The 57671-nt window shown below is 74.2% G+C and carries 51 protein-coding genes (1 of these 51 only partly in view); 21 read left to right on the forward strand and 30 right to left on the reverse strand.

Annotated features, from left to right (window positions below):
* Together IEY96_RS04425 and IEY96_RS04430 are read left to right on the forward strand one after the other, a co-directional pair.
* Positions 1–1380, forward strand: partial view of an AMP-binding protein gene (locus IEY96_RS04425; RefSeq protein WP_189193468.1) — the 3' portion only. 186 nt of this gene lie to the left of the window's left edge; 1380 of the gene's 1566 nt are visible here — the last part of the coding sequence; its start codon lies beyond the left edge, outside the window; it ends in the stop codon at positions 1378–1380.
* 95 nt (positions 1381–1475) lie between these two features.
* A complete protein-coding gene (locus tag IEY96_RS04430; protein WP_229791372.1) occupies positions 1476–3044 on the forward strand; it encodes a N,N-dimethylformamidase beta subunit family domain-containing protein in 1569 nt (522 codons plus the stop codon).
* Positions 3045–3126: 82 nt separating this feature from the next.
* Here the strand turns inward: IEY96_RS04430 and purD are convergent, their stop codons facing one another.
* From purD to IEY96_RS04445, 3 genes are all read right to left on the reverse strand, one after another.
* On the reverse strand, positions 3127–4374 hold the full coding sequence (gene purD / locus IEY96_RS04435; protein WP_189193469.1) for a phosphoribosylamine--glycine ligase: 1248 nt from the start codon (positions 4372–4374) through the stop codon (positions 3127–3129).
* A gap of 89 nt (positions 4375–4463) precedes the next feature.
* Positions 4464–5387: a type IV toxin-antitoxin system AbiEi family antitoxin domain-containing protein gene (locus IEY96_RS04440; protein WP_189193470.1), complete on the reverse strand. Its 924-nt coding sequence runs from the start codon at positions 5385–5387 to the stop codon at positions 4464–4466.
* Positions 5388–5542: 155 nt separating this feature from the next.
* Positions 5543–6832 carry an adenylosuccinate synthase gene (locus tag IEY96_RS04445; protein WP_189193471.1) on the reverse strand — a complete coding sequence of 430 codons (1290 nt, stop codon included), beginning with the start codon at positions 6830–6832 and terminating at the stop codon, positions 5543–5545.
* 122 nt (positions 6833–6954) lie between these two features.
* On the opposite strand from IEY96_RS04445, the gene IEY96_RS04450 reads away from it, so the two are divergent.
* Together IEY96_RS04450 and IEY96_RS04455 are read left to right on the forward strand one after the other, a co-directional pair.
* Positions 6955–7953 (forward strand): diacylglycerol kinase family protein, encoded by a 999-nt coding sequence (locus IEY96_RS04450; RefSeq protein WP_189193472.1) that lies wholly within the window; start codon positions 6955–6957, stop codon positions 7951–7953.
* Between the two features lie 467 nt (positions 7954–8420).
* The gene (locus IEY96_RS04455) at positions 8421–10283 is read left to right on the forward strand and encodes a MinD/ParA family ATP-binding protein (RefSeq protein ID WP_444543424.1); all 1863 of its coding nucleotides are present in this window, start codon (positions 8421–8423) and stop codon (positions 10281–10283) included.
* 47 nt (positions 10284–10330) lie between these two features.
* Here IEY96_RS04455 and IEY96_RS04460 read toward each other — a convergent pair whose 3' ends face one another.
* Complete coding sequence (locus IEY96_RS04460; protein ID WP_189193474.1) at positions 10331–10759, reverse strand: DUF3151 domain-containing protein; 429 nt, start codon at positions 10757–10759, stop codon at positions 10331–10333.
* 262 nt (positions 10760–11021) lie between these two features.
* On the opposite strand from IEY96_RS04460, the gene IEY96_RS04465 reads away from it, so the two are divergent.
* Positions 11022–12233 (forward strand): LOG family protein, encoded by a 1212-nt coding sequence (locus IEY96_RS04465; RefSeq protein WP_189193475.1) that lies wholly within the window; start codon positions 11022–11024, stop codon positions 12231–12233.
* Positions 12234–12286: 53 nt separating this feature from the next.
* Here the strand turns inward: IEY96_RS04465 and fbaA are convergent, their stop codons facing one another.
* Positions 12287–13309 carry a class II fructose-bisphosphate aldolase gene (gene fbaA / locus IEY96_RS04470; protein ID WP_189193476.1) on the reverse strand — a complete coding sequence of 341 codons (1023 nt, stop codon included), beginning with the start codon at positions 13307–13309 and terminating at the stop codon, positions 12287–12289.
* A gap of 131 nt (positions 13310–13440) precedes the next feature.
* Positions 13441–13824 (reverse strand): phage holin family protein, encoded by a 384-nt coding sequence (locus IEY96_RS04475; protein ID WP_189193477.1) that lies wholly within the window; start codon positions 13822–13824, stop codon positions 13441–13443.
* A gap of 138 nt (positions 13825–13962) precedes the next feature.
* Between IEY96_RS04475 and IEY96_RS04480 the strand changes: the two genes are divergently transcribed.
* Positions 13963–14175 carry a hypothetical protein gene (locus IEY96_RS04480; RefSeq protein ID WP_189193622.1) on the forward strand — a complete coding sequence of 71 codons (213 nt, stop codon included), beginning with the start codon at positions 13963–13965 and terminating at the stop codon, positions 14173–14175.
* A gap of 32 nt (positions 14176–14207) precedes the next feature.
* Here the strand turns inward: IEY96_RS04480 and IEY96_RS04485 are convergent, their stop codons facing one another.
* Together IEY96_RS04485 and IEY96_RS04490 are read right to left on the reverse strand one after the other, a co-directional pair.
* Complete coding sequence (locus IEY96_RS04485; RefSeq protein ID WP_189193478.1) at positions 14208–15257, reverse strand: LCP family protein; 1050 nt, start codon at positions 15255–15257, stop codon at positions 14208–14210.
* Positions 15257–15739 carry a SigE family RNA polymerase sigma factor gene (locus tag IEY96_RS04490; protein ID WP_189193479.1) on the reverse strand — a complete coding sequence of 161 codons (483 nt, stop codon included), beginning with the start codon at positions 15737–15739 and terminating at the stop codon, positions 15257–15259. The genes IEY96_RS04485 and IEY96_RS04490 overlap by 1 nt, the downstream gene beginning before the upstream one ends.
* Before the next feature lie 177 nt (positions 15740–15916).
* On the opposite strand from IEY96_RS04490, the gene IEY96_RS04495 reads away from it, so the two are divergent.
* The 4 genes from IEY96_RS04495 (at position 15917) to IEY96_RS04510 (ending at position 22428) form a co-directional block, all read left to right on the forward strand.
* A complete protein-coding gene (locus IEY96_RS04495; RefSeq protein WP_189193480.1) occupies positions 15917–17488 on the forward strand; it encodes an LPXTG cell wall anchor domain-containing protein in 1572 nt (523 codons plus the stop codon).
* 116 nt (positions 17489–17604) lie between these two features.
* Positions 17605–19050 (forward strand): 3' terminal RNA ribose 2'-O-methyltransferase Hen1, encoded by a 1446-nt coding sequence (locus tag IEY96_RS04500; protein WP_189193481.1) that lies wholly within the window; start codon positions 17605–17607, stop codon positions 19048–19050.
* Positions 19047–21563 carry a polynucleotide kinase-phosphatase gene (locus IEY96_RS04505; protein ID WP_189193482.1) on the forward strand — a complete coding sequence of 839 codons (2517 nt, stop codon included), beginning with the start codon at positions 19047–19049 and terminating at the stop codon, positions 21561–21563. Before IEY96_RS04500 ends, IEY96_RS04505 begins: the two co-directional genes overlap by 4 nt.
* Positions 21564–21585: 22 nt before the next feature.
* Positions 21586–22428, forward strand: a complete 843-nt coding sequence (locus tag IEY96_RS04510; protein WP_189193483.1) for a DedA family protein — start codon at positions 21586–21588, stop codon at positions 22426–22428.
* 183 nt (positions 22429–22611) lie between these two features.
* On the opposite strand, the gene IEY96_RS04515 is transcribed toward IEY96_RS04510, so the two are convergent.
* From IEY96_RS04515 to IEY96_RS04585, 15 genes are all read right to left on the reverse strand, one after another.
* On the reverse strand, positions 22612–22989 hold the full coding sequence (locus IEY96_RS04515; protein ID WP_007073957.1) for an ArsR/SmtB family transcription factor: 378 nt from the start codon (positions 22987–22989) through the stop codon (positions 22612–22614).
* A 57-nt stretch (positions 22990–23046) separates the two neighbouring features.
* Positions 23047–23586, reverse strand: coding sequence for an orotate phosphoribosyltransferase (gene pyrE, locus IEY96_RS04520; protein WP_189193484.1), 540 nt, complete (start codon positions 23584–23586; stop codon positions 23047–23049).
* A gap of 166 nt (positions 23587–23752) precedes the next feature.
* On the reverse strand, positions 23753–24559 hold the full coding sequence (locus IEY96_RS04525; protein ID WP_189193485.1) for an SDR family NAD(P)-dependent oxidoreductase: 807 nt from the start codon (positions 24557–24559) through the stop codon (positions 23753–23755).
* Positions 24556–25389, reverse strand: coding sequence for a hypothetical protein (locus tag IEY96_RS04530; protein WP_189193486.1), 834 nt, complete (start codon positions 25387–25389; stop codon positions 24556–24558). The genes IEY96_RS04525 and IEY96_RS04530 overlap by 4 nt, the downstream gene beginning before the upstream one ends.
* A 72-nt stretch (positions 25390–25461) precedes the next feature.
* Positions 25462–26250, reverse strand: coding sequence for a hypothetical protein (locus tag IEY96_RS04535; protein ID WP_189193487.1), 789 nt, complete (start codon positions 26248–26250; stop codon positions 25462–25464).
* Positions 26251–26334: 84 nt separating this feature from the next.
* Positions 26335–27357, reverse strand: coding sequence for a hypothetical protein (locus IEY96_RS04540; protein ID WP_189193488.1), 1023 nt, complete (start codon positions 27355–27357; stop codon positions 26335–26337).
* A 10-nt stretch (positions 27358–27367) separates the two neighbouring features.
* Positions 27368–28936, reverse strand: a complete 1569-nt coding sequence (locus tag IEY96_RS04545) for a polyamine aminopropyltransferase (protein WP_189193489.1) — start codon at positions 28934–28936, stop codon at positions 27368–27370.
* Positions 28933–29751 carry a hypothetical protein gene (locus IEY96_RS04550; protein ID WP_189193490.1) on the reverse strand — a complete coding sequence of 273 codons (819 nt, stop codon included), beginning with the start codon at positions 29749–29751 and terminating at the stop codon, positions 28933–28935. Before IEY96_RS04550 ends, IEY96_RS04545 begins: the two co-directional genes overlap by 4 nt.
* Positions 29751–30173 carry a DUF350 domain-containing protein gene (locus tag IEY96_RS04555; RefSeq protein WP_189193491.1) on the reverse strand — a complete coding sequence of 141 codons (423 nt, stop codon included), beginning with the start codon at positions 30171–30173 and terminating at the stop codon, positions 29751–29753. The genes IEY96_RS04550 and IEY96_RS04555 overlap by 1 nt, the downstream gene beginning before the upstream one ends.
* A 39-nt stretch (positions 30174–30212) precedes the next feature.
* Complete coding sequence (locus IEY96_RS04560) at positions 30213–30638, reverse strand: DUF4247 domain-containing protein (RefSeq protein ID WP_107077381.1); 426 nt, start codon at positions 30636–30638, stop codon at positions 30213–30215.
* Positions 30635–31126 (reverse strand): DUF2617 family protein, encoded by a 492-nt coding sequence (locus tag IEY96_RS04565; protein WP_189193492.1) that lies wholly within the window; start codon positions 31124–31126, stop codon positions 30635–30637. The genes IEY96_RS04560 and IEY96_RS04565 overlap by 4 nt, the downstream gene beginning before the upstream one ends.
* A 2-nt stretch (positions 31127–31128) precedes the next feature.
* Positions 31129–31761, reverse strand: coding sequence for a DUF4178 domain-containing protein (locus IEY96_RS04570; RefSeq protein WP_189193493.1), 633 nt, complete (start codon positions 31759–31761; stop codon positions 31129–31131).
* Between the two features lie 93 nt (positions 31762–31854).
* Entirely contained in the window at positions 31855–32232 is a 378-nt protein-coding gene (locus IEY96_RS04575) for a hypothetical protein (RefSeq protein WP_189193494.1), read from the reverse strand.
* 100 nt (positions 32233–32332) lie between these two features.
* On the reverse strand, positions 32333–34924 hold the full coding sequence (gene clpB / locus IEY96_RS04580) for an ATP-dependent chaperone ClpB (RefSeq protein ID WP_189193495.1): 2592 nt from the start codon (positions 34922–34924) through the stop codon (positions 32333–32335).
* Between the two features lie 108 nt (positions 34925–35032).
* Entirely contained in the window at positions 35033–36136 is a 1104-nt protein-coding gene (locus tag IEY96_RS04585) for a beta propeller repeat protein (RefSeq protein WP_189193496.1), read from the reverse strand.
* Between the two features lie 32 nt (positions 36137–36168).
* On the opposite strand from IEY96_RS04585, the gene IEY96_RS04590 reads away from it, so the two are divergent.
* The 3 genes from IEY96_RS04590 to IEY96_RS04600 all read left to right on the forward strand — a co-directional run bounded on the left by IEY96_RS04590 (position 36169) and on the right by IEY96_RS04600 (position 38484).
* Positions 36169–36669, forward strand: coding sequence for a cation:proton antiporter regulatory subunit (locus IEY96_RS04590; RefSeq protein WP_189193497.1), 501 nt, complete (start codon positions 36169–36171; stop codon positions 36667–36669).
* Positions 36670–36676: 7 nt separating this feature from the next.
* Positions 36677–37885 (forward strand): cation:proton antiporter, encoded by a 1209-nt coding sequence (locus IEY96_RS04595; RefSeq protein ID WP_189193498.1) that lies wholly within the window; start codon positions 36677–36679, stop codon positions 37883–37885.
* Between the two features lie 170 nt (positions 37886–38055).
* Positions 38056–38484, forward strand: a complete 429-nt coding sequence (locus IEY96_RS04600) for a hypothetical protein (RefSeq protein WP_189193499.1) — start codon at positions 38056–38058, stop codon at positions 38482–38484.
* A gap of 267 nt (positions 38485–38751) precedes the next feature.
* Here the strand turns inward: IEY96_RS04600 and IEY96_RS04605 are convergent, their stop codons facing one another.
* From IEY96_RS04605 to dnaK, 5 genes are all read right to left on the reverse strand, one after another.
* Entirely contained in the window at positions 38752–38961 is a 210-nt protein-coding gene (locus IEY96_RS04605) for a hypothetical protein (protein WP_189193500.1), read from the reverse strand.
* A gap of 204 nt (positions 38962–39165) precedes the next feature.
* Positions 39166–39606 (reverse strand): heat shock protein transcriptional repressor HspR, encoded by a 441-nt coding sequence (locus IEY96_RS04610; RefSeq protein WP_189193501.1) that lies wholly within the window; start codon positions 39604–39606, stop codon positions 39166–39168.
* Between the two features lie 31 nt (positions 39607–39637).
* Positions 39638–40819, reverse strand: coding sequence for a molecular chaperone DnaJ (dnaJ, locus tag IEY96_RS04615; protein WP_189193502.1), 1182 nt, complete (start codon positions 40817–40819; stop codon positions 39638–39640).
* A 79-nt stretch (positions 40820–40898) separates the two neighbouring features.
* Positions 40899–41657, reverse strand: a complete 759-nt coding sequence (gene grpE, locus IEY96_RS04620) for a nucleotide exchange factor GrpE (protein WP_189193503.1) — start codon at positions 41655–41657, stop codon at positions 40899–40901.
* 48 nt (positions 41658–41705) lie between these two features.
* Positions 41706–43565: a molecular chaperone DnaK gene (dnaK, locus tag IEY96_RS04625; protein WP_189193504.1), complete on the reverse strand. Its 1860-nt coding sequence runs from the start codon at positions 43563–43565 to the stop codon at positions 41706–41708.
* Positions 43566–43773: 208 nt separating this feature from the next.
* Here dnaK and IEY96_RS04630 point away from each other — a divergent pair, with 208 nt between their 5' ends.
* The 3 genes from IEY96_RS04630 to IEY96_RS04640 all read left to right on the forward strand — a co-directional run bounded on the left by IEY96_RS04630 (position 43774) and on the right by IEY96_RS04640 (position 48582).
* Complete coding sequence (locus IEY96_RS04630; RefSeq protein ID WP_189193505.1) at positions 43774–45615, forward strand: GTPase domain-containing protein; 1842 nt, start codon at positions 43774–43776, stop codon at positions 45613–45615.
* 17 nt (positions 45616–45632) lie between these two features.
* Positions 45633–47291, forward strand: coding sequence for a GTPase (locus IEY96_RS04635; RefSeq protein ID WP_189193623.1), 1659 nt, complete (start codon positions 45633–45635; stop codon positions 47289–47291).
* 67 nt (positions 47292–47358) lie between these two features.
* On the forward strand, positions 47359–48582 hold the full coding sequence (locus tag IEY96_RS04640) for a hypothetical protein (RefSeq protein ID WP_189193506.1): 1224 nt from the start codon (positions 47359–47361) through the stop codon (positions 48580–48582).
* 27 nt (positions 48583–48609) lie between these two features.
* Here the strand turns inward: IEY96_RS04640 and IEY96_RS04645 are convergent, their stop codons facing one another.
* On the reverse strand, positions 48610–49362 hold the full coding sequence (locus tag IEY96_RS04645) for a hypothetical protein (protein ID WP_189193507.1): 753 nt from the start codon (positions 49360–49362) through the stop codon (positions 48610–48612).
* Between the two features lie 485 nt (positions 49363–49847).
* On the opposite strand from IEY96_RS04645, the gene pdhA reads away from it, so the two are divergent.
* From pdhA to IEY96_RS04670, 5 genes are all read left to right on the forward strand, one after another.
* On the forward strand, positions 49848–51026 hold the full coding sequence (gene pdhA, locus IEY96_RS04650; RefSeq protein ID WP_189193508.1) for a pyruvate dehydrogenase (acetyl-transferring) E1 component subunit alpha: 1179 nt from the start codon (positions 49848–49850) through the stop codon (positions 51024–51026).
* The gene (locus IEY96_RS04655) at positions 51026–52015 is read left to right on the forward strand and encodes an alpha-ketoacid dehydrogenase subunit beta (RefSeq protein ID WP_189193509.1); all 990 of its coding nucleotides are present in this window, start codon (positions 51026–51028) and stop codon (positions 52013–52015) included. Before pdhA ends, IEY96_RS04655 begins: the two co-directional genes overlap by 1 nt.
* Before the next feature lie 5 nt (positions 52016–52020).
* Positions 52021–53481: a dihydrolipoamide acetyltransferase family protein gene (locus IEY96_RS04660; RefSeq protein ID WP_189193624.1), complete on the forward strand. Its 1461-nt coding sequence runs from the start codon at positions 52021–52023 to the stop codon at positions 53479–53481.
* A 222-nt stretch (positions 53482–53703) separates the two neighbouring features.
* Entirely contained in the window at positions 53704–53841 is a 138-nt protein-coding gene (locus tag IEY96_RS04665) for a hypothetical protein (protein ID WP_165823299.1), read from the forward strand.
* Positions 53842–54193: 352 nt separating this feature from the next.
* The gene (locus IEY96_RS04670) at positions 54194–57019 is read left to right on the forward strand and encodes an LppU/SCO3897 family protein (RefSeq protein WP_189193510.1); all 2826 of its coding nucleotides are present in this window, start codon (positions 54194–54196) and stop codon (positions 57017–57019) included.
* Positions 57020–57069: 50 nt separating this feature from the next.
* On the opposite strand, the gene IEY96_RS04675 is transcribed toward IEY96_RS04670, so the two are convergent.
* Positions 57070–57648 carry a TIGR03086 family metal-binding protein gene (locus IEY96_RS04675; RefSeq protein ID WP_189193511.1) on the reverse strand — a complete coding sequence of 193 codons (579 nt, stop codon included), beginning with the start codon at positions 57646–57648 and terminating at the stop codon, positions 57070–57072.
* Positions 57649–57671 lie beyond the last annotated feature (23 nt).

Genomic DNA, 57671 nt, shown 5'->3' on the forward strand with positions numbered 1-57671 from the left:
CTGACGTACCAGGAACTGCTGGACCGGTCGGAACGGCTGGCCCGGTCGCTGCGGGCCGGGCTCGGCGTCCAGGCCGGCGACCGGGTGGGCCTGCTCTGCCGCAACCACCACGGCCTGATCGAGGCGATCGTCGCCGCGATGCTGCTCGGCGCGGACGCCGTCCTGGTCAACACCGGTCTCTCCGCGGCGCAGCTGGCCACCGTGGCCGAGGAGCAGAAGCTGCGCGTGCTCGTGCACGACGCCGAGTTCGCCGAGCGGGTCCTCGGCCTCCCCGCCGAACTGCACCGGGTCGACGAGCGCGGCCAGGAGGAGCTGATCGCCGGCGCGCTGCCCGGTGACCAACTCCAGCCGCCGGAGCGGGACGGCCGGACCATCGTGCTCACCTCCGGCACCACCGGCGCGCCCAAGGGCGCCCGCCGGCCCACGCCGCACGGCTTCGGCCCGCTGGTGTCCATCATCGACCGCATCCCGCTGCACGTGCACGACACCGTGCTGATCGCCGCGCCGATCTTCCACACCTGGGGGTACGCCGCCCTCCAGGTGTCGTTCGCGCTGCGCGCCACGGTCGTGCTGCACCGGCGGTTCGACCCGGCCGCCACGCTGGCCGCCCTGGCCGCGCAGCCCTGCGACGCGCTCTTCGCCGTACCGGTGATGCTGCAACGGCTCATGGAGGTGCCGCCCACCGGGTCCCGGCCGCCGCTCAAGGTGGTCGCGGTCAGCGGCTCCGCGCTCCCCGGCGGCCTGGCCACCGCCTTCATGGACCGCTACGGCGACGTCCTCTACAACCTCTACGGCTCGACCGAGGTCTCCTGGGCCTCCATCGCCGGCCCGGCCGAGCTGCGCGCCGCCCCCACCACGGCGGGCCGCCCGCCGCACGGCACCCGGCTGGAGATCGTGGACGACGCCGGCGAACCGGTCCGGGACGGGCAGGTCGGCCGGATCTTCGTGGGCAACGAGATGCTCTTCGAGGGCTACACCTCGGGCGCCGGCCGGGAGAGCCGCGACGGCCTGCTGGACACCGGCGACCTCGGGCGGCTCAGCCCCGACGGTCTGCTCTTCGTCGACGGGCGGGCCGACGACATGATCGTCTCCGGCGGCGAGAACGTCTTCCCGTCCGAGGTCGAGGACCTCATCGCCCGGCTGCCGCAGGTCCGCGAGGTCGCGGTGATCGGCGTGCCGGACGCCGAGTACGGCCAGCGGCTGGCCGCGTTCCTCGCCCTGCACCCCGGCGAGACGCTCGACCCCGAGGCGGTCCGCGAGTACGTCCGGCACTACCTGGCCCGCTTCTCCGTGCCCCGGGACGTGGTGTTCGTGAAGTACCTGCCGCGCAACGCCACCGGCAAGGTGCTCAGCCGGGAGCTGCGCCGCTACTACGGCTGAGCCACAGGGGACGGACGGGCCGCCTCCGCCGGTGATACCTTCCCTGCGCCGGCTGTCCCGGCAGTGACTTCCACCCCCCACCGGGAGCTGCTCGCATGGTCCGGATCCGTCGGCGTTGGGCCCTCGGTCTCCTCCTCGGTGGCGTCTCCGCCACGGCGCTCGGCACCTCCGAGCCCGTGCTGAGCCGACGCCGCGCCGCCACGCCGGTCCGCCGCCAGTCCCCGCCCGTCGAGGTGGAGAACCGGGCGGCCGGCGAGCCCTGGTGGCCGCCGGACGGCGCCCGGGCCGCCGACGACCGGCGGCGGCAGATCCAGGGGTACGCCTCGGCCACCAGCCTCGCCCCCGGCGACTCCGTCGACTTCCACGTCGCGGTCAACCCGGCCGGCCGGTTCCGGATCACCGTGCACCGGCTCGGCTGGTACGACGGCGCCGGCGCCCGGACCATGCTGACCAGCCCGGACCTGGACGGCATCCCGCAGCCGGTGCCGCCCGCCGACCCGGTGACCGGGGCGATCGCCTGCCGCTGGCCGGTGTCCTGGACCCTCCGCGTCCCCGAGGACTGGACCTCCGGCCTCTACCAGGCGGTCTTCACCTCCGCCGACGGCTGGCGCGCGTGCACCCCCTTCGTGGTGCGGGACGACCGGCGGGCCGCCGCGCTCTGCGTGGTGCTGCCGGTGACCACCTGGCAGGCGTACAACCAGTGGCCGCGGGACCGGCGGGCCGGCAAGAGCCTCTACAACGGCTACGCGGCCAGCGGGCGGCGGGATCCGGCGCTGCGGGCACGCGAGGTCTCCTTCGACCGCCCGTACGCCGACGCGGGCCAGCCCACCCAGTTCAGCCGCGACCACGACGCCGTCCAGTGGCTGGAGCGCAACCGCTACGACGTCAGCTACGCCACCAGCTTCGACCTGCACTCCGGGCGGCTCGACCCGGCCCGCCACCGCGGGCTGGTGTTCTGCGGGCACGACGAGTACTGGTCGGCGGAGATGCGCCGGGCCGCCGAAACCGGGCTGGCCGGCGGCACCAGCCTCGCCTTCCTCGGCGCCAACAGCGTCTACTGGCACATCCGGGTGCGCCCCTCCGCCGACGGCCGCCCGGAACGGGTCGTCGCCTGCGCCAAGACCATGCCGGACCCGGACGAGGACGCCGCCGGGCCGACGGTGACCTGGCGCGGCCTCGACAACCCCGAGCAGGCGCTGATCGGCGTCCAGTACAACGGCATCGTCGTCACCCCGCAGCCGCTGGTGGTCCGGTCGGCCGACCACTGGGTGTGGGCCGGCACCGGGGTGGCCGACGGCGACCGCATCCCCGGGGTCGTCCGGGGCGAGGCGGACGGCGTCCACGCGGGCACCGCCCGGCCCCTCGGACTCCGCGAGACCCTGCTCAGCGGGTCGCTCTACCCCGCACAGCAGGGCGGGCGGCGGATGCAGAGCACCCACGTGTACGAACGGCCCGGGGGCGCGGTGGTCTTCGCCACCGGCACGCTCGGCTGGACGATGGCGCTCAACCGGCGCGGGTACCGCGACGAGCGGATCGAGCGGGCCACCGCCAACGTGCTCGACCGGATCCTCGGCCGCATACCCCGTGGCTCGGTGCCGCTGGACGAAACCGGCCTCGGGACGGCGGATCAGCCGGAGGTCCCACCCGGCGCGACGAACCGCTGACGACGGCCTCGGCGCGTCGGAGGCCGCGGGCGGGCGCACCCCCGCGGTTCCGCCGCGTTGGCGACGAGGCGGTCGGGTCCGGTCAGGCGGGAAGACCGATCTGGCCGTCCACGGCGGCAGCGGCGATGTCGGAACGGTGGTGCGAACCGGCCAGCTCGATGCCGCGTACCACCTCGTAGGCGGCGTCCCGCGCGGCGGCCAGGTCGGGGCCGGTGGCCGTACTGCAGAGGACCCGGCCCCCGGCGGAGCGCAGGGTGCCGTCGGCGTCCCGGCGAGTGCCGGCGTGGATGACCCCGGCGCGGTCCGCGCCGGTGATCACGTCACCGGTACGCGGCGCCGCCGGGTAGCCCTCGGCCGCCACCACGACGGTGACCGCCGCGCCGTCGCGCCAGCGCAGCGGCGGATGCGCGGCCAGCGTGCCGGTGGCGGCGGCGTGCAGCAGCCCGGCCAGCGGCGTCTCCAGCAGGGCGAGCACCACCTGGGTCTCCGGGTCGCCGAAGCGGGCGTTGAACTCGATCACCCGCGGCCCGGCGGCCGTGATCGCCAGGCCCACGTAGAGCAGGCCGGCGAACGGGGTGCCACGGCGGCGCAACTCGGCCAGCGTCGGGTGCACCACGTCGCGCATCACCTCGTCGACCAGGCCGGGCGGGGCCCACGGCAGCGGCGCGTACGCGCCCATGCCGCCGGTGTTCGGCCCGGTGTCGCCGTCGCCGGCCCGCTTGAAGTCCTGGGCGGGCAGCAGCGGCACGGCCGCCTCGCCGTCGGTGACCACGAAGAGCGAGACCTCGGGACCGGCCAGGTACTCCTCGATCACGACCCGGCCGCACTCCTCGGCGTGCCGCGCGGCGGCGGCGCGGTCATCGGTCACCACGACGCCCTTGCCCGCGGCCAGCCCGTCGTTCTTCACCACGTACGGCGCCCCGAACTCGTCCAGCGCCTTCCCGACGCTCGCCGCGTCCGTGCAGGTGTACGCCCGGGCGGTCGGCACGCCGGCGGCTGTCATCACGTCCTTGGCGAACGCCTTCGAGCCCTCCAGCCGGGCCGCCTCGGCCGACGGGCCGAACGCCGCGATGCCCTTGGCGCGGACCGCGTCGGCGACCCCGGCCACCAGGGGCGCCTCCGGACCGATCACCACGAGGTCCGCCGCCGTCTCGACGGCGAGCGCCGCCACGGCCGCCGGGTCGGTCGGGTTCACCTCCCGCACCTCGGCCACCCCGGCGATCCCCGGATTCCCCGGAGCCGCCACCAGCGCCTCAACGGAGGGATCAGCCACCAGCCCGAGCGCGAGCGCATGCTCCCGCCCTCCACCACCCACAAGAAGAACCCGCACGACCGGCATCCTACTGACCACCCCACCCACCCTTGTTGATCAAGAAGTTTGCGTCTCAGTTCCGGCCCTCCCTGACGCAAACCTCTTGATCAACGAGGCCGTCCGAGGGCGCGGGCGACCGTGTGGGGGATGTAGTCGGGGCGGAGGGTGTCGGGCCAGGTGAAGCGGAGGACTGTCCAACCGGCGTTGGCCAGGCGGTTCCGGCGGGTGCGGTCCTCGTAGATGGCCTGGGGTGTCTGGTGGGGGGTCTGGCCGTCAGCCTCGGCGATGACCCGGGCGCCGCGCCAGGCCAGGTCGCCGATGCCGAGCAGGTAGCCATCCACGTCGCGGACCTCCAACTGCAACGCGTCGGGCGGTACGCCGCCGTCCACGCAACGCAGCCGGACCCGGGTCTCCAAGGGTGACTGGGCCCGGCCGTCCGACTCGGCCAGGCAGCGTCGGGCCGCCACGGCACCCCGCCGCCGGGCGATCAGCGCCGCCACCGGGGAAAGGTCCGACTCGTCGATCAGTCGCCGGTTGAGCGCCGAGTCGACGACGGACACCGCGGAGTAGCGATCGACCCGGAGAATGACGTCGGCCACCGTGCGGACCGGGGTCGTGACGGCGACACCGGCGGTTGTGCCGACATCGCCCGGACCGAGGGTGAGCTGGTGCACCACCAGATCCGGGTCGGCCGGACGCTGGGGACGCGGCCGCCCCGGAGGCACCGAGACGTGGACCGCCGACAGGGCGCGCAGGCCACCGATGCGGTGCAGTTCGGCGGCGGTGTCCAGCACTGCGACGGCTCCGGGACCGAGGCTCTCGACGGCCGCCCGGATGCGCGCCCGCCGGAGTGCCGCCACGTCCGCCTGCGGCGCCGGCACGAAGCAGCCCCGCGCCACCCTGATCCACCGCCCCGATCGAACGAGATGACGGACCTGGTCCCGACTGAACCCCAGGGAAACGGCCTGGGAGGCGGTCACCACCCCACCCTGCCGGCCAGCAACCCGACTCAACCCAACACGATCAGCCACCCACCCAGGCTGCCCAGAGCTCCCACACCCCCGAAACCCCTGTGGACAACCTTGTGGACAACGCACGCCCAGCCGGTTGTTGATCAAGAAGTTTGCGTCAGAATTCGCGCCGATTCAGACGCAAACTTCTTGATCAACTCTGAGGAGTGGGGCCGTTACGGGAGGAGGGGGTGGCGGACTACGTTTTCCTCGCGGCCGGGGCCTACGCCTACGATGCTGACCTTTGTGCCGCAGAGTTCTTCGATGCGGGCGATGTAGCGGCGGGCGTTCTCCGGGAGGTCGGCCTCGGTTCTGGCCTTGGTGATGTCTTCCCACCAGCCGTCGAGCTCTTCGTAGATCGGCGTGGCGTGGTGGAAGTCGGTCTGCGTCATCGGCATGTCGTCGAAACGCTCGCCGTTGATCTCGTAGCCGACGCAGATCGGCACCTTGGCCATGCCGGTCAGCACGTCCAGCTTCGTGATGACCAGGTCGGTGACGCCGTTGAGGCGACAGGCGTAGCGGGCCACGACGGCGTCGAACCAGCCGGTGCGGCGCTCGCGACCGGTGGTCGTGCCGTACTCGTGACCGATCTTGCGCAGGTGCTGGCCGTTGTCGTCGAACAGCTCGGTCGGGAACGGGCCGGAACCCACCCGCGTCGTGTACGCCTTGCTCACCGCGATGACCTTGGTGATCGCGGTGGGTGGGATGCCCGCGCCCACGCACGCCCCGCCCGCCGTCGGGTTCGACGAGGTGACGAAGGGGTAGGTGCCGTGGTCCATGTCGAGCATGGTGGCCTGGGCGCCCTCCAGCAGGACGGTCTCGCCGCGGTCCAGCGCGTCCCAGAGCATCACCCGGGTCTCCGCGATGTACGGCCGGAGCCGCTCCGCGTACCGCAGGTACTCCTCGACGGTCTCGTCGACGTCGATCGCCTTGCGGTTGTAGACCTTGAACAGCAACTGGTTCTTCTCGCGGAGCGCCAGCTCCAGCTTCTTGCGCAGGATGCCGGGGTCCAGCAGGTCCTGGAGCCGGATGCCCATCCGGGCGACCTTGTCGCCGTACGCGGGGCCGATGCCCCGGCCGGTGGTGCCGATCCGGGAGCTGCCCAGGTAGCGCTCGACCACCCGGTCCAGCGCCCGGTGGTGCGGCATGATGAGGTGCGCGTCACCCGAGATCCGCAGCCGGGAGACGTCCACGCCCCGCTCGGCGAGACCGTCGATCTCCTCCAGGAGCACCTTCGGGTCGACCACCACGCCGTTGCCGATGACGATCATCGCGTCCGGCGACAGCGCACCGGACGGCATGAGGTGCAGCGCGTACTTCTGGCCGTCCGGGGTGATCACCGTGTGGCCGGCGTTGTTGCCGCCGGAGTAGCGCACGACGTAGTCGACCCGCTCACCCAGCAGGTCGGTAACCTTGCCCTTGCCCTCGTCGCCCCACTGAGCGCCGATGAGCACGATCGCTGGCATCTTCTCCGCCTCCAGAAGGCTCGGGTGCCAGGTGGCGACCGGTCGGCGAGCCCGGGGTGTCAGGCTAACAAGTAGTGACGGCGGGACCGGCAGGGGTTCGTCGAGAAGCAGGAGGCTCCTTCGTGTACGACGTGGTGCTGCTCACCCTCGGCTCGGAGCGGGACGCTTCCGGCGGGGGCTGCGGCAGCGGTGGGGCCTGCTGCGGTGGCGCGTCGGAGGCGGCCGGCGAGCGGCCCGAGGAGCGCTGCGAGACGCCGCGCGTACCGGTGCTGGCCTGCGCGGACGCGCTGACCGCCCGGGGCGCCCGGGTGGAGACGGTGACCGCCCGTTCGGACGCGGAGATCGACGAGGTGCTGGCCCGCCTCGACGGCCCGCCCCGCCCCGACGGCCTCACCTGGCCGGACCCCGACTCCAAGACCCGGCTGGTCGTCGCCACGGCCAGTGACGGTCAGTTGCGCGCCGTGCTGCGCCGGCTGGTCCGGCGGTACGCTCCGCCGCCCAGCCGCCGCCCCGCGGACCTGGCCGGCAACCGGACCGTGCCCGACCTGCCCCCGGTCGGCGTACTCCCGCTCGACCCGGCCCGGTCCGGGACGGCACGGGACCTGGCCGCGCAGCTCGGCCTGCCCCGCGACCCGGCCGCGGTGGCCGCCGCGGTGCTGGACGGCACCCCCCGCCGGCTCGACCTGCTGCGCAACGACGGCGGCTCGGTGACGCTGGACGGCGCGCTGCTCGGCGCGGCCGACGACGCGGGCCGGCCGCTGCACTGGCGGGCCCGGATCGAGGTCGACGGCACCGTGCTGAGCACCGGCGAGGAGCCGATCATGGCCTGCGCGATCGGCAACGCCGGCGGTTACGCGAGCCTGGGCGACGTGGCGCTGCTGGCCGACCCGGACCCGTCCGACGGCCGGGTCCAGGTGGCCGTGGCCGTGCCCGTGGTCACCCGGTCCCCGTTGGGCAGGAAGAGGGTCCGGCTGGAGGTGCGCCGGGCCCGGGGCCGCGCGGCGGCGGTCGTACCGCGCGACGGGAAGGTGCCCTTCCTCGACGACGGCGTCGAGGGCGAGCTGAGCCGGAAGCGGTCCTGGTGGACCGAGCCGGGCGCCTGGGCGGTCTGGACGGCCTGACCTCCGTCGATCCCCGCTCGGGCCACCCCGGAGACCGGACGGCCTATCCTCGGCGGGAGGAATGGGGAGGAACCGTGGTGCACGAACACGCCGACCGGGCCCACGTGCCGGGTCAACCGCAGGTGCCGGAGCGGGACATCGAACCGCTCTGGCCGCCCGACCAGGCCGACCCGGTCGTCACCGCCCCGCCGTGGGCGGCCCCGGCCCAGCCGAACTCGGCGCCCTGGCCCGTCCCGCCCAGCGACGCCGCACCGTCGACCCCGTGGCCGCAGCCGCCCGCTCCCGACGAGGTACGCGCGGACGACACCGTGCCCGCACCCCGCACGGGGCAGCCCCCGGTCGACCTGGACCTGCCGTTCACCCTCGACCAACCGGCACCCACCCCGACGGCGACCACGCCCGAATCGACCGCCCCCGGACCGGCGACCACCGCCGGCCCGGACGACACGGCTCACATCTCCGGCGCCATGCCCGAAGCAGGCACGCCGGGAGCGACCGCTCCCCGACCGGCGGCCGAGACGACGAACGGGAGTCGGCCGGACACCCTCGCGACCGACGGTGAATCGGCCGGTGAAGAGGCGGAGAGCCCCGGTGACCGGGGGGCCGACACGCCACCGAACGGCCGGCCGGAGTCCCCCTGGGCCCAGCCTCCGCAGCGCGCGACCGCCGACCCCGCCACGCCGGCGCCGCACGCCGGCCCGGTTCCGCCAGCGGCCCAGGCCGGCGCGCCGACCGCGGACCCGGCCAACCCGACCGAGCCGCCCGCGACCCCGCCCCACCTTGCCGGCCCGACGCAGCCCGCCGCCGGGCCGACCCCACCCCACAGCTCAGGCCCGACCCGGGCCGCCGAGCCGAGCACTTCCGGGCCGGTGCCCGCGGCAGGAGCCACCCCACCGCCGCAGGATGGTCCCCACGCCGGCACCGAGAGCCCAGCCCTGGCCGCCGACGGGTCGCCCGAGGCCGGGACGCCGCGACTCGGCCCGTTCCCGCCCTCGCCAGGCGTGCCGCTCCCGTCGCAGTACGGCGACGGGACGGCCTACCCGCCCGGACCGGTCGGCTACGGACAGCCGACGCCGGGGCCGGCCGGCTACGGGCAGCCGGGACCGGCCGGCCACGGGCAGCCGGCACCGGGACCGGGCGGCTACGGGCCACCCACGCCGACACCGCAGGCCGGGCCACACGGGCCAGCACCGCAGGCCGGGCCACCTGCCCCGGCGCCGCAGGCCGGGGTGGCGGGGTGGTATCCGCCGGCCTGGCCGCAGCAGGCGGCCCCGCCCCCGCAGCCGGGCGCACCGCAGCAGCCGCCCGCACCACAGGCACAGCCCGCACCACAGCAGCAGCCCGGACCGCAGCAGCCGGGGCCGGCCGCGTACCCGGAGCAGGTCTGGACGCCGGCGAGCGGTGCCCCGCCGACGGCGGAGGACTTCGCGCGGCGGCGGCAGGTTCGGCCGGTCGACCCGGTGGCCACCATGGGCGTCCGGGCGGTGGTCAACAAGATCGGGCTGGTCCGGCTCGCGCCGGGGCGGCAGGAGCAGGAGATGCGGCGCGACATCGAGATGGTGCGCCGCAACTTCGGCGGGCTGCGCCAGGTGACCGTGGTCAACCCGAAGGGTGGCGCCGGCAAGACGGTCGCCATCCTGCTGCTCGCCATGACCTTCGGCCAGAAGCGCGGCGGTTACGTGCTGGCCTGGGACAACAACGAGACCCAGGGCACCCTCGGGATGCGCGCCCAGCAGGACTTCCACTCCCGGACGGTCCGGGACATGCTGCGTGACCTGGCCCAGTTCCAGGGGCCGCACGGCCGGGTCGGCGACCTGTCGCAGTACGTCCGCTCGCAGGGCGAGGGGATGTTCGACGTGCTCGCCTCGGACGAGTCGGCGACCGGCGGCGAGATGCTGACCGCCGCGGCGTTCGCCGAGATCCGCGAGGTGGTCAGCCGCTTCTACAAGCTGATCTTCGTGGACACCGGGAACAACGTCCGGGCGCAGAACTGGCAGGCCGCCATGGACGCCACCGACCAGTTGGTGGTGACCATGTCGGCGCGGAACGACTCGGCCGAGACCGCCGCCCGGATGCTCGACCACCTGGAGCAGAGCGGCCGGCAGCGGCTGGTCCGGCAGGCGGTGACGGTGGTGTCGATGCCGCCGTCCCGCAAGGAGATCGACCTGCCGGCCATCCAGGAGCACTTCGCCGCCCGGACCCGGGCGGTGCTGCTGGCGCCGTACGAGCGGCTCATCGACACCGGCGAGCCGATCCGGTACGGCCAGCTCTCCTCGGCCACCCGGGACGCCTGGTTGAAGATCGCCGCCTCGGTGGCGGAGGGGCTCTAGAACGGCGCGACGGCCGGCTCCTCGCGGGGAACCGGCCGTCGCATCGCTCAGTGGCTGGCCAGGGCGTCCCCGGCAGCCGGATCGCAGTCGCGGAGGAACTGGGCGCAGCGCGCCGCCTCGTCCGCCTCGCCGATCTCGCCGGCCGCCCGGGAGAGCACGTAGAGGCAGCGGAGGAAGCCCCGGTTGGGCCGGTGCGACCAGGGCACCGGGCCGTGTCCCTTCCAGCCGCTGCGGCGGAGCTGGTCGAGGCCACGGTGGTAGCCGGTGCGGGCGTACGCGTACGCCGGGATGACCTGGCCCGCGGCGAGCGCCCGGGTGGCCAGCGCCGCCCAACCCGCGCTGTAGGTCGGGAAGCGGGCCGCGACCTCGGCGTACGCCTCGTCGGTGTCCTGCTCGGTGGCGGCCGCCAACGCGGCGTCGGCCTCCTCCTGTACGGGGAGCAGGGTGGCCGGTGGCTCAGGCAACAGGTTCTGCATCGCCCCATTCAACCCGCTTCGCCCGGGGGTACGCGAGGGGGTCCGGCCAGCCGGTCGGCTGAACGGCTGAGGGTTTCGTCACGCCTGCGGCGTTGCGCCCACGTACCCGCGGCCCATGCCGCCGCGCGACTTTTTCCACTACAACTACAGATCCGGAGCCTCCCCAGGACCCGGTTACGCAGGAGCCCGGCGGCCTGGCCGCCGGGCTCCTGCCCGTACCGCCCGCGTTTGCCGGCTTGCCGCCCCGGGGCAGGATGATCTGGTGCCGACCCCACCACCCGCGGACGTCATCGAGCCGCACACCAGCACCGACGAGATCGAGACCCGGACCGCGTTCGACCGGCGGCTGGCCGAGGGGAGCCTCGCCGGCCTGACCGTGCAGGGCCTCCGCCTCGACCTGGACCCGGTCCCCGACCTGCGCGGCGTCGAGGTCGCCGGCACCCTCTTCGTGGGCTGCCGGTTCGCCGACCGTGAGGTCGGCGCGGACCTGGTCCGGCGGGGCGCGAACGTCGTACCGCCCTTCTCCGGGCTGCCCTACCCGACCCAGCCGTCCCACCTCTACACCGCCGACGACCTGGCTGCCGGCTTCGCCGAGGGCGGCTTCGCCGGGATGTACGACACCCGGGTGTACGCGCACTTCCGGGCGCACGGCGGCGCCCTGCCCGACGTGCGGGAGGCGCTCGGCCAGCGGCTGCACGACCACGGGGTGGACAACGCCCTGGCCGACGCCACCCGGGCCTGGCTGGCCGTGCACGGGCCGCAGTCGGTGGTGGGCGTGATGGGCGGGCACGCGGTGCCGCGCGGCAGCGCCGCGTACCGGATGGCGGCGGTGCTGGGCTGGGAGCTGGCGCGGGCCGACCGGCTGGTGGTGACCGGCGGTGGTCCCGGCGTGATGGAGGCGGCCAACCTGGGCGCGTTCCTCGCGGCCTGGCCCGCGGAGGAGCTGACCGCGGCGATCGACCTGCTGGCCACCGCGCCCGACTTCACCGACCACGACCGCTACACCGACGCGGCGCTGCGGGTCCGGGAGCGGTACGCGGCCGGGCCGGCCCTGCCCACGCCCCGCCCGGCGGCGGCCGGCACCGAGTGGGCCCGGTCGGGCGGCCTGGCCATCCCCACCTGGCTGTACGGCCACGAGCCGGCGAACCTGTTCGCCGGGCGGATCGCCAAGTACTTCTCCAACGCGATCCGGGAGGACACCATCCTGCGGCTGGCCCGGGGCGGGATCGTCTTCGCGCCGGGCCGGGCCGGCACCGTGCAGGAGGTGTTCCAGGCGGCCACCAAGACCTACTACGGCACCGACGGGGCGAGTGGCGCGTACGTCTTCCTGGACCGGACCTACTGGACCACCGAGCTGCCGGTGGAGTCGCTGCTGCGGCCGCTCTTCGCGGCCTCCCCGTTCGGCGACCTGTCGGCCACGGTGCACCTCACCGACGACGTCCGCGAGGCGGTACGGGTGCTCACCGCCGGCTGAGACGCGCGGAGGCCGGCACCCGATCGGGTGCCGGCCTCCGGTTCACGCGGTGGTCACTTCATCGTGGTGCCGGTGGAGCGCAGGTGCTCGCAGGCCTCCACGACGCGGGCGGCCATGCCGGCCTCGGCGGCCTTGCCCCAGACGCGCGGGTCGTACATCTTCTTGTTGCCGACCTCGCCGTCGACCTTCAGCACGCCGTCGTAGTTGCGGAACATGTGGTCCGCGACCGGGCGGGTGAAGGTGTACTGGGTGTCGGTGTCGATGTTCATCTTCACCACGCCGTAGTCCAGCGCCTCGCGGATCTCGGACAGCAGCGAGCCGGAACCGCCGTGGAAGACCAGGCTGAGCGGCTTCTCCTTGTTGTACTTCGCGCCGACCGCCATCTGGATGTGGTTGAGCACCTCGGGGCGGAGCTTGACGTTGCCCGGCTTGTAGACGCCGTGCACGTTGCCGAACGTCAGCGCCGCCATGTAGCGGCCCTTCTCGCCGAGGCCGAGCGCTTCGACCATGGCCAGGCCGTCCTCGACGGTGGTGTAGAGCTTCTCGTTGATGGCGTTCTCGACGCCGTCCTCCTCGCCGCCCACCACGCCGACCTCGATCTCGAGGACGATCTTGCCCTTGGCGGCCTCGCCGAGCAGCTGCTCGGCGATCTCCAGGTTCTCGGCCACCGGCACGGCCGAGCCGTCCCACATGTGCGACTGGAAGAGCGGCTCCTGGCCGTTCTTCACCCGCTCCTGCGAGATGGCCATGAGCGGCCGGACGAACTTGTCCAGCTTGTCCTTCGGGCAGTGGTCGGTGTGCAGCGCGATGTTCACCGGGTACTTCTTGGCCACCTCGTGCGCGTACGCGGCGAAGGCAACCGCGCCGGTCACCATGTCCTTCACGGACGGGCCGGACAGGTACTCCGCGCCGCCGGTGGAGACCTGGATGATCCCGTCGCTCTCCGCGTCGGCGAAGCCCTTGAGCGCCGCGTTCAGCGTCTGCGAGGAGGTCACGTTGATCGCGGGGTACGCGTACCGGCCGGCCTTGGCCCGGTCCAGCATCTCCGCGTAAGCCTCGGGGGAAGCGATGGGCATGTCGAACGCTCCTTACTTACCGCTCTCGGCCGTGCAGGCCGCTCTCTTCCTTGGGTGCGCCGGACCGCGCTGTCCACCGCGGGAAGTATCCCGTAGGAGCGCGCGGCGGACACAACCGACCCGGGAACCGCTCACCGCTCATCCAGGCTGTCCGGCACCACGACGCTGATCAGCCAGCTCACCACCGCCATCACGATGGCGCCCCAGAAGGCCGCCCAGAAGCCGTTCACGTGGAACGACAGGTCCAGCCCGCGGGCGATCCAGTCGGTGAGCAGGAACAGCAGGGCGTTGACCACGAGCGCGAACAGACCGAGCGTGAGCAGGTAGAACACGCAGCCGATCACCTTGATGACCGGCTTCAGCAGAGCGTTGACCGCACCGAAGATGAGCGCCACCACGACCAGGGTGAACACCGTGTTGAATCCGTTGCGGCCGGTCACCTCCACCCCGGGCACGATGAGCGTGGTGACCCACAGCGCGACCGCGGTGATCGCCAGCCGGATCAGAAAGCCCACGTCACCATCCTGGCACCGGGTGTTCCCCCCGGAGGGGACAATCGCCGACTCCGCCGTTCCGCCCGGCGCCGAGCGCGCACCCGGGTCAGCCCGTACGGTGTGGTGGTGACTGTCCGCACCGAGATCCAGGGAGGGACGATGGGTCAGCCCGAGGAGGACTTCGCCCCGAGTGACCACCTCGCTCCGGAGGAGCGGGACCTGGAGGCGGAGCCGGCCGACGCGGTCGAGCAGGCCGCGGTGGTCACCCCCGAGGAGGGCGACGGCGAGCCGCACCGGGGCCTGGAGGTCGACGACTGGGACGCCATGGAGCAGGCCCGGGTGGTCGCCGCCGACGAGGACGACTACCGCTGAGCACGCGGGCGGGGCCGGTGGCCCCGCCCGCGTCAGCGCAGGCCGGTGACCTGCTTCGGGTGGGCTGCCGTCCACTCGCCGAGCCGGTCGGCCCGCAGCGCGTCGAGGAAGCCCGGTGCCAGGGCGGGGTCGAGCCGGAACCCGTACGGCTGCTTCTCCGTGTAACGGACCGGCAGGCCGACCGCGACCGGCTCGGCGCTGGCCGCGTTCCCGGCCGCCGAGACCAGCGCCGGCAGGGACAGCTCCCCGGTGTCGGTAACCAGGCCCGGGCCTACCTTCGTGACCAGCCGGCTCAGCAGCACGGGATTGGTCAGCACTCCCTGCTCACGGACCCGCGTGAGCAGGCCGGCCGCGTACCGGCCGGCGTTGCGGTCCCGGTCCAGTCCGGAGTCGGGCAGCCCGTACCGCTGGCGGAGCACGTCCACCGCGGCCGCACCGTCGAGCCGCTGGCACCCCGCCGGGTAGGTCCGCCGGGTGTGGTAGGACCGGATCGCGGTCGGCAGGCAGACCGACACACCACCGACCGCGTCGGTGAGCTCGCGAGTCGCCCCGTAGGTGAGCACCGCGCCGGCGTCGATCCGTACGCCGGTGAGCTGGGCGACCACCTGCCGGGTCGCCCGGTATCCGGCGGACAGATCCTTCCCGGACGGCCCGGCGCCGAAGGCGAAGGACGCGTTGAGCTTGTCGGTCCCCCGGCCGGGGATCGGCACCAGCAGGTCGCGCGGGAGGGAGACCAGGTAGAGCCGGCTGCGGTCCGCGGGGACGTGCACCAGCAGCACGGAGTCGGCACGCCGGCCCGTGCCGGCCTGGTCCAGGCCGAGGAGCAGCACGTTCAGCGCCCCGGTAGGCGTCGGCGAGGGCGTCGCCAGCAGGTTCGCGGTCTCCGGCGGACGCGGCGCGATCGCGGTGAAGCCGGCCAGGGCGGCGGCGACCACCGCCAGCGCCGTACCGGCGAGCCGGAGCCGGAGCCGGCGGCGCCGGCGGCGGACCACGGCCCGGTCGATGGCGGCCCGGACCGGGCCGGTGGGCGGGGTCAACGCCTCACGCCGGGCGAAGGCGGCCCGCAGGTCGTCCTCGATCATCAGCAGACCTCCACGTACTCGGCTCGGAGGGTGGCCAGGGCCCGGGAGATGCACGAGCGCACGGTGCCGACGGCGCAGCCGAGGATCTCCGCGATCTCCGCGTCGGGCAGGTCCTCGTAGTAGCGCAGCACCAGCGTGGCCCGCTGCCGTCGGGGCAGCCGGGACAGCCACGACCAGACCTGGTCGCGGTCCACCGCGGACTGCGCGTGGTCGCTCGGCGCCGGCAGCGCCTCGTCCGGCTCACCGCGCAGCAGCACCCGTCGCGCCCAGGAGCCCCGCCGCCAGTCGATGAACTGGTTGGTGAGCATCCGGCGCACGTACCGCTCCGGCGCGTCGCTGCGGGCGACCCGGCGCCAGTTGAGCTGGACCCGGACCATGGTCTCCTGCACCAGGTCCTGGGCCTGGTGCGGATCGCCGGTCAGCATGACCGCGTACCGCAGCAGGGCGCTCAGCCGCGCGTCGGCGAACTCCTCGTACGTCACTGCACCTCCCGGTGTCCCGCCCTGTTGACGGGTACGGGCCGGCGGAACATTGCACCGACGCTGATCAGCCGTTCGGTCAATATGTGCCGGTGAAGGCGTCCCGGGACAGCGGGGCGACTTAAGGGTTCTTTAAGCTCCACGGGCTCCACCTGATCATTCACGGGAGGAACCCCCAACATGCTTTCCAACTCCACCCGGCGCTGGCTCGCCGGGTTGGGCGTCGCAGGCGCGTTCGTCGCCGCCTCCGCCACCCCCGCCTCCGCGGCGGACTCCTTCCAGCTCGTCTCGTACGACATGCTGGTCGCGCCGGACCACACGGTCCTCAACTACCTCTACGCGTACGACCCGGAGAGCGAGAACGAGCTGCAGAAGCTCACCCTCGACCTGGACCTGTCGAAGGTCGACGACTTCGCCACGCTGGAGCTGGCGAGCGGCGGCTGGGACTGCGCCACGACCGACGCCAACCTGCACTGTGAGGCGGCGGCGGGCGAGTGGGGCGTGCCCATCTTCGACTACTACGTGACGGCGAAGGCGGACGCCACTCCCGGGCAGAAGGCCGAGATCCCGGTCAAGGCCAACGGCGACGGCAAGATCGCCACCGGCTCCATCAGCGTCACCGTGGCTGAGGGCGTCGACCTCCAGAGCGAGCCCGAGGACAGCGTCGACGCCGCGCCGGGCGCCGAGGTCGGGCTGCCGAGCACGGTCCGCAACGGTGGCGAGAACACCGCCCACGGCGCCGTGCTGCGGCTCCAGAGCGACTGGATGACCCCGTACGTCGGCAACTTCAGCAACTGCGAGTACGACGACGCCCTGCTCACCATCTGCCGCTTCGACACCGACCTGGAGCCGGGCAAGAGCTACAAGCTCTCCGCGCCGCTCCCGGTCAAGGTGGACAAGACGGCCCGCACCGGCAGCCACGTGGTCAACCCGGTGGACTGGTGGACCAAGGACGACTGGGCGCTGATCGAGAAGGACCCGACCTGGCCGGTGCCGCCGGGCAAGCCGGGCACCGGCGCGGAGCTGCGCCTGGTCGAGGTGGGTGCCGCGCGGCAGTCGGCCCCGCAGACCGACGTGGACCGGTGGAACAGCTTCACCGAGGTCAGCGTCGTGGTGACCGGTGACAACGGCGCCGACCTGGCCGCCGTCGGCAGCACCGCCACCGGCAAGGTCGGTGACCAGGTGAAGGTCTCCGCCGGCGCTCACAACCTCGGCCCGGCCGTGATCGAGACCTGGCGCGAGGAGGGCCCGCTCACCGTGGTCGAGGTGCCGCAGGGCACCACCGCGGTCAACGTCTCCGAGGACTGCGCTCCGTGGGTCCAGGACGAGCCGTGGAACCCGTGGGACCACGCGGGTGAGCCGGGTGCCGCCAAGTACGGCTGCATCGGTTACGGCGACCTCGCCAAGGGCGACACCATGACCTGGGAATTCACCCTCCGGATCGACAAGCTGACCGGCGAGACCTCCGGCAAGGTGGCCACCAAGCTCGCCGGCGACCCGAACGAGCCCAACAACTACGCGCTGATCACCATCAAGCCGGGCACCGCCGGCACCCCCGGCACCCCGGGCACCCCCGGGACCCCCGGCAACGGCGGCAACGGCGGCAACGGCGGCGGCGAGGGTGACGGCGGCACGCTGCCGATCACCGGTTCCTCCACCGCCCTGATCGCCGGCATCGGCGCGCTGCTGATCGCCGCCGGCGCGGCCGGCTACGTGGTCTCCCGCCGTCGCAAGACCCGCTTCGTCGCCTGACCGAAGCCCCACCAGAACCACCAGGTGCCCCGCCGACCGCCCCGGTCGGCGGGGCACCGTCGTGTCCGCCGGAAAAGCGGACGACGCAAGATCGCCGGAGCTGACACCATCGACGGGTGCTGCTGACCCTGACCACCACTCACCGCCCCGCTACCGACCTCGGCCACCTCCTCGTCAAGCACCCGGACCGCGTGCAGAGCTTCGACCTGCCCGTCGGCACCGCGCACGTGCTCTACCCCGAGGCGGACGAGGCGCGGTGCACGGCGGCGCTGCTGGTCGAGGTCGACCCGCTGAAGCTGGGCGGCGGCCGGGGCCGCCGGCAGGCGACCACCCCGGACAGCTTCACCCTCGGGCAGTACGTCAACGACCGCCCGTACGCGGCGTCCAGCCTGCTCTCGTCGGCGCTGGCCAAGGTGTTCCGCTCGGCCCTGCGTGGCGAGTCCCGGGACCGCCCGGAGCTGGCCGCCACCGCCATTCCGCTGGAGGTCCGGGTGCCGGTGCTGCGCTGCCGGGGCGGCGCCGACCTGGCCGTACGGGTCTTCGCCCCGCTCGGCTGGACCGTGACGGCCACCCCGATCCCGCTCGACGAGGCGTACCCGGAGTGGGGCGACAGCCGCTACGTCGACCTGACGCTGACCGGGACGCTGCGGCTCGCCGACGCGCTCAACCACCTCTACGTGCTGCTGCCCGTGCTGGACGACGCCAAGCACTACTGGGTGGCCCCGGACGAGGTGGACAAGCTGCTCCGGGCCGGTGCCGGCTGGCTGGCCGGCCACCCGGAGCGGGGTCTGATCACCCGCCGCTACCTGGCGCACCGGCGTGCCCTCGCCGGGACGGCGCTGGCCCGCCTGGCCGAGCTGCGCCTCGCCGACGAGCCGTCCGCCGACGACAGCGTGGAGATCGAGCAGCCCGCCGAGGCGCCCCGGGCGTCGCTGGCCATACGCCGGCGCGAGGCGGTGCTGGCCGCGCTGCGTGACAGCGGGGCGTCCCGGGTGCTGGACCTGGGCTGCGGGGGCGGCGCGCTGCTCACCGCGCTGGTCGCCGACCGGCGGTTCACCGAGGTCGTCGGCACCGACGTGTCCAGCCAGGCGCTGGCCATGGCCGCCCGGCGGCTGCGGCTGGACCGGCTGCCGGAGCGGCAGCGGGACCGGGTCCGGCTCTGGCAGTCGGCGTTGACCTACCGGGACGACCGGCTGCGCGGCTACGACGCGGCGGTGCTCATGGAAGTGGTCGAGCACCTCGACCCGCCCCGGCTGCCGGCGCTGGAGGACGCCGTGTTCGGCCACGCCCGGCCCGGCACGGTCGTGGTGACCACGCCGAACGTGGAGTACAACGTCCGCTACGAGGGGCTCGGGGCCGGTCGGTTCCGCCACGCCGACCACCGCTTCGAGTGGACCCGGGCCGAGTTCGCCGCCTGGGTGGACCGGGTGGCGACGGCGCACGGCTACACCGCCACGCTCGGCGGGATCGGCGACGAGGACCCGGAGGTGGGCACCCCGACCCAGCTCGCCGTGCTGCGCAGCAACGAGACCGGCACCCGGAAGGAGGAGACGACCCGATGACCGTCCTGGACATTCCCGAACTCGCCCTGGTGGCGCTGGTCGGCGTCTCCGGCTCCGGCAAGTCGACGTTCGCCGGCCGGCACTTCCAGCCGAGCCAGGTGCTCTCCTCGGACACCTTCCGCGGCATGGTGGCCGACGACGAGAACGACCAGTCCGCCTCCGGCGACGCGTTCGACGCGCTGCACCACGTGGCCGGGATCCGGCTGCGGCGGGGCCGGCTCACGGTGGTCGACGCGACCAACCTCCAGCCGCACGCCCGGGCCGGGCTGATCAAGGTGGCCCGGGAGCACGACGTGCTGCCGGTCGCGATCGTGCTGGACGTGCCGGAGGCGGTGGCCTGGGAGCGTACGCGGGCCCGGGCCGACCGGACGCACGGCCGGCAGGTGCTCGCCCGGATGCAGCGGGACCTGCGGCAGTCCTACGGTCGGCTGGCCCGGGAGGGCTTCCGCAAGGTGCACGTGCTGCGCGGCGTCGAGGAGATCGAGGCCGCCGAGATCCGCTACGAGAAGCTGTTCAACGACCGGCGCGAGCTGACCGGGCCGTTCGACGTCGTCGGTGACGTGCACGGCTGCCGCGAGGAACTGGAGGCGCTGCTGCTCCGGCTGGGCTGGTCACTGCGCCGCGACGACGCGGGTCGCCCGGTGGACGCGGTGCATCCGGCGGGGCGTACCGCGGTCTTCGTGGGTGACCTGGTGGACCGCGGCCCGGACTCCCCCGGGGTGCTGCGCCTGGTCATGGGCATGGTGGCGGCCGGCCACGCGATCTGCGTGCCGGGCAACCACGAGCAGAAGCTGCTGCGCAAGCTGCGCGGCCGGGACGTGCGGCTCACCCACGGCCTGGCCGAGACGATGGCCCAGCTCGCGTCGGAGCCGGCGGAGTTCGTCGCCGAGACGGCGGCCTTCATCGACGGCCTGGTCAGCCACTACGTGCTGGACGGCGGCCGGCTGGTGGTGGCGCACGCCGGCCTCAAGGAGGCCTACCACGGTCGGGCGTCCGGCCGGGTGCGGTCGTTCGCCCTCTACGGGGAGACCACCGGCGAGACCGACGAGTACGGGCTGCCGGTGCGCTACCCGTGGGCGCGCGACTACCGGGGCTCGGCCATGGTCGTCTACGGCCACACCCCGACCCCGGAGCCGGAGTGGGTGAACAACACCATCTGCCTGGACACCGGCTGCGTGTTCGGCGGCAAGCTCACGGCGCTGCGCTACCCGGAGAAGGAGCTGGTCGCCGTCCCGGCGGTCAAGGAGTGGTACGCCCCAGCCCGCCCGCTGGTCGCGCCCACCCCGGCCCGGCCGGACACCGTGCTGGACCTGGCCGACGTCACAGGGCGGCGGCACCTCACGCACGCGTACGGGACGCTGACCGTGCCGGCCGAGAACGCCGCCGCCGCGCTGGAGGTGATGAGCCGGTACGCGCTCGACCCGGACCGGCTGGTCTGGCTGCCGCCGACCATGGCGCCCTGCTCGACCTCGACAGTGGAGGGGTTCCTGGAGCACCCGGCGCAGGCGTTCGCCGACTACCGGGCGGCCGGCGTCGAGCGGGTGGTCTGCGAGGAGAAGCACATGGGCTCGCGGGCCGTGGTGCTTGTGGAGCGGGAGCCGGGGCGGTTCTCCGGCGGCGCGGTGCACACCCGCACCGGCCGGCCGTTCTTCGGGCCGCCGCTGGACGGGGAGCTGCTGGCCCGGGTCCGCGCGGCGGTCACCGCGGCCGGCCTGTGGGCCGAGCTGGACACCGACTGGCTGCTCCTCGACTGCGAGCTGCTGCCCTGGTCGGCCAAGGCGGGCGGGCTGATCCGCGAGCAGTACGCCGGGGTCGGCGCGGCCGGCCGGGCGGCCCTGCCGGCGGTGCTCGGCACGCTGGATGCCGCCGCCGCGCGCGGGCTGCCGGTGGGTGAGCTGCGCGGCCGGATGGCCGACCGGGCGGCCGAGGTCGAGGCGTACTCGGCGGCCTACCGGGCGTACGTCGGGCCCACCGACGGGCTGCGCGGGGTGACGCTGGCGCCGTTCGCCGTGCTGGCGGGGGCCGGGGCCAGTTACGCCGACCGCGACCACGGCTGGCACCTGGCGCTGGCCGACCGGCTCTGCGCCGCCGACCCGGAGTTCTTCACCCCGACCCGGCGGCAGGTGGTCGACCTGGCCGACGAGGCGGCGGTGGCCGCCGCGACCGACTGGTGGCTGTCGCTCACCGCGGCCGGCGGGGAGGGCATGGTGGTCAAGCCGTACGCCGGGCTGGCCGCCCGCTCGCCGAAGGGGTCGCTGCTCCAGCCGGGGATCAAGTGCCGGGGCCGGGAGTACCTGCGGATCATCTACGGTCCGGGGTACACCGGGCCGGGGCAGCTCGCCGCGCTGCGCAAGCGGTCGCTGGGGCGCAAGCGCGGGCTGGCCCTGCACGAGCACGCGCTGGGCCTGGCCGCCCTGGACGCGCTGGCCGAGGACGCCCCGCTCTGGCGCCGCCATGAGCTGGTCTTCGCCATCCTCGCCTGCGAGTCCGAGCCGGTCGACCCGCGGCTGTGACCCGTACGCCCGGTCCGGCGCGGTGCCGGACCGGGCCCGGGTACCCTTTGTGGCCGTGGACACAGCAGAGAAGACCCGGGTGCTCTCCGAGAGCGTGGCCCTGAACCCGCTCGACCCGAAGGACCTCATCCACACCTTCGGGATGATCGGCGTCTGGGCGATCCTCTTCGCCGAGACCGGCCTGCTGGTCGGCTTCTTCTTCCCGGGCGACTCGTTGCTCTTCCTCGCCGGGGTGGCCGCCTCGCCGGTGGCCGACGCGATCTTCGGATCCGGCACCCGGCTCTCGCTGGCCGGCCTGCTGATCGGCGGCCCGCTCTGTGCGATCGCCGGCGCCCAGCTCGGGCACTGGCTCGGCGCGCGCTACGGCAAGCGGATGTTCGACCGCCCCAACTCCCGGCTGTTCAAGCGGGAGTACGTGGAGAAGGCCGAGTACTACTTCCAGAAGTTCGGCCCGGCGAAGGCCGTGGTGCTGGCCCGGTTCATCCCGATCGTGCGGACCTTCCTCAACCCGGTGGCCGGGGTGCTCGGCATGCCGGCCCGGAAGTTCCTCCTGTGGAACGTGGTCGGGGCGGTCCTCTGGGTGGACGGCATCCTGCTGGTCGGCTACCTGCTGGCCGACCAGATCTACAACGCGATCGGCGACAAGATCGACCGGTACATCCTGCCGGTGGTCGCGCTGATCGTGCTGATCTCGGTGCTGCCGATCTTCTTCGAGTTCCTCCGCGACCGGCGGGCGCGCAAGCGCGGCGAGGCCGTCGCGGTGATCGCCGCGGCCAGCGCGGCGGGTGCCGTGGACGCCGTCCGGGACGCGATCGACGGCGACGACGACCCGCACCACCGGCGCGGCGGGCAGCACCGCCGCTGACCCCGGACACACCGAAGGCCGGCCCCCTCTCGGGGAGCCGGCCTTCGACTACGACCTGTCGACCTGCGGGTGGTACGGATGACGGCAGCCGTCACCGTCCGGTGGTGGCGCCACCCCTGGCACGCCACCCATCGCCGCCGCACTCAGCGCGGGCGGCCACCCCGGACTCGGACACGTCCGGATTCAGCGGGCCTTCTTGGTGGCCCGCTTCCGCGGCGGGGTGAGCAGATCCGCGATCGTGGCGATCGCGGTCGGCACCAGCCGGTAGTACGCCCAGACACCGCGCTTCTCCCGCTCCAGCAAGCCGGCCTCGGTGAGGATGCGCAGGTGGTGGCTGACGGTCGGCTGCGAGAGGCCGAGCGGCGCGGTGAGGTCACACACGCACGCCTCCCCCTCGGGAGCCGACTGGATCAGGCTGAGCAGCCGCAGCCGGGCGGGGTCGGCGAGGGCCTTGAGGACCCCCGCAAGCCGCTCGGCGTCGGCACGTTCGATCGGCTCGCCGGCAAGCGGCGAGATCTGAGGCATGGTCATTTCAGCCAACGCAGTTCCCACGTATTCCATCCTTCCACCAGCAGCATCGATCCGCCTGCATATCAGCAGATCCGAATCGGCAAACTTTTACGCCACAAGGCCGAGGTCAGCCAACGTATAGGCCGCCCGATAAGGCAGTCCGGCGGCTCGCACCGCGTCGCCGGCGCCTCGATCAACAATAACCGCCACACCCACCACCTCGGCCCCGGCCTCGCGCAATGCCTCGACAGCGGTCAACACGCTCCCGCCCGTTGTCGAGGTGTCCTCGACCGCCAGGACCCGGCGCCCGGCGACCTCCGGGCCCTCGATCCGTCGCTGGAGACCGTGCGCCTTGCCCGCCTTGCGTACCACGAAGGCGTCCAGCGGGCGGTCGGTCCCGGCCGACGCGTGCAGCATCGCCGCGGCCACCGGGTCGGCCCCGAGGGTCAGCCCGCCCACCGCGTCGTACGCCCAGTCGGCCGTGAGGTCGCACATCACCCGACCGATCAACGGCGCCGCCCGGTGATGGAGCGTGACGCGACGCAGATCGACGTACCAGTCCGCCTCCCGACCCGACGAGAGCACCACCCGGCCGTGGACCACAGCCAGGTCAGTGATGAATTTACGCAGGTCGTCGTGGTCCCCCATGGCGATAGAGGGTACTTCGCAAGTCTGGGAGGCGGGCGTGGGGTCCACCCGGGTCAACCCTGCGGGCGACCGACGGGTGGCGATATCCGACTACGCTGTGCGACCGTCCAACCCGGTCAGCGGGCGGGCATCCCGGTGACGGGACACCCGCCGGGCCGGGCCGCGGTCAGTCGCCGGCCCGGCCGACCCGGCCGCGGGTGTCCCGGGAGACCCCGCGCAGCAGCCGCCGCGGAGCGTGCCGCAGCCCCGCCACGGCCAGCTTGTATTTCCAGCTCGGCACGCTGACCGCCTTGCCTTTCCGCAGGTCACGCAGCCCTTCGTCGACCACCTCGTCGGTCCGCAGCCACATCCACGCCGGGGTGCGCGACATGTCGATGCCGGCCCGCTCGTGGTAGCCGGTGCGGGTGTAGCCGGGGCAGAGCGCCATGACGCGTACGCCGAGCGGGGCCACCGACTGGCCGATCGATTCACTGAAATTCGTCACCCACGCCTTGCTGGCCGAGTACGTCGATCCCGGCATGGGGACACCGAAACCCGCCACGGAAGAGACATTTATCACTGCCCCGTGACCCCGCTCGGTCATCGGACCGAGGGCCGCGTGGGTCAGCCGCAGCACGGCCAGCACGTTGAGCCGCACCAGCCGGGCCTCGTCCGCGACGGCCGACCGGACGAACGGGGTGTTGAGGCTGATCCCGGCGTTGTTCACGAGCAGTTCCACCGGCGGGTCGGCGGTCAGCCGGCCCTCGACCGCGGCGCAGCCGTCGTCGGTGGACAGATCCGCGGCGATGGTCTCGACCCGGTGGCCGTGCCGGCCGGTCAGCTCGGCCGCCAGGGCGTCGAGCCGGCCGGCGTCCCGGGCCACCAGGACGAGGTCCCAGCCGTCGGCGGCGAGCCGGCGGGCGAACGCCTCGCCGATGCCGAGACTGGCCCCGGTGATCAGGGCCCGGCGCGGGGAGGGGGGTGCGTCGGTCACGGGCGGTCCTCGGGGGGTGGGGTCGGCCCGGGCGGAGCCGACGGCGGCGGGGTGGGGGGCGCGCCGGGCGGCGGAGGGGCCGAGACCGGCCCGGCCGGCGGCGCCCAGGGCGAGGGGTGCCCGTAGGTCGGCGCCGCCGAGGCGGGGGCACCGTATCCGGGGGCGGGTGGGCCGGCCGGCGGGGTCGAGACCGGCGGCGGGCCGTAACCGGGACCGGGCGGGACGGGTCCGGGCGGCGGGACCGGGCCGGCCGCCGGGCGCGGCGGGCGGCGGTGGAAGAAGGCGCCGGCCGTGGGCAGCGTGAGCAGGGCCGCCACCACCAGGTACCCGAGGATCTGCGCCACCGACACTGCCGCGTTCACCGGGATCCACCAGCCCGGGTAGGCGTCACCGACCCGGGCCAGCAGGTCGACGGTGACCCGGTCGTCGGCGCCGAGCCGGAGCGGGGCGGCCCGCTGCCCGACCAGCACGGCCAGGCCGCAGCAGCCGCAGAACAGGCCCAGCCCGGCGACCACCCAGGTGGTCACCCGGGCGCCCGCCCGGCCGGAGAGCAGGCCGAGGGCGAGCCCGACGAGCAGCAGCGCGGCCAGCACGCCGAGCGCCGCCGAGAGCACGGTGGAGCCGCGCAGCAGCGAGGCCACCCCGTCGATCTCGCCGCCGCGCGCGCCGGTCGCCCGCGCCGCCTCCCGGAACCGGTCCACCGTGCCCGCCGTGACCAGCAGGTTGGCGACCGCGTACGCCACGGCGCCCACCGCCATCAGCAGCAGCAGGGCCGCCGCCGAGACCACCGCGCCGGGCCGGCGGGGTGGGGCCTGATGGGGGTACGACACGACAGATCCCTCCGGTAGGCGTCGGGTTGCAACCTACTCGGAGGGATCGTCGGCGTCGCTGTTATCCGGGCGTCAACTTCCGGATGGTGGCTCACCCTCGCGGCGCTCGCCGGACTCCGGCGACGGACCGGCCTGCCCCGGCTGTCCCGGCGCGGGCTGGCCCGGCGCGGGCTGACCCGGTGCGGGCTGGCCCGGGTCGCCGGGCGTGGCCGGGTAGCCCGGGGCCTGGGGGTAGCCCGGGGCCTGGGGGTAGCCGGGCTCAGCCGGGTAGGCGGCACCCGGGACCGGCGGCTCCCAGGCCGCCTTGGGCTTGCGGAAGAACTCGTTGGCCTTCGGCAGTGCCAGCAGGATCAGCGCGGCCAGCAGCGCGAGCAGCGCGACCAGGCCGAGCAGCAGGCTGACCGGGCCGTACCAGGACGGCAGCGCGTCCTCCAGCCGGCGCTGGATCTCCTCACCGCTCGGCAGGTCGCCGTTGGTGGGCCCACCGCCGGTGAACCCGCCGGAGACGCCGCTCAGCAGACTGCCGCCGGTGCAGCAGAGCAGGAGGCCGCCCAGCACCCAGGTGGTGATGCGGGAGGCGTTCTTCCCCCGGTTGTTGAGCAGCGCGAGCACGACGAGCCCCACCGCGAGCAGCAGCGTCAGCACGGAGCTGCCGAGGCTGAACGCGTAGGCGATGTCGCCGGCCTGCTCGGCCGAGGTGCCGGCGTACGCGTCCTTCAGCACGTCCCGGATCGTGCCGAGGGTGGACAGCGTCACGATCAGGCTCAACACCTGGATGACGGCGACGAGGATGAGCAGCCAACTGGAAACCGTCACCACGCCCGGACGCGCGCGGGGCGGGGTGCCCGGAGCATCGACCATGATTCTCCCTCCCTTGATCAGAGGACCACCGTAACGAAGCCGGGCCAGGTGGGCACGGCGCGACAGCCGCGACCGGTGCGGGATTCAGCGGCCGGACGGCTGCCGGCGGCAGAGCCGGCGGTACTCGGCGGTCACCACGGCGAGCAGGAAGAGGTCCACGGCGAGCGCGAAGACCGCGCCGAACTGGTTGACCGTGAAGCTGAAGATCTGCCCGAACAGGAGGTCCACGAGGAGGGCGAGCTTGAACAGCCGGAACGCCCGCGGCTGGTCGCTGGGGAGCAGCAGGGCCCCGCGGATGCTCAGCGCGGCGGTGATCAGCGCGGAGACGCTGACGCCGAGCACCGCCCCCCACTCCCGCTGGTCGGGCAGCTCGCCGGTGACGGCGTCCAGGAGAACCCGCAGCACGACGACGAACGGTTCGCCGACCACGTAGAGCACCACCACCGCCACCACCCACCGGTGCGTGGTCACCCAGACCGCCAGGCGGCGGGCCCGGAGGAGCCACGGTTGCCAGAACCGGGGTGCGGGTGGCTCGCTCCGGGGCACCGCGTCCAGCAGCCGGGCCACCGCCTCCTCGACCTCCGGGCCGCAGCCCTGGACCAGCCGCCGCACCGCCGCCCGACGCCGGGCGGTGAGGCCGGTGGTGAGACCGCCGACGACCGTGAACAGCGCGTTCGCCGTGCGCTCCGATGCGGAGAGCCGGGTCCGGCCGCGCAGCGCCTGGGTGATCACGACCAGCAGCGCGAAGGCGACGTAGATGATGCTGGCGGCCGGGGCGTAGAAGTAGTCGGTGCCGGCGGTGACGAACTTGCCGACCTCGTCGATGAACAGCCCGAAGCCCATCCCGCCCAGGATCGCGCCCAGGATGCGCGCCGCGCTGCCGAGGAAGACGAGTGCCACCCCGAGGCCCGCGGTCATGAGCAGGCCACCCCAGAGCACGTGCGCGATGTGCAGCCCGCCACCGCCGAGCTGCGGGTAGCCGGTCGCCTGGAGGTACGCCCGGGTGACCAGCACGGTCACCACTCCGGACAGCACGAACGCCTGAAGGTACGACGGCGCCTCCAGCACCCGGGGCGGTCGCGACCAGCGGGACGGACGGGCGGCCACCCGCCCGACGTTAGTAGCCGCGCCACTCCGCGCGGGCGTACTCCAGCACTCTGGGCTGCAACAACGTGGAGGCGGGCACGTCCAGCCGGGCGCGGTCGGCGGGGAAGGTGGCCGCCGCGGCGAGCACCGACGGGGTGAGGAAGCGCAGCGCCGGCGCGTCGGCGGGCAGCGCCAGCGCGGGCGGCGTCCCGCCCGCCGCGGCGAGCACGAAACCCCAGTCGCCGAAGCTCGGCACGTCCACGTGGTACGGCACGGTGGCGAAGCCGGCCTCCCGGATCGACCGCTCGATCGACCAGTACGACCGGGGCGCGAAGTACGGCGAGCCGGACTGCACCACGAGCCGGCCGCCGGGGGCGAGCACTGGCCGGATCAGCGCGTAGAACTCGATCGTGTAGAGCTTGGCGGTGGCCGTCTCGTCCGGGTCGGGCAGGTCGGCGATGACGACGTCGAAGCGTTCCGTGGCGGTCCGCAGCCAGCCGAACGCGTCGACGTTGAGCACCCGTACCCGGGGGTCGGCGAGCGAGTGGTGGTTGAGGTCCCGCAGCTGCGGTTCGGAACGGGCCAGCCGGACCACGGCCGGGTCGAGGTCGACCAGGGTCACCTGGCGCACGTCCGGGTACTTGAGGATCTCCCGCAGCGCCAGCCCGTCCCCGGCGCCGAGCACCAGCACGTTCCCGTGCGGCCCGCGCATCGCCGGGTGCACCAGCGACTCGTGGTAGCGGTACTCGTCGATCGAGCTGAACTGGAGGTCACCGTTGAGGAACAGCCGCAGGTCGGTGTCGGCGTGGCCGACCTCCCGCACCGACCGGGTCAGCACGATCTCCTGGTAGCGGCTGCGCTCGGCGTGCACCACCGGGTCGCGGTAGAGCTGCTGCCGCGCGGTCACCTCGAAGTCGTGCGCGGTGACCCAGGCGTACCCCAGGCAGAGGGCGACCACGACGGCGCCGGCGCCGAGCGCGACCCGGGCCCGGCGGCCGAGGTCGGCGCGGAAGACCGTGCAGACCAGGGCGAGGCCGGCGACGGCGTTCACCGCGCCCACCACGAGGGCGCCCTTGAGCTGGCCGAAGACCGGCATCAGCAGGAACGGGAAGGCCAGCCCGCCGAGCAGCGCGCCGACGTAGTCGGCGGCGAACAGGTCGGCCACGGCACTGCCCGCGGACTGCTCGCGGATGCGTTGCAGCAGCACCATGAGCAGCGGGATCTCGGCGCCGATCAGCAGGCCGAGCACGAACGCGGTGCCGACCAGCGCCGGCCCGTAGAGGTCGAGCCAGGCGAACGCGGCGTAGAGGCCGAGCACGGAGAGGCCGCCGAGCAGGGCCAGGGTCAGCTCGATCGCGGCGAACGCGGCCGCCGCCCGGGACTGGAACGGCTTCGCGACCAGCGCGCCCACGCCCATCGCGAAGACCATCACGCCGAGCACGATCGACGCCTGCCCGACCGTGTCGCCGATCAGGTAGCTGCCGAGCGCGACCAGGGCCAGCTCGTACACCAGGCCGCAGGCCGCGCAGACGAAGACCGCGAGCAGGACCCCCGCGCGGGCCGGGCGCCACCGCGGCCGCGCCGGCGCGTCGGTGGTCACGCCTTCTCCCGGGTACGCGGTTCCGCGGTCTCCGCCCCGGCGCGCTGCGCGGGCACGACTCCCCGGCGCTCACGGCGGCGCTGCACCACGCCCACGGTGACGAAGAGCGCGGCGAGCAGGAGAAGCCCGACCGTGGCGAGCAGCCAGCCCCAGCGGTCCCGCAGCATGTCGCTGCCCGCGTCGGGCAGCGGGGACGGGCTGGCCGCGGCCGGGGTGGGTGTGGCGGCGGCCGGCGGGACGATCTCCGCCTCGGCGGCGAGCAACGGCAGCATGACCGCTGCCCGGGTGACCGCCCAGCCCGGATCGTCGATGAACACCTCGTCGGTGAGCCCGAGCCGTTCCAGCCCGCTCCGCATCCGCCACAGGACGTCGGAGTCGATGTCCGGTGAGCCGGTCACCTCCACCTGGGCGGTGTCGTTGCTCTCGCTGCTCTCGGAGACGTAGCGGATGACGGCCGTCACCTGCAGCCACCGGGTGCAGGCCCCGTTCCCCTCGACCCGCACCCCGTCGCCGAGGTTGGAGCCGGCGCTGACGACGTCGTCACCGTAGTCCCAGTAGTCCTTCAGCACCCAGCCGTAGCAGACACCCTGGCCGGCGGTGGACTGCGCCAGGATCGGCACGGTGTCGCCACGCTCCTGCGCGGTCGGCGCCGGCACCTTGTCGGACCCGTCGGCGCCGAACACCGAGCCCCAGCTCGGGTAGACGACCAGCCCTCCGCAGCAGACGACCGCCACGACGATGGTCCAGAAGAGCGCCCAGCCGCTCTTCTTCGGCTGCCCCGACGGCTTCGCCCCGGGCTGCTCGCCGGGCGTCATCAGCTGATCGCGGCGGCGATGATCGCGCCGGTGGCGAGGTGCACGACGGCGGAGACCCAGACCGCGGGGTGCGGCTCCGGGTCGACCAGGATCTCCCCGAGCCTGCCCGGGGTGGCCATGTCGAGCAGCAGGAACGACGCGGCCATGATGACCAGCCCGAGGATGCCGTACGCGGCCGCGCCGACCAGGCCGAGGGCGAAGTCGTCCGCGCTGGCGGCGATCGCGGCGACCACGATGATGCCGACACCGGCCAGGTTCGAGGCGAGCAGCAGCGCGGCGTTGCGGTTGCGCTCCGCCCAGATCAGCTCGTGCAGCTTGCCGGGAGTGGCCACGTCGACCAGCACGTAGCCGACGGCCATCAGGGCGACGCCGACCACGCCGTAGGCGAGCGTGACGAGCAGATCGGTGACCAGGGTCTGCACAGGTGACTCCAGTATTCGTCGGGGTGGGAGGAGGTCAGGTCACTTGCCGGAGCCGGGGCCGCCGCCGCGGACCGTGCTGCCCCGCCCCCAGCCCCAGTGGCTGCCCACCCGGGAGTGGTAGCGGGGGTAGGCGGTGGTCATCCGCTCCAGCAGGATCACCGAGCCGGCGGCGAGCGGCAGGATCACCACCGAGTCGTCGTCGTAGCGCAGGTAGACCCCGCTGCCGTCGACGTACTGGTCGGCCGGCTGCCAGGCGTCGGTGATCTCCTTCGACACCTGGCTCGGCGTCCGGTTCGACGTGTACGCGATCGCGTCCGAGCCGAGGTCCCGGCTGGTGGCCCGGGTGTAGCGGTCCTCCACGTAGCCCCGCGGCGAGAAGTTGCCGTAGAAGATCGCGAAGGCGGCGACCACGGCACCGATGACGGCGAACGCCACGCCCACCACGAACCACCGTCGGTACGTCACAGCTTTACCACCGTCTCGGTCAGGACCAGCTCGTTGGTCTGGGGGTACGCGTGCCAGGTGCGCCAGGCCACCGAGCCGGCCGGGGGCGCGGGGCGGACGGCGAGCGCGGTGACCGCGTCCTCGTCGCCGGGAAAGACCCCGATCAGCGCGTACGGGTCGTCGGCCAGTTCGGCGCGGAGCGCGGCGACCCGGGTGCGCAGGCCGTCGCCCGCCGGCCGGAGCACCGTGGCGGTGAACCGGTAACCGGCGGTCTCGTCGTGCAGGGCGTCCGGCAGGTGCGGTGGGCGGCCGGGCAGGCAGGCGACCGTCTCGGTGAGGTCGCCGCAGATCACCTGGTGCGAGGCGCCGAGCAGGCGCAGCCGCAGCCGCAGCCCGCCGGGCAGGGTCAACTCGCGCACGTGCAGGGCGGGGCGCTCGGGGCCGCCGAGGGCCAGGCTCAGGTCGGCGGCGCGGGTGTCGACGTACGGGGCGTCCAGGGCGACGAGCACGCTCAGCCCACCTTCTCCGGACCGCCCTGCGGGTAGATCATCACCTCGGCGCGGTGCAGCTGCTCGCCGAGGTTCACCTCCCAGCCCGCCTCCCCGTACGCCTCGAAGGAGAGCCGCGCCCCGCCGGGCGCCTGGTAGTCGTGGTAGCGCATGGTGCCGCGCGGGTCGAGGCCGGTGCCCTCGGTGGCCGTGTACTTCGCCTGGCCGGACTCGTCCCAGTTGTAGCGGCGGCCGGCGATCTCCAGCGTCGGCGCACCGGGGGTGACGGTGGCCGACGGTTCGCTGGTCCAGAGCACCATCTCCAGGTCGGGCTCCGACTCGACGGAGAGCCAGCGCTTCACCCCGCCGGCGTCGTCGAGCAGGTGCTCCGCCCAGCTCCAGCCGCCCTCGACCAGGTGCACCGAGCCGCGCACGGTGTAGGGCACCTGGCGGATCTCCACGATGTCGCCGGGCTTGAGCCCGCGGGGGTCACCGCGCAGCGCGTCGGCATCCCGGTCCCGGAACGGGTCGCCGGGAGTGGCCGTCGGGCGTTGCGCGGACCGGGCCCGGCGGAGGGCGATCACGGCGATCACCACGCCGGCCACCCCGACCAGGCACCCCAACGTGGTCACCACGTACGCCAGCGAACCGTTCACGGTCGTCTCCCCCCAAGGTGCATCGGCGGAGACGGTAACAACCCGACGCACGTGCGCCGAAGTGCTGTTCGCTGAGTGACCGATCAGCTACGGTCAGGCCCCCGTGAGGCGTTCGGTGGCGTACTCACGAAGGGTGGCGCGGCCCATGATGCAGCCGCTGAACGTGGTGAACTCGCCGTCGTCGTCGCGCAGCCGCTCCCAGGCGGCCCGGCCCGCCGCCGGGTCGACCGTGTCCAGCAGCGCGGCCGCGTACGCCTTCCCGGCCGGCGACCCGTGCTTCAACAGCCGGTCGACCTTCTTCCGGGCCGCCTCGGGATGCTCCCGCAGGGCCCGCTCCACGTGCCGGTACGCCTCGGTCGCCGGCAGGATCTGCCCGGCGATCCCCACCCCGCCGAAGGCGAGCGTGTCCGCCCGGCCGAGTTCCTCGACGGCCGCGTCCAACTCCCGGTCCTTCTTCCCGATCCCCAACATGCCCTGACTATTGCCCTGGCCGGCCACTGTCGACCCTGTTGATCAAGAAAAGGATCGGCCCGGCCGGCCCCGTTGAGGGCCGGCCGGGCCGGACGGGTGGTCAGGCGGCGGTGACGGTGAGGGCGTCCTTCGAGTCGGCCAGGTCGACCTTGACCGTGTCGCCGTCGCGGATCTGGCCGGCCAGCAGGGCCTTGGCGAGCTGGTCGCCGATCGCGGACTGCACCAGGCGGCGCAGCGGGCGGGCACCGTAGATCGGGTCGTACCCGTGCTCGGCGAGCCACACCCGGGCGGCGTCGCTGATGTCCAGCGCCAGCCGGCGGTCGGCGAGCCGCCTCCGCATCCGGTCGAGCTGGATGTCGACGATCGCCCGCAGGTCCTCGCCCTGGAGGGCGGCGAACACCACGATGTCGTCGAGGCGGTTGAGGAACTCCGGCTTGAAGTGCGACCGGACCACCGCGAGGACGCCCTCCCGACGCTGCTCCTCGGCCAGCGTCAGGTCGCTGATCACCGACGACCCCAGGTTCGAGGTGAGGATCAGGATCGCGTTGCGGAAGTCCACGGTGCGGCCCTGGCCGTCGGTCAGCCGGCCGTCGTCGAGCACCTGGAGCAGCACGTCGAAGACGTCCGGGTGGGCCTTCTCCACCTCGTCCAGCAGGATCACCGAGTACGGCCGGCGGCGCACCGCCTCGGTGAGCTGGCCGCCCTCCTCGTAGCCGACGTACCCGGGCGGGGCGCCGACCAGGCGGGCCACGGAGTGCTTCTCGCCGTACTCGCTCATGTCGATGCGGACCATGGCCCGCTCGTCGTCGAAGAGGAACTCGGCGAGCGCCTTGGCCAGCTCGGTCTTGCCGACACCGGTCGGGCCGAGGAAGAGGAAGCTGCCGGTCGGGCGGTCCGGGTCGGCGACGCCGGCCCGGGCGCGGCGGACCGCGTCGGACACGGCGCCGACGGCCTCGGCCTGGCCGACCACACGGGCCCGCAGCGACTCCTCCATCCGGAGCAGCTTGGCGGTCTCGCCCTCCAGCAGCCGGCCGGCCGGGATGCCGGTCCAGGAGGCGACCACCGCGGCGATGTCGTCCGCGCCGACCTCCTCCTTGAGCATCGCGCCGTCGGCCTGGAGCTGGGCCAGCTTCTCCTCGGCCTGTTTCAGCTCGGCCTGGAGGGCGGGGATCCGGCCGTAGCGCAGCTCGGCGGCGCGCTCCAGCTCGCCGTCGCGCTCGGCCCGCTCGGCCTCGCCGCCGAGCCGCTCCAGCTCCTCCTTGGCGGTGGAGAGCTTGGTGATGTGGCTCTTCTCCAGCTGCCAGCGCTCGGAGAGCGCGGTGAGCTGCTCGCGCTTGTCGGCCAGCTCCTTGCGCAGCCGGGCCAGCCGCTCGGCGGAGGCGGCGTCCGGCTCCTTGGCCAGCGCCATCTCCTCGATCTCCAGCCGGCGTACCGCCCGCTCGATCTCGTCCACCTCGACCGGACGGGAGTCGATCTCCATCCGGAGCCGGGAGGCGGACTCGTCGACCAGGTCGATCGCCTTGTCCGGCAGGAACCGGTCGGTGATGTAGCGGTCGGAGAGGCCGGCGGCGGCGACCAGGGCGGCGTCGGTGATCCGGACGCCGTGGTGCACCTCGTAGCGCTCCTTGAGGCCGCGCAGGATGCCGATGGTGTCCTCGATGGTCGGCTCGCCGACCAGCACCGGCTGGAAGCGGCGCTCCAGCGCCGGGTCCTTCTCGATGTGCTCGCGGTACTCGTCCAGCGTGGTGGCGCCGACCATCCGCAGCTCGCCGCGGGCCAGCATGGGCTTGAGCATGTTGCCGGCGTCCATCGAGCCCTCGCCCTTGCCCGCGCCGACCACGGTGTGCAGCTCGTCGAGGAAGGTGATGACCTGGCCGTCGGAGTTCTTGATCTCCTCCAGCACCGACTTCAGCCGCTCCTCGAACTGGCCGCGGTACTGCGCGCCGGCCACCATCGCGCCGAGGTCGAGCGAGACGAGCTTCTTGTCCCGCAGCGACTCCGGCACGTCACCGGCGACGATCCGCTGGGCCAGGCCCTCGACGATGGCGGTCTTGCCGACGCCCGGCTCGCCGATCAGCACCGGGTTGTTCTTGGTCCGGCGGGACAGCACCTGGATCACCCGGCGGATCTCCGAGTCCCGGCCGATGACCGGGTCGATCTTGCCCTCGCGGGCGCTCGCCGTCAGGTCGACGCCGTACTTCCCGAGGGCCTGGTAGGTCTGCTCCGGGTCGGCCGTGGTGACCCGCCGGTCCCCGCCGCGCACGGTCGGGAAGGCGGCGACGAGGTTCTCCTCGGTGGCGCCGGCGTTCTTCAGCGCGACGGACACCGCGCCACCCACCCGGGCCAGACCGGCCAGCAGGTGCTCGGTGGAGGTGTACTCGTCGCCCAGCGGCCGCGCGATCTGCTCGGCGGCGCCGATGGCGTTGACGAACTCCCGGGCCAGGGTGGGCTCGGCGATGCTGGAGCCGCGCGCCGCGGGCAGGGTGTCGACCGAGCGCTGGGCGACCCGGCGCAGCTCGGCGGGGTCGGCCCCGACGGCGCGCAGCAGGCCGGCGGCGGTCGAACCCTCGGTGTCCAGCAGCGACAGCAGCAGGTGCCAGGGCTCCACGGTGGCGTGCCCGCGCTGGTTCGCCAGCGCGACGGCGCCGGTGATGGTCTCGCGGCTCTTGGTGGTGAGTCGTTCCGTGTTCATGGGCTCCCCCGGATCGGCGTGTCCACTGGGAGAGACACAACCAGAGTTGAGTCTATTCCGCTCAACTCCGGAAGTGTGACGCCGGTCACCCCATCGTCGGGGCGCCGGTCAACCGCCGCCCAGCACCACCCTGACCCAGCGCCGGTTGGCCGTCCAGCCCGTGCCGAGCACCACGTCGTCCGGGCCCCGGGCGGCGATCGTGCCGTCGCCCAGCACCGTGAGGTGGTGCTCGCCGGTGAGCGGCCAGTCGACCCGGTAGTAGCGGCCGCCGGCCACCACGCCCACCCCGTCCGGGCTGGTCACCGCCACCAGCTCGGCCCCGAGCGGCGCCACCGAGCGGGCCTGCGCGGGATGCCCGGCGGCGCGGACCAGCGCCCACTCCCCGCCGCCCACCAGCCGCCAGAGCGCCGGGAAGCCCGTCCGGTCCGGGCGCTCCCCGACCAGCCAGGCGCCGCCGTCCGGGGCGATCACCGCGCGGAGCACCCCCACCTCGTCGCCCCGCCAGGGCAGTGGCGTCGACACCCAGTGCCGGCCCGCGTCCCGGGACACCGCGGCCGCGGGCCGGCCGTCGCGCGCGCCGGCCGCCACCACGAGGTCCCCGGAATGGCCCACGGTGTTCAAACCGGGTACGGCCGGCTGGGCGGGCAACGGCCGCAGGGCGGCACCGTCCCACTCGGCCACCGCACCGGACCCCTCGATCACCTGGAAGCGACCCCGGGCCGCCACCAGCGCCGCCGGCTCCCCGCCCGTGCTGTGGACGAAGCTGGCCCCGCCGTCGGTCGAGGTGTACCAGCCGTACGGCTCGGCGAGCAGCACCAGCGCCCCCGGCACCGCGTAGAGCTGCTGGTCCTCCGCCACCGGGCGGGGATGCCGCAGCGCCTGCCAGCTACGGCCGCCGTCCACCGTCACGTACAGCAGGGCGGTGCAGCCCCGGCCGGGTGGCACGCCGTCGCAGGCGGCGAAGAGCGCGTACCCGTGGTCGGCGTCGACGAACTCCACGAAGGGGCGGTCGTACCGGCGGTCAACGGCGACACGGACCTGGCGTACCTCGTCGAAGCCGACGGCCCGCGACGGCGCCGGCGCGGTCGGCGCCGGCCGCGGGGACGCGGACGACCGGTCGGGTGGGGGCCGGCGGACGTCGCCGATCGAGCAGGCGGCGAGGGCCGGGACCAGCAGCAGACCGACGGTCGGGAGCACTCTGCGACCGATCATGGCCCCCTCCTCCGCACGGTAGCCTTGCCCGGGTGCGAGTACGTGTCGAACAGACTGCCCTACCGGGGATCGGCATCCGTCACGATTTGATGACGGAATCCGGCCGCCGGCTCGGGGTGGTCTCCCACCGCAATGGCCGCCGCGACCTGGTCCTCTACGACCCGGAAGACCCCGACTCCTGTCAGCACGACATACCGCTGACCGACGACGAGGCGGAGGCGCTGGCCGACATCCTCGGCGCGTCGCTGATGCTCGGCCAGCTCGCCGGGCTGCGCGACCAGGCCGCCGGGCTGCTCACCGAGCAGATCGCCATCCCGGCCGGCTCCCGGTACGTCAACCGGCCGCTCGGTGACACCAAGGCACGGACCCGCACCAGCGCCTCCATCGTGGCGGTGCTGCGTCAGGGCGAGGTGATCGTCTCGCCCGATCCCACCTTCCGGTTCGAGGCCGGTGACGTGGTCGTCGTGGTCGGCACCCGGCAAGGGCTCGACGGGGTCACCGCGATCCTCGCCGAAGCCGACCCGGACGGCTGAGGCGCGGATGCACGAATCCACCACGCTGCTCGTCGAGGTCGGCGCGCTGCTGCTCCTGCTCGGCCTGCTCGGCCGGCTCAGCCGCCGCTTCGGTGTCTCACCCATCCCCCTCTACCTGCTCGCCGGACTCGCCTTCGGCCACGGCGGCCTGCTGCCGCTCAACGCCAGCGAGGAGTTCTTCGCCGTCGGCGCGGAGATCGGCGTGATCCTGCTGCTGGTCATGCTCGGCCTGGAGTACAGCGCCAACGAACTGGTGGGCAACCTCCGGTCCGCCGCGCCGGCCGGTCTGATCGACGCGGTGCTCAACGCGCTGCCCGGCTTCGCCTTCGCCCTCCTGCTCGGCTGGGGCTGGGTGGCCGCCGTGGTGCTCGCCGGCGTCACCTGGGTCTCCTCGTCCGGCGTGATCGCGAAGGTGCTCGGCGACCTCGGCCGGGTCGGTAACCGGGAGACCCCGGTGATCCTCTCCGTCCTGGTGATCGAGGACCTCGCCATGGCCCTGTACCTGCCGCTGGTCACCGCGCTGCTCGCCGGGGTCGGCCTGGTCAAGGGCGGCATCGCGCTCGCCGTCGCGGTGCTCACCGTGGTCGTCGTGCTGGCCGTCGCGATCCGGTACGGCCATCTGATCTCCGCCGCGCTCTCCGCCAAGGACCCGGAGGCGCTCCTGCTCGGGGTGCTCGGCCTCACCCTGCTCGTCGCCGGGGCCGCGGCCAAGCTCCAGGTCTCCGCCGCGGTCGGCGCGTTCCTGGTCGGCATCGCCCTGTCCGGGCCGGTGGCGCACCACGCCACCGAACTGCTCTCGCCGCTGCGGGACCTCTTCGCCGCGGTCTTCTTCGTCTTCTTCGGCCTGGTCACCGACCCGCTCGACATGCCGCCGGTGCTGCTGCCGGCGCTGCTGCTGGCCGTGGTCACCATGGGGACGAAGCTGGCCACCGGCTGGCTGGCCGCCCGCCGGGCCGGGATCGCCGAGCCCGGTCGCTGGCGGGCCGGCTTCGCGCTCACCCCCCGCGGCGAGTTCTCCATCGTCATCGCCGGGCTGGCCGTGGCCGCCGCGTACCCGGTCGAGCCGCGGCTGGCCGCGCTCGCCACGGCGTACGTGCTGATCACCGTGGTGACCGGGCCGATGTTGGCCCGTCTGCCCGACCTGCCCTGGTTCAAGGCCTGGCTGCGGCGGCGCGCCGCCGCCCGGCGGCCGGTGCCCGCGACAGTGGCCGACTGACCTCGGCCGGGCCGGGTCGACCGTACGGTGGACCCGGCCCGGCCAACGGTTGCCGAATTGATTCCGGGAAGGTCTACCGCCGCCCCGCGAAACCGCGTTAACGTGTCGCCCCAGCAGCCAGGGTCCGCGGGTGGCCGGTGCCCCCGCCAGCGCAAGCGGAAGGTCGGCCGGTGAACGTGCAGGAAGAAACGTTCCACGGCTTCGCCAACCCCGTCGACCCCTCGCCCGCCGAACTGCGGTCGTGGGCCTACCAGCCGGATTCCGTCCCGCTGACCTCCATGCCCCCGGACTGGGACCTGCTGGTCGCCGGGGACCACCTGGTGCAGACGCTGTTCGACCTGGCCATGGACCCGGCCTGCCCGGCCCGCCGGTTCGCCCTGCACTGCCTCTACATCTACGCCGCCGACGGCATCCGGACGAACTTCCGGGCCCACCCGAAGCGCCGCTTCCGCAAGCTCGTCGAGCAGGCCGAGCGGGCCGGCGACGAGCTGATGCGCAACTGGGCGCACAACAGCCGGGTGCTGCTCGCCCGGCCGGACCTCTTCGCCTACCGCGACTGGTGCGAGGGTGGCCTGGTGCGGGAGAACCGGCGGCTCTGAGGTTTTGCTTCCTGTGGGTGGGGGTGTGGCCCCGCCGTGCCCGGCTCCGGGCGGTCAGGCTTGATCCCTGCGCCGGTCACGGCGGGGCCACACCCAGGCTCCGTGGCTCGCCGCCGGCTTCGTGGGAGTGATCTTCTTCCCCGGGAAGGGCGACACGGCGAACGGGCCGGGACCCTCGACGGCGTCACGGTGTCCCGGGGCGCTCGGCTTTTGACGGCGAACGGGCCGGGACCCCCCGTGGGTCCCGGCCCGCACGTCGCGGATCGGTCAGCCGGTCGATCCGCCCTGCTTCCTGCGCCGCTCGTCGTCCCTGGCGCGGTCGACGCCGTGGTCGACCTGGTCGGCGAAGCGCCCTTCCTTGACCTTGTCGGTGAAGCGACCCTCGGTGACCCGGTCGAATCGCTCCCGGACGTTCTCGGCCACCTGTTCCAGCCGTTCCTCCGCCCGTTCCGCCACCTTCTTCGCCGATTCCGCCATGGCTCCCCCTGCCAGTTCGGAGTCCGAATTGAGGCGCTTGGCCGCATTCACATGCTACCGAACCCGCCCCTGCCGTACCCCGCTTTCGCCCAACCACCCGCCTCCACCGGCACCTGGGCTGGCCGGGGCGGGCACAAGCGAAGGCCGGCGCGAGCCCGGGTGGGCGCGCGCCGGCCTTGAGTCGGTGGGCGGGATGCGTGCAGGTCAGCGGTCGGGGGTGCGGCGCGGGCGCCAGACCACGAGCGCGGTGGAGGTGCGGTTGGTCGGGACGAGGTCGCCGCGGGAGAAGCCGCCCAGCGACTCCAGCTCGGCGATCCGGCGGTACGCGGCGTCCAGCTCCGCCTCCAGCCGGGCCACCCGCTGCTGGGCCTCCTCGAGCAACCGTTCCAGGTTGATGATCCGCTTGACCCCGGCCAGGTTGATCCCGTCGTCCTGGCTGAGCCGCTGCACCTCGCGGAGCAGCACCACGTCCCGGACGCTGTACCGGCGACCGCCGCCGGCCGCCCGGCCGGCCTGCACCAGGCCCAGCCGGTCGTACTGGCGGAGGGTCTGCGGGTGCATTCCCGCCATCCGCGCCGCCACCGAGATCATCAGCACCTTGGCCTCGTAGGCAGGGTCACCCGTGCCGACGAACTCCTGCGACATCCCCGCTCACCTCCGCTGCCTCGTCACCCGGTCAACTGAATCGACGCACCCGCGCGTCGAGATGTTCCCGCGCTGCCGGCGGGGTCTGCTCCGCGAACGTCTCCAGCGCGGTCCGCGCCTCGTCGGACAGCTTCGCGGGGACCACCACGTCGAGGGTGACCAGGAGGTCACCGGCGCGGCCGTCCTTGCGTACGACGCCCTTGCCCCGGGCGCGCAGCACCCGACCGCTGGGGGTACCCGGCGGCACCCGCAGGGTCACCGTGCCGTCCAGGGTCGGCACCCGCAGGTCGGTGCCGAGCACCGCCTCCGCGAACGTGATCGGCACGGTCAGGGTCAGGTCGTCCCCGGTGCGCCCGAACAGCTCGTCCGGGCGGACCTTCACGTGCACGAACAGGTCGCCCGCCGGGCCGCCCCGCTCGCCGGGCTCGCCCCGGCCGGCCAGCCGGATGCGCTGGCCGTCGGCGACGCCCGCCGGGAAGCGCACGTTCAGCGTGCGGGTCTTGGTGACCCCGCCGGTGCCCTGGCACTCCGGGCACTTCTCCTCGACGATGGTGCCGACGCCCTGGCAGTTGCGGCACGGCTCGGAGAAGCTGAACGACCCCTGGTTGCGGGTGGTCACCCCGGCGCCGTGGCAGACCGGGCAGGCCACCGGCTGGGTGCCGGGCTTGGCCCCGTTGCCGTGGCAGGTCTCGCAGACCCCGGGGGCGCGCAGCGTCAACGGCAGGGTGACGCCGCGGACCGCGTCGGGGAAGTCGAGCGCCACCTCGGTCTCGACGTCCCGACCCCGGGCCGGGCCGCGCGGACGGGCCGCGCCGCCGGCGCCCCCGCCCGTGAAGATCGAGCTGAACAGGTCGCCCAGGCCGCCGCCACCGAACCGGGCCTCGCCGCCGGCCGCCCCGCCGAACAGGTCGGAGACGTCGAACGGCATGCCGCCGGGCTGGCCCGCGCCGCGGGCGTTACGCCGGAAGGCGCCGGAGCCGAAGAGCGAACGCATCTCGTCGTACTCGCGGCGCTTCTTCTCGTCGCCGAGCACGGCGTACGCCTCGGAGACGGCCTTGAACCGCTCCTCGGCCTTCGGGTCGCCGGGGTTGTGGTCCGGGTGCGACTCCCGAGCCAGCTTCCGGTACGACTTCTTGATCTCGTCGGAGGAGGCGGACTTCTCCACGCCCAGCGCGGCGTAGTAGTCCTTCTCGATCCAGTCCTTGGAACTCACCGGTCCACCCCCTTCCACGGGACGTACCCCGGTCGCCCCGCCCGCCCGGTGCGGGCGGGCGGGACGTCACGGGTCGGCACTACTCCGGATCGGCGACCGCGACCAGGGCGGGCCGCAGCAGCCGTTCGCCGAGTTGGTAACCCCGGCGCATGACCTGCACGCAGGTCGGTTCGGTCACGTCGGCGGAGGTCTGGTGCGCCACCGCCTCGTGCCGGGTCGGGTCGAACGGGTCACCCTGCTCACCGAAGGCGGTCAGGCCGAACTTGCCCAGCGCGGTGGTGAGCTGCTCGGCCACGCTGCCGAACGGGCCCACCAGGTCGCCGTGCTCGCGGGCCCGGTCCAGGTCGTCGAGGATCGGCAGCAGCGCGGTCAGCACCGTGCCGATCGCCTGCTCCTGGACCAGGCTGCGGTCCCGGTCGACCCGCTTGCGGTAGTTGGCGTACTCCGCCGACACCCGCTGGACGTCGCGGGTCCGCTCGTCCAGCTCGGCCCGGAGCGACTCCAGCTCGGCGCCGAGCGGCGCGGCCGGCGCGGCGGCCTCCTCGCTCGGCTGGGCCGGGGCGTCCACCACCGGCGGGCCGGCGACCGGGACCTCGGCCTCGCCCTCGATCTCGTCGACCACGACCTCGGCGTCCTCGACGAGCCCCTCGGCCGGCGCGTCGGCCGCGGCGTCGGCGGCCGACGTGTCGGTCGCCGCCTTCTCGGTGGTCTTGCCGATCTTGCGCTTGTCACGGATGACGACCCGCGGCTCCTCGCCGGCGCCCTGCCCGGCGCTCGCGGAGCCACCCGGCGCCGACCCGGTGGAGCCCGGGTCGGCGGCTCGTGGCTTCTCCGTCATGCGGCTACCTCATCCCTCTGCCGTGGAAAACGTGTCCGGGACCGAAGGTCACTTCTTGTCCTCGTCCACGATCTCCGCGTCGACCACGTCGTCGGGACCGCCGGCCTGGGCGCCACCGGGCGCACCCGCGCCCGCGCCCGGGCCGGCCGCGCCCGGGGCGGCCTGCTCGCCCTGCTGCTGCGAGTAGAGCAGCGAGCCGGCCTGCTGGGAGACCTGCGCCAGCTTCTCGTGTGCAGCCTTGATCTTGTCGATGTCCTGGCCGCCGAGCGCGCTGCGCAGCTCGCCGAGCGCCTCGTTGAGCTGGTCGCGGTTCTCCGCGGGCAGCTTGTCGCCGCTCTCGGCGAGGAACTTCTCGGTCTGCCACTGGAGCGCCTCGGCCACGTTGCGGGTCTCCGCCTCGTCGCGACGCCGCTTGTCCTCGTCGGCGTGCTCCTCGGCGTCCCGACGCATCCGCTCGATGTCGTCCTTCGGCAGCGAGGAGCCGCCGGTGATCGTCATCTTCTGTTCCTTGCCCGTGCCGAGGTCCTTGGCGTGCACGTTGACGATGCCGTTGGCGTCGATGTCGAACGTGACCTCGATCTGCGGCACGCCGCGGGGCGCCGGCGGGAGGCCGGTCAGCTCGAAGGTGCCGAGCTTCTTGTTGTAGGCCGCGATCTCCCGCTCGCCCTGGAACACCTGGATGAGCACCGACGGCTGGTTGTCGTCGGCCGTGGTGAAGACCTCGGAGCGCTTGGTCGGGATGGTGGTGTTGCGCTCGATCAGCTTGGTGAAGATGCCGCCCTTGGTCTCGATGCCCAGGCTCAGCGGGGTCACGTCGAGCAGCAGGACGTCCTTGACCTCACCCTTGAGCACACCGGCCTGCAGGGCGGCGCCGACGGCGACGACCTCGTCCGGGTTGACGCCCTTGTTCGGGTCGCGGCCCGTGAGCTGCTTGACCAGGTCGGTCACGGCCGGCATCCGGGTCGAGCCGCCGACCAGGATGACGTGGTCGACATCGGAGATCTTGATCCCGGCGTCCTTGACGGCCTGCTCGAACGGGCCCTTGCAGCGGTCCAGCAGGTCCTGCGTCATCCGCTGGAACTCGGCGCGGCTCAGGGTCACGTCGAGGTGCAGCGGGCCCGCCGCGCCGGCGGTGATGTACGGCAGGTTGATGTTGGTGGTGGTGGCGGCGGACAGCTCGATCTTGGCCTTCTCGGCCGCCTCCTTGAGCCGCTGCATGGCCATCTTGTCCTGGGACAGGTCGATGCCGTGCTCGCCGCGGAAGGTCTTCACCAGGTGGTCGATGATGCGCTGGTCCCAGTCGTCACCACCGAGGTGGTTGTCACCGCTGGTGGACTTGACCTCGATGACGCCCTCGGCCAGCTCCAGCAGCGAGACGTCGAAGGTGCCGCCACCCAGGTCGAAGACCAGGACGGTCTGCTCCTTGGAGCCCTTGTCGAGGCCGTACGCCAGGGCCGCCGCGGTCGGCTCGTTCACGATCCGCAGCACGTTGAAGCCGGCGATCTCGCCGGCCTCCTTGGTGGCCTGCCGCTGGCCGTCGTTGAAGTAGGCCGGCACGGTGATGACCGCGTCGGTGATCTGCTCACCCAGGTACGCCTCGGCGTCCCGCTTGAGCTTCATCAGCGTGCGGGCCGAGATCTCCTGCGGGGTGTACTTCTTGCCGTCGATGTCGACGGTCCAGTTGGTGCCGATCTCCCGCTTGACCGAGCGGATGGTCCGGTCCGGGTTCGTCACCGCCTGGCGCTTGGCGACCTCACCGACGAGCACCTCGCCGTTGCGGGCGAACGCGACGATCGAGGGGGTCGTCCGCGAGCCCTCAGCGTTGGCGATGACGGTGGGCTCACCGCCCTCGAGAACGCTGACGCAGGAGTTCGTCGTGCCGAGGTCGATGCCGACCGCACGTGCCATGTTCGCTTCCTCGCTTCGTAACGGTGAGCAGGTCAACGGGCCTGCCCGGCGGGTCGCCCGCAGCGACCGCACCACAAGTTGAGTGAACTTGACTCAATAGTGCCACGCGCCCGGCAATCCGCAAGTCGAGGTTGAGCCGACCCGACGCAACCTGACCGTTATTACCGTCCGGTTGTCTTACCTTGCGTCGGTCGGGCACGCTTTAGCGGTGACGACGCACGGCGATCCCGCCACCCATGCCGGCGCGCCCGCCGTCGCAGCCCGCACCGGACCCGACGACGCCGGTAAGGACAGGCCCGCCGACACGGCGGAAGGTCTGCCCGCCGTACTCAGCGGCCTGCGGGCCGCGATCGGGGCGGCCCGGTTCCCGCTGGCCCTGCCCTCGGGCGAGCCGGCCCGGCGCACCGCCGCCGGCCTCACCGACCAGCTCGACGACTACCTGCTGCCCCGGCTCGCCCGCCTCGACGCCCCGCTGCTGGTGGTGGTCGGCGGCTCGACCGGCGCCGGCAAGTCGACGCTGGTCAACAGCCTGGTCCAGGCGCGGGTCAGCGCCGCCGGGGTGCTCCGCCCGACCACCCGCTCGCCGGTGCTGGTCTGCAACCCGGCCGACGCCGCCTGGTTCCGCCAGGGCGAGCTGCTGCCCGGCCTGACCCGCACCACCGAGCCGAGCGAGCACCCGGGCACCCTCCAGCTGGTCACCGCCCCCGCGCTCCCGGCCGGGCTGGCCTTCCTCGACGCGCCCGACATCGACTCGGTGGTCGACGCCAACCGGGCGCTCGCCGGGCAACTGCTGGCCGCCGCCGACCTCTGGCTCTTCGTCACCACGGCCGCCCGCTACGCCGACGCCGTTCCATGGGAGCTGCTGCGCAGCGCCCGCGCCCGGGGCACGGCCGTCGCCATGGTCCTCGACCGGGTGCCCCCGGAGGCGGCCGACGAGATCGCCGCCCACCTGTCCGAGATGCTCGCCGCACAGGACCTGGGCGCCGCGCCGCTGTTCGTCCTGCCGGAGACCTGGGTGGACGGGCAGGGGCTGCTCCCCGACCGGGTCACGGCGCCGCTGGGCGCCTGGTTCGCCCGGCTCGCCGCCGACGCCGAGACCCGTTCGGCGGTGGTCCGGCAGACCCTCGACGGTGCGCTGGCCGCGCTGCATCCCACCGTGGACGCGCTGGCCGACGCCGCGGACGAGCAGGTGGCCGCCGCCGACGCGCTGGACGAGCGGGTCCGGGCGGCCTACCGGGGGGCGGAGCGGACCGTCGACCAGGGGCTCAAGGACGGCCGGCTGCTCCGCGGCGAGGTGCTCGCCCGCTGGCAGGAGTTCGTCGGCACCGGGGAGTTCTTCCGCAGCCTGGAGGCGCGGATCGGCCGGCTGCGCGACCGGGTGGTCGCCGCGGTCACCGGCCGTCCGGCCCCGGCCGCCGAGCTGCGGAACGCCATCGAGTCGCAACTGGTCACGCTGCTGCGCGGGGTGGCCGCCGAGGCGGCGGAGAACGCGTACACCGGGTGGAAGGCGCACCCGGCCGGGGCGGCGCTGCTCGAACCGGAGCTGGCGCACCCCTCGGCCGACCTGCCCGAACGCGCCGAGCGGCTGGTCCGCGACTGGCAGCGGGGCGTGCTGGAGCTGGTCCGGGCCGAGGGCGGCGACCGCCGCTTCGTGGCCCGCACCGCCGCGTACGCGGTCAACGCCACCGGCCTGGCCGTCATGATCGCGGTCTTCGCGGCCACCGCCTTCATCCCGACCGGCCTGGAGGTGGCCACCGGCGCCGGCACCACGGTCGCCGCGCAGGCGGTCCTCCAGGCGATCTTCGGCGACCAGGCGGTCCGCAACCTCGCCAGCAAGGCGCGGGTGGACCTGCTGGACCGGATCGGCGCGCTGCTGACGGAGGAGGCCGACCGGTTCCTCGCCCGCACCGCGGAGGCACGCCCGGCCGCCGATTCCGGCGCCGCGCTGCGCCGGGCCGCCGGCGAGGTGGAGAAGGCCCGGCACCGCGCCGGCCTCTCCGGTACGCCGGGCCCCGTGCTGCCCGCCGCCGACCAGGGCGGGCGCGCGTGAGCAACATCGTCGGCCGGATGCGGGAGGCGTTCCGGGGCGGGCAGCGGGTCGACCCCGACGTCCTGATCGCGCGCCTCCAGGCGGTCCAGCGCTTCCTCGGCGCCGTCGACGGCCAGGTGCCCGACGCCCAGCTGGTCACCGCGCACACCGTGGTCGAGCGGGCCGGCACCCGGCTCGCCCTCTCCGGCCACCACACCGTGGTCGCGCTCGCCGGGGCGACCGGCAGCGGCAAGTCGAGCCTGTTCAACGCCCTCGCCCGGCTGGACCTCTCCCCGGTCGGCGTCCGCCGGCCGACCACGGGGGTGGCGCACGCCTGCGTCTGGGGGCAGCTGGACGGCGCGTCCCGGCTGCTCGACTGGATCGGGGTGCTGCCCCGGCACCGGTTCGTCCGGGAGAGCCCGCTGGACGGCGACGACGAGTCCGCCCTGCACGGCCTGGTCCTGCTGGACCTGCCCGACTTCGACTCGGTGCAGCGGACCCACCGGCTGGAGGTGGACCGGCTGCTCGGCCTGGTCGACCTGGTGGTCTGGGTGGTCGACCCGCAGAAGTACGCCGACCGCGTCATCCACACCAGCTACCTGCGCGAGTTCCACCGGCACAGGGACGTGACCGTGGTGGTGCTCAACCAGGCCGACCGGCTGCCCCCGGCCGAGCTGCCCCGCGTCCTCGGCGACCTGCGCCGGCTGCTCGACGCCGACGGGCTGGAGGGCGTCCCGCTGCTGCCCACCGTGGCCGTGGATCCGGCCGGGCTGGACGGGCTCCGCGCCGAACTGGAGCGGACGGTCGCCGAACGGCAGGCCGCGCTGCGCCGGCTGGCCGGCGACGTGGACGCCGTGGTGGCCGAGCTCGAACCGCTGGTCGGGCCGGAGGCGCCCCGCAGCGGGCCGGGTGACGCCTCGGCGCGGGAGCTCACCACGGCACTGGCCGGGTCGGCCGGGGTGCCGACGGTGGCCGGTGCGGTCGAGGGGGCGTACCGGCACCGGGCCGTCGGCAGCACGGGCTGGCCGCTGGTCCGCGGCTGGCGGAAGCTGCGGCCGGACCCCCTGCGGCGGCTGCACCTGCCCGGCGGGGGCGCCGACGCGCCGGCGGAGAGCCTGGTCGCGGCCACCTCCGTACCCGATGCCACCGCCGCGCAGCGCTCGGCGCTCAACCTGGCCATCCGCGCGGTGGCCGACCGCTCCGCCACCGACCTGCCGGCGCCCTGGCCGGCCGCGGTGACCGCCGCGGCCCGGTCCCGGCTGGCCGACCTGCCGGACGCGCTGGACCACGCGGTGGCCGCCACCGACCTGGGCATGGACCGCCGGCCGACCTGGTGGCGGGTGGTCGGCGCCCTCCAGTGGCTGGTCACCCTCGCGGCGCTGGCCGGCCTGGCCTGGCTGGTGCTGGGCTACGCGCTGCGCATCCTCGGCCTGCCCGCCCTGGACTACCCCGAGCTGGGCGAGGTGCCGTGGCCCACCGTGCTGCTGCTCGGCGGCCTGCTGGCCGGGCTGCTGGTCGCGGCGCTGACCCGACCGGTGATCCGGTGGGCGGCGCGGCGCGCCCGGCGCCGGGCCGAGCAGCGGCTGCTCACCTCGGTCGGCAGCGTCGGCGAGAAGTACGTGCTGAACCCGGTCTGGGCGGTGCTGGCCCGCTACGCCGAGGCGCGCGACGCGCTGCGGGAGGCGGCCCGGCGCTGAGTGCCGGCACGGCAGGCCCGGCGTGCTGACCGGTGTCCCTGCCGGCCACACGGCGTAGGGTCGGTGCATGGCCACGCCACAGACCCCCTACGAGGCGGTGCTGCACGCCGCCCGCGACGTGACGAGGCTCGACTCCGCCCTGGACGCGGAGATGCTCGGCGCCGCGCTGCTCGGCAGCGTCTACGCCGTTGCCGAGACCGACCGGGAGAACGCCGTCCGCGAGTTCGTGGCCGGCTTCCTCACCGCCACCTCGCGCCGCCGCAGTGCCGCCGCGACCACCATCCGCGCCGTCTTCGCCGCCCTCGTGCCGGACGCCGAGGGCGCCGCCCGGATCCGCCCGGGCGCGCTCGCCCCGGCCTGGGCCGGCCAGCTCGGCCGGGTGCACCTCACCGGCGCCTGGTCGTACGGCGACGTGTACGGCGATCAGACCTCCTACCTGGCCACCTTCGCCTACGACGACGCCGAGGGCGGGCCGGAGCACGCCCTGGTCGCCCTGGTCGACCACAACATCGGGATCACCAAGGACGTGTTCGTGGGCGGCCCGGCCGCCCGGATCGTCGAGCAGGCCCGGGAGATCTGCACCGAGGACGAGTTCACCTGGTTCCGCACCGAGGACCCGGCCCGGATGCGCGCCGAGGTGGGCCGCCACCTGGCGGTCACCGACGACCTCGGCGAGCTGCCCGCGCAGGGTTCGCTGGCCACCGACCGGGCGCTGGTGGGTGCCCGGCTGGCCGCGCTTCCCGGCCCGGCGGCGCCGCCGGCGACGGCCGACGTGCCGCCGCTCACCGACGAGGTGCGGACCCGGCTGATCCGGGGCTTCCTCGGCTCGCCCGAGGCGGTCCGGTTCGGCCTCGACCAGGTGGCCGACGGTGAGCTGGCCTCGCTGCACTTCTGCCTGGGGCTGCTGCTGGACCACGCGGCGAGCTTCCCGGACGCCGACCCGATGCGGTGGAGCCCGACGGTCGCCGAGCTGTTCCTGCTCGACTGGGTGCACCGCCGGGCCGTGCTGGACATGGACGACGCGGCCATGCTGCCCCGGGTGCTGCGCGGCTGGGCGGCGTACGCGGCCCGCCAGCGGGGCCTGCCCGCGGCGGCGGCCACCCGCACGGACGAGGCGGTCGCGGAGATGGTCCCCGAGTTCGCCCGGCTCTACAGCACCGGCGAGCGGCGCAGCCCCGCCACGGCGGCGGTGGCCCAGCTCATGGCGGACGGCGTCGACCCGGACGATCCGGCCGCGCTGGACGCCTGGATCGAGGCGAACCGGCACCGCCTCACCGACGACCCGGCCTGACCCCGCCCGGCCCCGATCCAGAGCGGATCAGGCCGCGGTGGCGGTGGGGTCGGCGGTGGTCGACGGCGTGGCGCTCGGGTCCGGGTCGTCACGCGGGCTGAGCGTCGGCGTGGGCGACTCCTCCGGCGGGGTGCCGGTCGGTGTCGGGGTGCCGTCCGGCGGCGCCGTCGTCGGGTCCGGCCCGCCGGTCGGCGACGGCTTCGGGGTCGGCTCCGACGAGCTGCTGCTGGGTTCGGCGGTCGGGCTGGGGCTCGGCTCCGGGCCGGACGGCGACGGCGACGGCACCGGGGACGGGCGCGGCGAACCGGCCGGCGTGGTCCGGGTCGGGCGCGGCACGGGCGCGGGGGCGACCGGGCGGGACCGGCGGGAGCCGAGGTCGCTGTCGTCGGGCAGGGCCGGCGCGGCGGGGAGCACCGGCGCGGGCGGCACGGTGGTGGCCGCCGGGCCGGCGACGGGCGTCCGGGTGGGCGGCAACGGGGACTGGTTCCCCTCGGGCAGCGGGATCACCACCGGGCCGACCGAGGGGGTGGGGATGAACGGGGTGCTGCTGTCCGGGAGGGCGCTGTTGCCCACGGTGGCCGATCCGGCGCTGATCGCGGCGAGGATCGGCATGGACGCGGTGCCGGCCAGCAGCGCGACGGTGAACAGGTAGCCGCGGCTCGGGCCACCCAGGCCGTGCGCGCGGTGGGCGCCGACCACCGGCCGGTAGCCGGATCGCGGCACCGCCCGGTGCCGGCCGAGGAACGGAGCACCCGGAGGACCCTCTGGCGGCTCGGACACCGGCACACTCCTCGTACGTGTCGACAGGGCGGAAACCCGGCGCAGGCTAAACGGACAAATGCCACGCGGGGGTCATCGCCAGCTTGAACCAGTGACGCTCAGTTCACCAGCCGCCACAGCGTGTCGACACACAAATTGTCCGTCGCCCGAGAACGGCTCACCAGACAAATACGTCTATGAGTCGCGAACGAGACGGAACGTCACCGGTGGAGGAGGCCATACTGTGGGCCCGCTCACCTCCTCTGCAATCATTCAGGCACGACGGCAACGCAGCCGCTACCTCCGCGCACCCCGCGGCTGGTGCGGTACGGCGCCGGCGCTCCCGGGTCGGGCTCCTGACGGACCCGGCTCACGCCGCGCGGCAACCCTCACCGGGGCTAGGCGCGGCCGCCAGGGACCGACCCGGCACCAGCCGGGTCGGGCGCACGATGTGCGCGGCACGGGTCACCCCCCGACGCCGGCGCAGACCAGACAGGGAGAGACGGATGGCAAAGGGCGACCCCGGGGCCGCCACCCGCAGCAAGCGGGCCGCACCCCGTACCAAGCGCGCCGCCGCCACGGGCGAACCGGAGCTCGTGCAGCTGCTCACGCCCGAGGGCGAGCGGATCGAGAGCGCGCTCGGCCCGGACGGGACCGAGTACCGCGTCGACTTCACCGACGAGGAGTACCGCGGGCTCTACCGCGACCTCGTGCTGGTCCGGAAGCTCGACGCCGAGGCCACGGCGCTCCAGCGCCAGGGCGAGCTGGGCCTCTGGGCCAGCCTGCTGGGCCAGGAGGCCGCGCAGGTCGGCTCCGGCCGGGCACTGCGCACGCAGGACATGGCCTTCCCGACCTACCGGGAGCACGGCGTCCTCTACTGCCGGGGCATCGACCCGATCATGCCGCTCGGCCTGTTCCGCGGCGTCGACCAGGGCGGCTGGGACCCGAACGAGTTCAAGTTCAACATGTACACGATCGTCATCGGGGCGCAGACCCTGCACGCGACCGGGTACGCCATGGGTGTCGCCATGGACGGCAAGACCGGCAGCGACGAGGGCGAGGCGGTGATCGCCTACTTCGGCGACGGCGCCACCAGCCAGGGCGACGTCAACGAGTCCTTCGTCTGGGCCAGCGTCTTCAACGCCCCGCTGGTGTTCTTCTGCCAGAACAACCAGTACGCCATCTCCGAGCCGCTGGAGCGGCAGACCCGCGTCCCGCTCTACCAGCGGGCCGGCGGCTTCGGCTTCCCCGGCGTACGGGTGGACGGCAACGACGTGCTCGCGTCGTACGCGGTCACCCGGCACGCGCTGGACAACGCGCGGCACGGCCAGGGCCCGAGCCTCATCGAGGCGTACACCTACCGGATGGGCGCGCACACCACCTCCGACGACCCGACCCGGTACCGGATCGCCAGCGAGGTCGAGGCCTGGCAGGCCAAGGACCCGATCGCCCGGATGAAGGCGTTCCTGACCAAGCAGCAGATCGTCGACGAGTCGTTCTTCGCCGAGGTCGACGAGCAGGCCCGCGCCGAGTCGGTGCACCTGCGCGAGCGGGTGCTCGCCATGCCCAACCCGGAGCCGGTGACCATGTTCGACCACGTCTACCCCAACGGGTCCCCCGAGCTCGACGAGCAGCGGGCCCAGTTCTCGAAGTACATGGAGTCGTTCGAGGGGAGCGCCCACTGATGGCCACGGAGACGCTCACCCTCGGCAAGGCCCTCAACGCCGGCCTGCGCAAGGCCCTGGAGAACGACCCCAAGGTCGTCATCATGGGCGAGGACGTCGGCAAGCTCGGCGGTGTCTTCCGGATCACCGACGGTCTCCAGAAGGACTTCGGCGACCAGCGGGTGATCGACACCCCGCTCGCCGAGTCCGGCATCATCGGCACCGCGGTCGGCCTGGCCATCCGCGGCTTCCGGCCGGTCTGCGAGATCCAGTTCGACGGCTTCGTCTACCCGGCGTACGACCAGATCGTGTCGCAGGTGGCGAAGATGCACTACCGCTCGCAGGGCAAGGTGCGGATCCCGATGGTCATCCGGATCCCCTACGGCGGTGGCATCGGCGCGGTCGAGCACCACTCGGAGTCGCCCGAGGCGTACTTCGCGCACACCGCCGGCCTGAAGGTCGTGACCTGCGCGAACCCGCAGGACGCGTACTCGATGATCCAGCAGGCCATCGCCTCCGACGACCCGATCGTCTTCCTGGAGCCGAAGCGGCGCTACTGGGAGAAGGGCCCGGTCGAGCTGGACGCCCCGCTGGCCGAGGCGTACCCGCTGCACGCCGCCCGGGTCGCCCGGCCGGGCACCGACGCCACGGTGCTGGCGTACGGCCCGATGGTGCGTACCGCCCTGGACGCGGCCACCGCCGCCGCCGAGGACGGCCGGGAGCTGGAGGTCATCGACCTGCGCACGCTCTCCCCGCTGGACCTGACCGCCGCGTACGAGTCGGTGAAGCGCACCGGCCGCTGCGTGGTCGTCCACGAGGCCCCGGGCAACCTGGGCCTCGGGTCGGAGATCGCCGCCCGGATCACCGAGGAGTGCTTCTACTCCCTGGAGTCCCCGGTGCTGCGGGTCACCGGCTTCGACACCCCCTACCCGGCCGCCCGGGTGGAGGAGGAGTACCTGCCGGACCTCGACCGGGTGCTCGACGCCGTCGACCGCACCTTCGGCTGGTGAGCGGCATGTCGCGGATCAAGGAGTTCAACCTCCCCGACCTGGGCGAGGGCCTGACCGAGGGCGAGATCCTCGCCTGGCTGGTCAAGGTGGGCGACGACATCGAGCTGAACCAGCCGATCGTCGAGGTGGAGACCGCCAAGGCAGCGGTCGAGATCCCGGCGAAGTGGGCCGGCCGGGTGCAGGCGATCTTCCACCCGGAGGGTGCCACGGTCGAGGTCGGCAGCCCGATCATCGCGATCGACACCGACCCGAACGCCGGGCCGATCGAGCAGTCGACGACCGGCGCACCGGCCGCCGACCTGCCCACCCCGTCGGCGGCCTCGCTGGCCGCCGTCGAGGTCGCGCCCGAGGAGGGCATGGTCGAGCCGGGCCTGATCGGTGGCGTGGCGCCGGGCGGGCGTACCGCCGTGCTGGTCGGCTACGGCCCGCGGAACGCGCCGGCGAAGCGCCGCCCGCGCAAGGGCGGCGTCCCGGCCCAGGCCGCGGCGGCCCCGGCCGCACCGGTCCAGGCCGCTCCGGCGCCGGCCCCGGTGGTCCCGGCGCCGGCGCTGAACGGCACCGGCCGGCCGGCCGGCGGCCCGGTGCTGGCCAAGCCGCCGGTCCGCAAGCTCGCCAAGGACCTCGGCGTCGACCTCGCCGCGCTGACCGGGTCGGGCCCGTTGGGCTCGATCACCCGGGAGGACGTACAGCGGGCTGCGGCGGCTCCGGCGGCGGCCGAGCCGCTGACGGTCGCGGCGCCGGTCACGGCCGCCGCGAGCTTCGGCGCCGACCGCGAGCAGCGCATCCCCGTCAAGGGGGTACGCAAGCTCACCGCGGAGAACATGTCCCGCTCGGCGTTCACCGCCCCGCACGTCACGGAGTTCCTGACCGTCGACATGACGCGGGCGATGAAGGCGCTGGACCGGCTCCGCGAGCGGCGCGAGTGGCGGGACGTACGCGTCTCGCCGCTGCTGCTGGTCGCCAAGGCGGTGCTGCTGGCGGTCAAGCGCCACCCGATGGTCAACTCGACCTGGGCCGGCGACGAGATCGTGGTCAAGGACTACGTGAACCTGGGCATCGCGGCGGCCACCGAGCGCGGCCTGATCGTGCCGAACATCAAGGACGCCGGCCGGCTCTCGCTGCGCGAGCTGGCGGACGCGATGACCGACCTCGTGCAGACGGCCAAGGCGGGGAAGACCTCGCCGGCCGACATGTCGGGCGGCACGCTGACCATCACCAACGTCGGCGTCTTCGGCGTCGACACCGGTACGCCGATCCTGCCCCCGGGCGAGTCCGCGATCCTCGCCTTCGGCGCGGTCCGGGAGCAGCCCTGGGTGCACAAGGGCAAGGTCAAGCCGCGCCTGGTCACCACCCTGGGCCTCTCCTTCGACCACCGGATCATCGACGGTGAGCTCGGCTCGAAGTTCCTCCGCGACATCGGGGACTTCCTGGCCGACCCGGAGGCGGCGCTGCTCGCCTGGACCTGACGGTCCACCGCACCAGGCCACGGCCGGTGTGCCAGGGGTGAACACCCGGCACACCGGCCGTTGCCGTTGGGAGACGAAACGTCGGTCCGCCAGGGCTTCTGACCTACGATCCTTAGGTACGTGGTTCAGCTCACCTAATAATCGATGGAAGTTGGCGGCGTTCTGCGGTTGAATAGAGACATCAAGGGGCTGACAACCGAATAGCCAGGAGGAGAGACCCAGATGAGCATGATCGAGCGAATCCGCAACCGCCGCGACGCCAACCGCCGCGCCCGTGCCATCGAGCACGCGCTGCGTTCCGCCAACTCGCCCGCGGTCCGCGAGGAGCTTCTCGCCATCGCCCAGCGTCACATGAGCTGACGCTCCCCAACTTTCCTCACCTCCTCCAGTTCGAAGACCCGCCCGGGGCGCACCGGGCGGGTCTTCGGCGTCTCACGTCGATTGACACCGGGATTCCACCTCGCCGCAGCGCCCGGTACGGTGGGGCTCGGTCGCCAACCGCCCGCCCCCGGACCGATCACCTCAAGAGCAACCGATCGATATCGTCCGGTGACGTTCGGTGACGGCCGGTGCTCCCCCGGGCGCCTCCGGGCGGCCACCGGATACGGTGCGGGGAGCCCGCACGGCCGGTACCTGCCGGCGACGCCGGCAGCCATGCCGACGGTCCCGATCGGCATATCGGCGGCCGACATGTGATGGAGGAGGCGCACCCATGACGTCCGAGGCCCCGCACCGCCCTGGCCAGGAGCCGGGCGAGGTGTCGCCGGGCGCCGGCGGACCGGTGCCGTACGGCGACCGCCCGGCGCAGCAGGACAACGGGTACGGCGCGCCCGACCTCGGCTGGGCCCCGCCCCCGCCGGCCGGTCGGCCCGCCCAGCCGGCCCCCGCCTGGGCCGCGGCTGACGACCAGCCCCCCGCCTGGACTCCGCCGGGCGGCCAGCCCGCCGGTCGGGCCAGCGCCCAGGTGCCCCCGCCGGCCGAGCCGGGCGGCTGGGGCGCCGCCGCGCAGCCCGCCTGGGCCACCCCCGAGCAGTCCGCTCCGGCCTGGGGCGCGCCCGACCAGGGTGCACCCGCCTGGGGCACGCCCGAGCAGGCCGTCCCCCACCGCGCCGCCGAGCCGGGGCCGCCCGCCTGGGCCGCCGCCCCCCAGGGCAACCCCACCGAGTCGACCCCGCCGGCCTGGGCGAACGAGCAGGGCGGGCCCGCCTGGGGCACCGCCCCGGCCCCGGCCGGTGAGCAGCCGGCCTGGGCGCAGGCCGGCGATCAGGGTGCCCGCGGCGCCGCCCAGGTGCCCGCGCCCGCCACCGTGCCGAACGAGTCGTGGGCCACCCCGGCCGGGCAGGACGACCCGAATCGGTCCGGCGGGTGGAGCCCGGCGACCGGGCAGCAGGACGACGACCAGGGCCGCGCCGGTGGCTGGCGCCCGGCGCACGAGGACAACTCCGGCGGTTGGGCCGTCGGGGCCGCCGCCCAGCAGCAGGACGACCAGCCCGCCTGGGGCCAGCAGGGCGAGCAGCCCGCCCCCGGCTGGTCGCCGGCCGATCCGCCCGCCCGCGCCGCCGCCAAGGTCTCCGTCCCCGGTGCCGTCCGGCCCGAGAACGCCTGGCCCGGCCAGCAGGATCAGGGCCACTCCGGCGGTTGGCAGAACGGCCCGCAGGCGCAGGACGACGACGCGGCCCGCGCCGGCGGCTGGCAGAACGGTCCGGCGACGCAGGACGACGAGGCGGGCCGCGCCGGCGGCTGGCCGGCGCAGCAGGACGAGCCGCCCCGCCCGGGCGGCTGGGAGAACGGTCGGGACGACGACCCGGACCGCTCCGGCGGCTGGGCCGCGGGTCGGTCCGCCGGTGCCGCCGAGGCGCCGCAGCCGACCGCCTGGGGCGCCCCCGAGGAGCAGCGTCCGGCCGCCGCGTGGAGCGGCGCCGCCGCGGTGCCGCAGCAGCGCGAACCGGAGCGGCCGGCCGACGAGCAGGGCCAGCCCGGCTGGGGTTCTGCCACCGGGCACGCGCCGGCCGAGGCTTCGGCCCGGGCCAGCGCGTCCGTCCCGTCCCCCGACTCGCCGCCCGCCTGGGCCGGCAACCAGGACAACCCGGGGCAGTGGGCGCGCGAGCGTCCGGCCATCCCCGAGGCCGAGCCGTGGTCGCCCGACGAGGCGTGGGGCCGGGCCGCGGAGGCCCAGCCCGAGCAGGCCGCGTCGCCGGGCTGGGAGCCGGCCCGCTCCGACGACGGACCGATCTACCAGCCGGCCCCGGGCCCGGGGATCTCCCCGGCCAACGCCGTGCCGCTGCCGCCGCAGGAGCAGCGGGTGCCGGGTGCCGCCCTGGCCGCCGCGCCGCCCGCCGACTACGCGTTCAACCCGGGCACCGAGTCGGACGACCGGAACCCGCGGGCGTACGAGCCGGAGCAGGCCGCCGATGCCGGCTGGGGTACGCCCGGCCCGGCGCACGAGGAGCCGCAGTCGCCGGCCGGGCCGATGGTCCCCGGGCCGCGTACGTCGCCGGAGGCCGGCGCGGGCGGTGCCGTCTCGGCCAGCGCCTCGGTGCCGATGGCCAGCCGGGTCACGCCCCCGGCCGACCAGCCGCTGCCCACGGCCGGCGGGCCGGCCCCGCAGCCGCGGGTCTACGGGCGGCCCGCCCGTCCGGAGCCGGAGGAGGCGCCCGGGCAGGACGGCCCGAACGGCTTCCCCGAGCCGGGCCCGCAGTCGCGGACGGACGAGTCGGACCGCCAGCACGGGTACGCCGACGCACCCCCGGTGCACTCGGCCCCGCCGTCCTCGCCCGCCGCCCCGCCGCCCTTCCCGCCCGGCGTGCCGTCCTTCGTGGACCCGCCCGGCAACAACCGGCCGGTCAACGGGGTGCACCCGCACAACGGCGAGCGCCCCGGCGGGCCGCACGACCCGTTCGGGCCCCCCGGCGGGCAGCGCGACCCGTTCGGCGCACCGGCCGGGCACCAGGATCCGTTCGGCCCGAACGGCCGCCAGGACCCGTTCGGTGGGCCGGGAGGCGCTCCCGGGGACCCGTCCGGCGGGCCGGTGGGCGGCCGCGCCTCGGTCGGCGTACCGGGGCCGATGGGCGAGCCGGGCGGCTTCCCGCCCGCGTTCCCGCCGCCGCCCCAGCAGGCCCCGCCGGCCTGGTCCCAGGCCGGCCCGGGTGGCGACCCGGACCAGGGCCGCTTCGAGGCGTTCCGGCCGGAGGCCGAGCAGAAGACCGAGGCGCCCACGCCGAAGGTGCGCAACGGCCGGGTGCTGGCCGCGGTGCTGATCGCCGCGGTGCTCATCCTCGCCGTGCCGCTCGGCCTGCTCACCCTGCTCGGCAAGATCGGTGGGGACGACAAGCCGGCGGGCTTCGACCCGGCGGTGGGCTCCTGCGTCAAGCAGTCCGGGACGACCGCGGTGGCGGCCACCTGCGGCGAGCAGGGCGCGTTCACGGTGGTGTCGCGGGTGGACAGCAAGGACAAGTGCGCCGACCCGACGCAGCCCCAGGTGATGCTCCCCGGCGACGGGGCCAACCGGGTGCTCTGCCTCAAGCCGGCCGGCCAGTAGCAACTCCCACGACGGCGGGGCCACGGTGATCCGTGGCCCCGCCGTCGTCGTCACTTCTGCCAGTTGGGATCGCGGCCGAGGTAGGCCAGCAGGGCGGCGACCGGGTCGTCGGCGGACTGGGCGGGCAGCGCCGGGGCGTACGCGAATCCGCGCAGCGGCTCGGCGGTCGCCCGGGCCGCCGGCATGAGCTGTCCGGCCAGCTCGGCCGTGAGCGGCGCCGGTTGCCCGGTGGCCACCGCGACGTCCCAGGCGTGGATCGCGGCGTCCAGCGCGCAGGCGGCGGCGGCGAGCTCCGGGTCCATGGTCGGCACGGGCGGCAGCGGCGTGCCGACCGGTCCGGCGGCCGGGTCGACCCGCGCCCATGCCGCGGTGGCGGCCTCGACCGCGCTCCGCACGACGCTCTGGACGCCCTCGTCGTGGCCGTGCGGCGGGTCGAACGGGTTGTACGCCGGCATCGTGCCGGCGCCCACGGAGGCCGCCCACGCGTGCTGGTCGCCGGCCGCGTGCATGAGCACCTGCCCGACGGTCCACCGGTCGCACGGGGTCGGGTCGTCGAGCCGGTCGGCCGGCACTCCCTCGTCGGCGCGGCGCAGGAGGTCGAGGGCGGTGGTGAGGACGGGGAAGCTCACGAGGCCGGTCCTTTCGTGGAACG

Source organism: Micromonospora fulviviridis (assembly GCF_014648395.1).
GTDB lineage: Bacteria > Actinomycetota > Actinomycetes > Mycobacteriales > Micromonosporaceae > Micromonospora > Micromonospora fulviviridis.

Excerpts from the sequence above, each read along its gene's own strand:
- IEY96_RS04670 (WP_189193510.1), top strand. The coding sequence starts at position 54,194 with ATGACGTCCGAGGCCCCGCACCGCCCTGGCCAGGAGCCGGGCGAGGTG.
- IEY96_RS04495 (WP_189193480.1), top strand. The coding sequence starts at position 15,917 with ATGCTTTCCAACTCCACCCGGCGCTGGCTCGCCGGGTTGGGCGTCGCA.
- IEY96_RS04460 (WP_189193474.1), bottom strand. The coding sequence starts at position 10,759 with ATGCAGAACCTGTTGCCTGAGCCACCGGCCACCCTGCTCCCCGTACAG.
- fbaA (WP_189193476.1), bottom strand. The coding sequence starts at position 13,309 with ATGCCCATCGCTTCCCCCGAGGCTTACGCGGAGATGCTGGACCGGGCC.
- IEY96_RS04430 (WP_229791372.1), top strand. The coding sequence starts at position 1,476 with ATGGTCCGGATCCGTCGGCGTTGGGCCCTCGGTCTCCTCCTCGGTGGC.
- IEY96_RS04640 (WP_189193506.1), top strand. The coding sequence starts at position 47,359 with ATGGCCACGCCACAGACCCCCTACGAGGCGGTGCTGCACGCCGCCCGC.
- IEY96_RS04535 (WP_189193487.1), bottom strand. The coding sequence starts at position 26,250 with ATGGTCGATGCTCCGGGCACCCCGCCCCGCGCGCGTCCGGGCGTGGTG.
- IEY96_RS04480 (WP_189193622.1), top strand. The coding sequence starts at position 13,963 with ATGGGTCAGCCCGAGGAGGACTTCGCCCCGAGTGACCACCTCGCTCCG.
- IEY96_RS04665 (WP_165823299.1), top strand. The coding sequence starts at position 53,704 with ATGAGCATGATCGAGCGAATCCGCAACCGCCGCGACGCCAACCGCCGC.
- clpB (WP_189193495.1), bottom strand. The coding sequence starts at position 34,924 with ATGAACACGGAACGACTCACCACCAAGAGCCGCGAGACCATCACCGGC.
- IEY96_RS04575 (WP_189193494.1), bottom strand. The coding sequence starts at position 32,232 with ATGTTGGGGATCGGGAAGAAGGACCGGGAGTTGGACGCGGCCGTCGAG.
- IEY96_RS04655 (WP_189193509.1), top strand. The coding sequence starts at position 51,026 with ATGGCCACGGAGACGCTCACCCTCGGCAAGGCCCTCAACGCCGGCCTG.
- pyrE (WP_189193484.1), bottom strand. The coding sequence starts at position 23,586 with ATGGGGGACCACGACGACCTGCGTAAATTCATCACTGACCTGGCTGTG.
- grpE (WP_189193503.1), bottom strand. The coding sequence starts at position 41,657 with ATGACGGAGAAGCCACGAGCCGCCGACCCGGGCTCCACCGGGTCGGCG.
- IEY96_RS04515 (WP_007073957.1), bottom strand. The coding sequence starts at position 22,989 with ATGGAATACGTGGGAACTGCGTTGGCTGAAATGACCATGCCTCAGATC.
- IEY96_RS04445 (WP_189193471.1), bottom strand. The coding sequence starts at position 6,832 with ATGCCAGCGATCGTGCTCATCGGCGCTCAGTGGGGCGACGAGGGCAAG.
- dnaK (WP_189193504.1), bottom strand. The coding sequence starts at position 43,565 with ATGGCACGTGCGGTCGGCATCGACCTCGGCACGACGAACTCCTGCGTC.
- IEY96_RS04505 (WP_189193482.1), top strand. The coding sequence starts at position 19,047 with ATGACCGTCCTGGACATTCCCGAACTCGCCCTGGTGGCGCTGGTCGGC.
- pdhA (WP_189193508.1), top strand. The coding sequence starts at position 49,848 with ATGGCAAAGGGCGACCCCGGGGCCGCCACCCGCAGCAAGCGGGCCGCA.
- IEY96_RS04610 (WP_189193501.1), bottom strand. The coding sequence starts at position 39,606 with ATGTCGCAGGAGTTCGTCGGCACGGGTGACCCTGCCTACGAGGCCAAG.
- IEY96_RS04635 (WP_189193623.1), top strand. The coding sequence starts at position 45,633 with ATGCGGGAGGCGTTCCGGGGCGGGCAGCGGGTCGACCCCGACGTCCTG.
- IEY96_RS04455 (WP_444543424.1), top strand. The coding sequence starts at position 8,421 with ATGCCCGAAGCAGGCACGCCGGGAGCGACCGCTCCCCGACCGGCGGCC.
- IEY96_RS04595 (WP_189193498.1), top strand. The coding sequence starts at position 36,677 with ATGCACGAATCCACCACGCTGCTCGTCGAGGTCGGCGCGCTGCTGCTC.
- IEY96_RS04605 (WP_189193500.1), bottom strand. The coding sequence starts at position 38,961 with ATGGCGGAATCGGCGAAGAAGGTGGCGGAACGGGCGGAGGAACGGCTG.
- IEY96_RS04660 (WP_189193624.1), top strand. The coding sequence starts at position 52,021 with ATGTCGCGGATCAAGGAGTTCAACCTCCCCGACCTGGGCGAGGGCCTG.
- IEY96_RS04485 (WP_189193478.1), bottom strand. The coding sequence starts at position 15,257 with ATGATCGAGGACGACCTGCGGGCCGCCTTCGCCCGGCGTGAGGCGTTG.
- IEY96_RS04550 (WP_189193490.1), bottom strand. The coding sequence starts at position 29,751 with ATGACGCCCGGCGAGCAGCCCGGGGCGAAGCCGTCGGGGCAGCCGAAG.
- IEY96_RS04585 (WP_189193496.1), bottom strand. The coding sequence starts at position 36,136 with ATGATCGGTCGCAGAGTGCTCCCGACCGTCGGTCTGCTGCTGGTCCCG.